Source organism: Aeromonas sp. 600948 (assembly GCF_049174875.1).
GTDB classification, from domain to species: Bacteria; Pseudomonadota; Gammaproteobacteria; order Enterobacterales; family Aeromonadaceae; genus Aeromonas; species Aeromonas veronii_A.
In genome coordinates this window covers 57,672-114,646 of sequence record NZ_JAAKTY010000006.1, presented here as the reverse complement: position 1 = coordinate 114,646, position 56,975 = coordinate 57,672, and the positions used below count along the sequence as shown (strand labels likewise).

Annotated in this window: 61 protein-coding genes (2 of these 61 cut by a window edge); 22 read left to right on the top strand and 39 right to left on the bottom strand. The window is 52.7% G+C overall.

Translation table 11 applies throughout. The annotated features are described in order from the left end of the window. Positions 1-208: the 5' portion of a hypothetical protein gene (locus G5182_RS07365; RefSeq protein WP_421254285.1), read on the bottom strand. Its footprint begins 152 nt before the window's first position; the window shows 208 of its 360 coding nt (coding positions 1-208); it begins with the start codon at positions 206-208; the stop codon falls past the left edge of the window. A gap of 230 nt (positions 209-438) precedes the next feature. Between G5182_RS07365 and umuD the strand changes: the two genes are divergently transcribed. The 3 genes from umuD (at position 439) to G5182_RS07350 (ending at position 3,307) form a co-directional block, all read left to right on the top strand. Beyond that, a complete protein-coding gene (gene umuD, locus G5182_RS07360) occupies positions 439-861 on the top strand; it encodes a translesion error-prone DNA polymerase V autoproteolytic subunit (RefSeq protein ID WP_421254284.1) in 423 nt (140 codons plus the stop codon). Then, positions 858-2,135: a translesion error-prone DNA polymerase V subunit UmuC gene (umuC, locus tag G5182_RS07355; RefSeq protein WP_421254283.1), complete on the top strand. Its 1,278-nt coding sequence runs from the start codon at positions 858-860 to the stop codon at positions 2,133-2,135. The genes umuD and umuC overlap by 4 nt, the downstream gene beginning before the upstream one ends. 323 nt (positions 2,136-2,458) lie before the next feature. Beyond that, positions 2,459-3,307 carry a hypothetical protein gene (locus tag G5182_RS07350; protein WP_421254282.1) on the top strand — a complete coding sequence of 283 codons (849 nt, stop codon included), beginning with the start codon at positions 2,459-2,461 and terminating at the stop codon, positions 3,305-3,307. Between the two features lie 150 nt (positions 3,308-3,457). Here the strand turns inward: G5182_RS07350 and G5182_RS07345 are convergent, their stop codons facing one another. The 12 genes from G5182_RS07345 to G5182_RS07290 all read right to left on the bottom strand — a co-directional run bounded on the left by G5182_RS07345 (position 3,458) and on the right by G5182_RS07290 (position 9,243). Next, positions 3,458-5,713 carry a replication endonuclease gene (locus tag G5182_RS07345; RefSeq protein WP_421254281.1) on the bottom strand — a complete coding sequence of 752 codons (2,256 nt, stop codon included), beginning with the start codon at positions 5,711-5,713 and terminating at the stop codon, positions 3,458-3,460. Next, positions 5,710-5,967: a hypothetical protein gene (locus G5182_RS07340; RefSeq protein WP_421254280.1), complete on the bottom strand. Its 258-nt coding sequence runs from the start codon at positions 5,965-5,967 to the stop codon at positions 5,710-5,712. The genes G5182_RS07345 and G5182_RS07340 overlap by 4 nt, the downstream gene beginning before the upstream one ends. Continuing rightward, complete coding sequence (locus G5182_RS07335) at positions 5,964-6,275, bottom strand: hypothetical protein (RefSeq protein WP_421254279.1); 312 nt, start codon at positions 6,273-6,275, stop codon at positions 5,964-5,966. Before G5182_RS07335 ends, G5182_RS07340 begins: the two co-directional genes overlap by 4 nt. Next, entirely contained in the window at positions 6,253-6,453 is a 201-nt protein-coding gene (locus G5182_RS07330) for a hypothetical protein (protein WP_421254278.1), read from the bottom strand. The genes G5182_RS07335 and G5182_RS07330 overlap by 23 nt, the downstream gene beginning before the upstream one ends. Next, positions 6,450-6,656, bottom strand: coding sequence for a hypothetical protein (locus G5182_RS07325; protein WP_421254277.1), 207 nt, complete (start codon positions 6,654-6,656; stop codon positions 6,450-6,452). Before G5182_RS07325 ends, G5182_RS07330 begins: the two co-directional genes overlap by 4 nt. Positions 6,657-6,849: 193 nt before the next feature. Next, positions 6,850-7,110: a helix-turn-helix domain-containing protein gene (locus tag G5182_RS07320; RefSeq protein WP_071911267.1), complete on the bottom strand. Its 261-nt coding sequence runs from the start codon at positions 7,108-7,110 to the stop codon at positions 6,850-6,852. A 2-nt stretch (positions 7,111-7,112) separates the two neighbouring features. Next, entirely contained in the window at positions 7,113-7,301 is a 189-nt protein-coding gene (locus tag G5182_RS07315) for a hypothetical protein (protein WP_058056131.1), read from the bottom strand. Between the two features lie 65 nt (positions 7,302-7,366). Then, positions 7,367-7,819, bottom strand: coding sequence for a hypothetical protein (locus G5182_RS07310; RefSeq protein WP_421254276.1), 453 nt, complete (start codon positions 7,817-7,819; stop codon positions 7,367-7,369). Between the two features lie 49 nt (positions 7,820-7,868). Beyond that, positions 7,869-8,093 carry an ogr/Delta-like zinc finger family protein gene (locus G5182_RS07305; RefSeq protein ID WP_005351998.1) on the bottom strand — a complete coding sequence of 75 codons (225 nt, stop codon included), beginning with the start codon at positions 8,091-8,093 and terminating at the stop codon, positions 7,869-7,871. An 8-nt stretch (positions 8,094-8,101) separates the two neighbouring features. Further along, on the bottom strand, positions 8,102-8,611 hold the full coding sequence (locus tag G5182_RS07300) for a phage regulatory CII family protein (protein WP_421254275.1): 510 nt from the start codon (positions 8,609-8,611) through the stop codon (positions 8,102-8,104). 37 nt (positions 8,612-8,648) lie between these two features. Then, positions 8,649-8,918, bottom strand: a complete 270-nt coding sequence (locus tag G5182_RS07295; RefSeq protein WP_213387180.1) for a DNA-binding protein — start codon at positions 8,916-8,918, stop codon at positions 8,649-8,651. Positions 8,919-8,958: 40 nt separating this feature from the next. After that, entirely contained in the window at positions 8,959-9,243 is a 285-nt protein-coding gene (locus tag G5182_RS07290) for a Cro/CI family transcriptional regulator (protein WP_421254274.1), read from the bottom strand. A 129-nt stretch (positions 9,244-9,372) separates the two neighbouring features. Here G5182_RS07290 and G5182_RS07285 point away from each other — a divergent pair, with 129 nt between their 5' ends. The 6 genes from G5182_RS07285 to G5182_RS07260 all read left to right on the top strand — a co-directional run bounded on the left by G5182_RS07285 (position 9,373) and on the right by G5182_RS07260 (position 16,021). Beyond that, the gene (locus G5182_RS07285; RefSeq protein WP_323916898.1) at positions 9,373-10,062 is read left to right on the top strand and encodes a LexA family protein; all 690 of its coding nucleotides are present in this window, start codon (positions 9,373-9,375) and stop codon (positions 10,060-10,062) included. Between the two features lie 347 nt (positions 10,063-10,409). After that, positions 10,410-11,126 carry a DNA-methyltransferase gene (locus tag G5182_RS07280; RefSeq protein WP_421254273.1) on the top strand — a complete coding sequence of 239 codons (717 nt, stop codon included), beginning with the start codon at positions 10,410-10,412 and terminating at the stop codon, positions 11,124-11,126. Next, positions 11,104-11,475, top strand: a complete 372-nt coding sequence (locus tag G5182_RS07275; RefSeq protein WP_421254272.1) for a hypothetical protein — start codon at positions 11,104-11,106, stop codon at positions 11,473-11,475. Before G5182_RS07280 ends, G5182_RS07275 begins: the two co-directional genes overlap by 23 nt. A 3-nt stretch (positions 11,476-11,478) precedes the next feature. Then, positions 11,479-12,765, top strand: coding sequence for a DUF6575 domain-containing protein (locus G5182_RS07270; protein WP_421254271.1), 1,287 nt, complete (start codon positions 11,479-11,481; stop codon positions 12,763-12,765). A gap of 851 nt (positions 12,766-13,616) precedes the next feature. Beyond that, entirely contained in the window at positions 13,617-14,603 is a 987-nt protein-coding gene (locus G5182_RS07265; RefSeq protein WP_421254270.1) for a phage integrase, read from the top strand. Between the two features lie 198 nt (positions 14,604-14,801). Next, positions 14,802-16,021 (top strand): IS3 family transposase gene (locus G5182_RS07260; RefSeq protein WP_227340769.1). Its coding sequence is split into 2 segments (ribosomal slippage): positions 14,802-15,150 and positions 15,150-16,021, totalling 1,221 coding nucleotides; the frame shifts between segments, so codons are not numbered across the junction. Positions 16,022-16,200: 179 nt separating this feature from the next. Here the strand turns inward: G5182_RS07260 and emrD are convergent. The 3 genes from emrD to G5182_RS07245 form a co-directional block, all read right to left on the bottom strand. Then, complete coding sequence (gene emrD / locus G5182_RS07255) at positions 16,201-17,397, bottom strand: multidrug efflux MFS transporter EmrD (protein ID WP_005333920.1); 1,197 nt, start codon at positions 17,395-17,397, stop codon at positions 16,201-16,203. A 262-nt stretch (positions 17,398-17,659) separates the two neighbouring features. Then, entirely contained in the window at positions 17,660-18,322 is a 663-nt protein-coding gene (locus tag G5182_RS07250; protein WP_227340770.1) for a glutathione S-transferase family protein, read from the bottom strand. A gap of 168 nt (positions 18,323-18,490) precedes the next feature. Continuing rightward, a complete protein-coding gene (locus tag G5182_RS07245; protein ID WP_227340771.1) occupies positions 18,491-18,946 on the bottom strand; it encodes a hypothetical protein in 456 nt (151 codons plus the stop codon). Positions 18,947-19,145: 199 nt separating this feature from the next. On the opposite strand from G5182_RS07245, the gene suhB reads away from it, so the two are divergent. The 7 genes from suhB (at position 19,146) to pseC (ending at position 26,143) form a co-directional block, all read left to right on the top strand. Further along, positions 19,146-19,949: an inositol-1-monophosphatase gene (gene suhB, locus G5182_RS07240; RefSeq protein WP_021230872.1), complete on the top strand. Its 804-nt coding sequence runs from the start codon at positions 19,146-19,148 to the stop codon at positions 19,947-19,949. Between the two features lie 321 nt (positions 19,950-20,270). Next, positions 20,271-21,203 (top strand): ZIP family metal transporter, encoded by a 933-nt coding sequence (locus tag G5182_RS07235; RefSeq protein ID WP_103251745.1) that lies wholly within the window; start codon positions 20,271-20,273, stop codon positions 21,201-21,203. A 168-nt stretch (positions 21,204-21,371) separates the two neighbouring features. Next, the gene (gene mtnN, locus G5182_RS07230) at positions 21,372-22,064 is read left to right on the top strand and encodes a 5'-methylthioadenosine/S-adenosylhomocysteine nucleosidase (RefSeq protein ID WP_021230869.1); all 693 of its coding nucleotides are present in this window, start codon (positions 21,372-21,374) and stop codon (positions 22,062-22,064) included. Further along, on the top strand, positions 22,061-23,023 hold the full coding sequence (locus G5182_RS07225; RefSeq protein WP_227340772.1) for a cobalamin biosynthesis protein CobD/CbiB: 963 nt from the start codon (positions 22,061-22,063) through the stop codon (positions 23,021-23,023). The genes mtnN and G5182_RS07225 overlap by 4 nt, the downstream gene beginning before the upstream one ends. Continuing rightward, complete coding sequence (locus G5182_RS07220; protein ID WP_227340773.1) at positions 23,016-23,861, top strand: cobalamin-binding protein; 846 nt, start codon at positions 23,016-23,018, stop codon at positions 23,859-23,861. The genes G5182_RS07225 and G5182_RS07220 overlap by 8 nt, the downstream gene beginning before the upstream one ends. Before the next feature lie 159 nt (positions 23,862-24,020). Further along, positions 24,021-25,025, top strand: coding sequence for a UDP-N-acetylglucosamine 4,6-dehydratase (inverting) (gene pseB / locus G5182_RS07215; protein ID WP_227340774.1), 1,005 nt, complete (start codon positions 24,021-24,023; stop codon positions 25,023-25,025). Next, positions 25,022-26,143: a UDP-4-amino-4,6-dideoxy-N-acetyl-beta-L-altrosamine transaminase gene (gene pseC / locus G5182_RS07210; protein WP_227340775.1), complete on the top strand. Its 1,122-nt coding sequence runs from the start codon at positions 25,022-25,024 to the stop codon at positions 26,141-26,143. Before pseB ends, pseC begins: the two co-directional genes overlap by 4 nt. On the opposite strand, the gene G5182_RS07205 is transcribed toward pseC, so the two are convergent. The 19 genes from G5182_RS07205 to G5182_RS07115 all read right to left on the bottom strand — a co-directional run bounded on the left by G5182_RS07205 (position 26,140) and on the right by G5182_RS07115 (position 48,951). After that, the gene (locus G5182_RS07205; RefSeq protein ID WP_216953971.1) at positions 26,140-27,306 is read right to left on the bottom strand and encodes a nucleotide sugar dehydrogenase; all 1,167 of its coding nucleotides are present in this window, start codon (positions 27,304-27,306) and stop codon (positions 26,140-26,142) included. The two genes, pseC and G5182_RS07205, sit on opposite strands and share 4 nt — an antisense overlap. Next, positions 27,306-28,331, bottom strand: coding sequence for an NAD-dependent epimerase (locus G5182_RS07200; protein WP_216953972.1), 1,026 nt, complete (start codon positions 28,329-28,331; stop codon positions 27,306-27,308). Before G5182_RS07200 ends, G5182_RS07205 begins: the two co-directional genes overlap by 1 nt. A 161-nt stretch (positions 28,332-28,492) precedes the next feature. After that, positions 28,493-29,632, bottom strand: coding sequence for a dTDP-4-amino-4,6-dideoxygalactose transaminase (gene rffA, locus G5182_RS07195; protein ID WP_227340776.1), 1,140 nt, complete (start codon positions 29,630-29,632; stop codon positions 28,493-28,495). Further along, positions 29,629-30,582 carry a radical SAM/SPASM domain-containing protein gene (locus G5182_RS07190; RefSeq protein WP_216953974.1) on the bottom strand — a complete coding sequence of 318 codons (954 nt, stop codon included), beginning with the start codon at positions 30,580-30,582 and terminating at the stop codon, positions 29,629-29,631. The genes rffA and G5182_RS07190 overlap by 4 nt, the downstream gene beginning before the upstream one ends. 11 nt (positions 30,583-30,593) lie before the next feature. Next, the gene (locus tag G5182_RS07185) at positions 30,594-31,295 is read right to left on the bottom strand and encodes a WbqC family protein (RefSeq protein ID WP_129503725.1); all 702 of its coding nucleotides are present in this window, start codon (positions 31,293-31,295) and stop codon (positions 30,594-30,596) included. A gap of 1 nt (position 31,296) precedes the next feature. After that, complete coding sequence (locus G5182_RS07180; protein ID WP_227340777.1) at positions 31,297-32,886, bottom strand: hypothetical protein; 1,590 nt, start codon at positions 32,884-32,886, stop codon at positions 31,297-31,299. A 257-nt stretch (positions 32,887-33,143) separates the two neighbouring features. After that, entirely contained in the window at positions 33,144-34,142 is a 999-nt protein-coding gene (locus G5182_RS07175) for a hypothetical protein (protein WP_227340778.1), read from the bottom strand. 220 nt (positions 34,143-34,362) lie between these two features. Next, the gene (gene asnB, locus G5182_RS07170; RefSeq protein ID WP_129505123.1) at positions 34,363-36,171 is read right to left on the bottom strand and encodes an asparagine synthase (glutamine-hydrolyzing); all 1,809 of its coding nucleotides are present in this window, start codon (positions 36,169-36,171) and stop codon (positions 34,363-34,365) included. A gap of 60 nt (positions 36,172-36,231) precedes the next feature. Continuing rightward, positions 36,232-37,395 carry a methyltransferase domain-containing protein gene (locus tag G5182_RS07165; RefSeq protein WP_227340779.1) on the bottom strand — a complete coding sequence of 388 codons (1,164 nt, stop codon included), beginning with the start codon at positions 37,393-37,395 and terminating at the stop codon, positions 36,232-36,234. Positions 37,396-37,409: 14 nt separating this feature from the next. Then, positions 37,410-39,032, bottom strand: coding sequence for a glycosyltransferase (locus G5182_RS07160; RefSeq protein ID WP_227340780.1), 1,623 nt, complete (start codon positions 39,030-39,032; stop codon positions 37,410-37,412). Between the two features lie 19 nt (positions 39,033-39,051). Next, complete coding sequence (locus G5182_RS07155) at positions 39,052-41,412, bottom strand: HAD family hydrolase (protein ID WP_421254269.1); 2,361 nt, start codon at positions 41,410-41,412, stop codon at positions 39,052-39,054. A 113-nt stretch (positions 41,413-41,525) separates the two neighbouring features. Beyond that, positions 41,526-42,707, bottom strand: coding sequence for a UDP-galactopyranose mutase (glf, locus tag G5182_RS07150; protein WP_227340782.1), 1,182 nt, complete (start codon positions 42,705-42,707; stop codon positions 41,526-41,528). Next, on the bottom strand, positions 42,704-43,675 hold the full coding sequence (locus G5182_RS07145; protein ID WP_227340783.1) for a glycosyltransferase family 2 protein: 972 nt from the start codon (positions 43,673-43,675) through the stop codon (positions 42,704-42,706). Before G5182_RS07145 ends, glf begins: the two co-directional genes overlap by 4 nt. Before the next feature lie 169 nt (positions 43,676-43,844). After that, entirely contained in the window at positions 43,845-45,050 is a 1,206-nt protein-coding gene (locus G5182_RS07140; protein ID WP_227340784.1) for an acyl-CoA reductase, read from the bottom strand. After that, complete coding sequence (locus G5182_RS07135) at positions 45,029-46,084, bottom strand: acyl-protein synthetase (RefSeq protein ID WP_227340785.1); 1,056 nt, start codon at positions 46,082-46,084, stop codon at positions 45,029-45,031. The genes G5182_RS07140 and G5182_RS07135 overlap by 22 nt, the downstream gene beginning before the upstream one ends. Continuing rightward, positions 46,081-47,439 (bottom strand): AMP-binding protein, encoded by a 1,359-nt coding sequence (locus tag G5182_RS07130; RefSeq protein WP_421254268.1) that lies wholly within the window; start codon positions 47,437-47,439, stop codon positions 46,081-46,083. The genes G5182_RS07135 and G5182_RS07130 overlap by 4 nt, the downstream gene beginning before the upstream one ends. Continuing rightward, the gene (locus G5182_RS07125; protein ID WP_227340787.1) at positions 47,436-48,185 is read right to left on the bottom strand and encodes an SDR family NAD(P)-dependent oxidoreductase; all 750 of its coding nucleotides are present in this window, start codon (positions 48,183-48,185) and stop codon (positions 47,436-47,438) included. The genes G5182_RS07130 and G5182_RS07125 overlap by 4 nt, the downstream gene beginning before the upstream one ends. After that, positions 48,185-48,418 carry an acyl carrier protein gene (locus tag G5182_RS07120; RefSeq protein ID WP_144715547.1) on the bottom strand — a complete coding sequence of 78 codons (234 nt, stop codon included), beginning with the start codon at positions 48,416-48,418 and terminating at the stop codon, positions 48,185-48,187. The genes G5182_RS07125 and G5182_RS07120 overlap by 1 nt, the downstream gene beginning before the upstream one ends. Then, positions 48,415-48,951, bottom strand: coding sequence for a GNAT family N-acetyltransferase (locus tag G5182_RS07115; RefSeq protein ID WP_227340788.1), 537 nt, complete (start codon positions 48,949-48,951; stop codon positions 48,415-48,417). Before G5182_RS07115 ends, G5182_RS07120 begins: the two co-directional genes overlap by 4 nt. A gap of 173 nt (positions 48,952-49,124) precedes the next feature. On the opposite strand from G5182_RS07115, the gene pseF reads away from it, so the two are divergent. Genes pseF through G5182_RS07085 form a run of 6 tightly spaced genes read left to right on the top strand, consistent with a single transcriptional unit; the run spans position 49,125 to position 54,410 of the window. Continuing rightward, positions 49,125-49,820 (top strand): pseudaminic acid cytidylyltransferase, encoded by a 696-nt coding sequence (gene pseF / locus G5182_RS07110; RefSeq protein ID WP_227340789.1) that lies wholly within the window; start codon positions 49,125-49,127, stop codon positions 49,818-49,820. Next, a complete protein-coding gene (pseG, locus tag G5182_RS07105) occupies positions 49,810-51,066 on the top strand; it encodes a UDP-2,4-diacetamido-2,4,6-trideoxy-beta-L-altropyranose hydrolase (protein WP_227340790.1) in 1,257 nt (418 codons plus the stop codon). The genes pseF and pseG overlap by 11 nt, the downstream gene beginning before the upstream one ends. A gap of 6 nt (positions 51,067-51,072) precedes the next feature. Then, complete coding sequence (gene pseI / locus G5182_RS07100) at positions 51,073-52,119, top strand: pseudaminic acid synthase (RefSeq protein WP_227340791.1); 1,047 nt, start codon at positions 51,073-51,075, stop codon at positions 52,117-52,119. Continuing rightward, complete coding sequence (locus G5182_RS07095; protein ID WP_421254267.1) at positions 52,112-53,407, top strand: motility associated factor glycosyltransferase family protein; 1,296 nt, start codon at positions 52,112-52,114, stop codon at positions 53,405-53,407. The genes pseI and G5182_RS07095 overlap by 8 nt, the downstream gene beginning before the upstream one ends. Then, a complete protein-coding gene (locus G5182_RS07090; protein WP_010635733.1) occupies positions 53,404-53,664 on the top strand; it encodes a hypothetical protein in 261 nt (86 codons plus the stop codon). Before G5182_RS07095 ends, G5182_RS07090 begins: the two co-directional genes overlap by 4 nt. Beyond that, on the top strand, positions 53,664-54,410 hold the full coding sequence (locus G5182_RS07085) for a crotonobetainyl-CoA--carnitine CoA-transferase (protein ID WP_005306746.1): 747 nt from the start codon (positions 53,664-53,666) through the stop codon (positions 54,408-54,410). The genes G5182_RS07090 and G5182_RS07085 overlap by 1 nt, the downstream gene beginning before the upstream one ends. On the opposite strand, the gene G5182_RS07080 is transcribed toward G5182_RS07085, so the two are convergent. The 4 genes in view from G5182_RS07080 to G5182_RS07065 are tightly spaced (each overlapping or abutting the next) and all read right to left on the bottom strand, a layout consistent with a single transcriptional unit that may run on beyond the window. After that, a complete protein-coding gene (locus G5182_RS07080) occupies positions 54,392-55,753 on the bottom strand; it encodes a DUF4910 domain-containing protein (RefSeq protein ID WP_227340793.1) in 1,362 nt (453 codons plus the stop codon). The two genes, G5182_RS07085 and G5182_RS07080, sit on opposite strands and share 19 nt — an antisense overlap. Continuing rightward, positions 55,750-56,154, bottom strand: coding sequence for a VOC family protein (locus G5182_RS07075; RefSeq protein ID WP_005346679.1), 405 nt, complete (start codon positions 56,152-56,154; stop codon positions 55,750-55,752). The genes G5182_RS07080 and G5182_RS07075 overlap by 4 nt, the downstream gene beginning before the upstream one ends. Next, complete coding sequence (locus G5182_RS07070; protein WP_408082949.1) at positions 56,151-56,906, bottom strand: AAC(3) family N-acetyltransferase; 756 nt, start codon at positions 56,904-56,906, stop codon at positions 56,151-56,153. Before G5182_RS07070 ends, G5182_RS07075 begins: the two co-directional genes overlap by 4 nt. Then, positions 56,903-56,975, bottom strand: the 3' end of a protein-coding gene (locus tag G5182_RS07065; RefSeq protein WP_227340795.1) for an acyl carrier protein. The gene runs 161 nt beyond the window's last position; 73 of the gene's 234 nt are visible here — the last part of the coding sequence; the start codon falls outside the window, past its right edge — the gene reads right to left on this strand; it ends in the stop codon at positions 56,903-56,905. The genes G5182_RS07070 and G5182_RS07065 overlap by 4 nt, the downstream gene beginning before the upstream one ends.

Genomic DNA, 56,975 nt, shown 5'->3' with positions numbered 1-56,975 from the left:
CACCAGCAGCAACTCCAGCAGGACCAGCTACAGCTCCTACAACGGCTCCTGCCTCGGCCCCCGCTGCCGCACCTGCAACTACAGTTGTACGGGTACTAATAAAGCCAAGGAAACCTGCCGCTGCCAAACCAATCATTGCCCCAATTCTGGTTGCATAGTTGCGTTTATCAACTTTTGTTGATTCGCACTTTGGACATTTTTGCGCCATTACATGATCTCCATTTAACTGTGCAATCGGTCTATATCATTCCCTTTCGGGGTGTAGATCTATTTTATGTCCTATTGGAATTGCTCACCGAAAATTGGAATTGTGATAGCTACATTGTGATAAATGTGGGGTTGTGTCGCCTGCGTGGTTGGAGCCAAACGCCGAACGGTGATCCGATTTTGGTGGCTTGCTATACTGTGTGTTTATACAGTATCACAGAGATTGCCAGCATGTTTGTTCAACCCACTCCCGATGCCCCCCTGTTGGAGCTGCCCCTGTTCCTCTCCCCGGTGGCCTGCGGCTTTCCGTCGCCGGCGCAGGACTACACCGAGCAGACCATTGACCTCAACCAGTTGTGCGTGGCCCATCCAGCGGCCACCTACTTCGTGCGGGCGGCCGGTGACAGCATGGTGGATCACGGGATCCGTGATGGCGACCTTCTGGTCGTCGATCGCAGCCGCAAGGCCAGGCATGGCAGCGTGGTGATTGCCGCGGTGGATGGCGAGTTCACGGTGAAGAAGCTGCAGCTTGCGCCAACCGTGGCGCTGCTCCCTGGCAACCCGGCATATCGGCCCATCCATTTCAATGAGGGGCAGGAGCTGGAAATCTTCGGAGTGGTGTCTTTTGTCGTGCATCAGGTGGATACCCCATGAACAAGCGCTGCGCCGTCGCCCTGGTCGACGTGAACAACTTCTACGCCAGTTGCGAGCGGCTGTTCCGCCCCGACTTGAAGGGGCGGCCCATCGTGGTGCTCTCCAACAACGATGGCTGCGTGGTGGCCCGTTCGGCGGAGGCCAAGGCGCTGGGCATCAAGATGGGAATACCCTATTTCCAGGTCCGCCAATTCTTCGAGGCCATGGGCGGGGTCTGGTTCTCCAGCAACTATGCACTCTATGGCGACATGTCGAACCGGGTGATGACCATTCTGGAGGGTATGGCCCCGGTGGTAGAGGTCTACAGCATCGACGAGGCCTTTATCGAACTGAGCGAGTCCTGGGCGGGTGACCTAGTGGCCTATGGCCGCCAAGTCCGCGAGCGGGTGCAGCAATGGACCGGGCTGACTGTGGGGGTCGGCATTGGCCCCACCAAGACGCTAGCCAAGCTCGCCAACTATGCCGCCAAGAAGTGGCCCGCCACCGGTGGCGTGGTGGATCTGCGGGATGAAGCGCGGCGCGCCCGGCTCATGGCGATCACCCCGGTGGACGAGATATGGGGCATTGGCCGGCGGCTGTCGGCCAAGCTGGAGGTGCAAGGCGTCAAGACCGTGGCCGACCTGGTCGCCGCCGACCCCAAGGCACTGCGGCGCCGATATGGCGTGGTGGTCGAGCGCACTGTGCAGGAGCTGCGCGGGATCCCCTGTGCCGAGCTGGAGCAAGAGGCCCAGGCCAAGCAGCAGATCATTTGCTCGCGCTCGTTTGGGGAGCGCATCACCCAGATAGGCCCCATGCACCAGGCGCTGGCCGGCTACATGGAGCGTGCCGCCGAGAAGCTGCGGGGGGAGGGGATGTGCTGCCAGCACGTGACCCTGTTCATTCGCACCAGCCCGTTCAGCGACCGGGAGCCCTATTACGGCAACCAGGTGAGCACCAAGCTGGCCATGCCCACCCATGACACCCGGGCGCTGCTGGCCCTGATCCCCGAGCTGCTCCCCCGCATCTGGCGCGATGAGCAGCGATACCAGAAAGGGGGCGTCATGCTGGCCGACTTCACCCCCACCAACATGCAGCAGGGCGACCTGTTCGCCGCACAGCAGCAATCCCCGCGCAGCGAGGCGCTGATGCAGGTCATCGACAAGATCAATCATGGGCGGTTGGGGAAGGTTTACTTCGCGGCCCGTGGCCGCGACACCCGGGAGTGGATGATGAAGCGGGAGCAGTTAAGCCCCCGCTATACCACCGCGCTTGACGAACTGCCGGTGGTGAAGTGACTTACTCGATAATATTCTACACCGGTGCTCAGGTCTTTGGTGTGGCAACCTTGTCGTTCGTTCACACCTTAAGACTCTCAGCCAAGAGCATGAATCAGTTGGTACTGAAAGTGCTGGAATACAATTGAGTTGGTAGTTCTGGACGGTAATCCTACCAAACACAACTTCAATTTCTAACCCGTGTAAAAATACATCAAATACGGTATGATAGATAATATTTACTTACTAGAGCAATCCTACGATTGCCAAAGGTAGATTATGAATATCTGATGATGGTTAATGATTGGAAAAATCCATTAGAGTAAATTGAAGAGACTTCTCATATGCAATTCGATTCTTCATTCAGTATGAATGCCATAATCCTGATTACTTCTGATCGCCCAGATGATGGTGGTGTAACCAAGCGTTTAGACGAAGACCTGCGGACTATTACTACTGCCTATGAACTTATTTACTATCATGAGGCAGTTTCTAGTAGAGAGCAATTTATCCAGTTCATGGGCAATATAAATTTTTTTGTTGTTAGCAATAATTTAAAACCTGTGATTCATTTTCATATGCATGGTGGAAGTGAATTGGGCTTAGAGATTGGCAATACCAGAGAGTATATATCTTGGTCAGAACTTACTGAAACTCTTAGACAGATAAATATATCTATGTTGAACGAGTTATGTGTCATATCCACAGCGTGTTATGCATTTAACATGATCAATGAGATTACTATCACACAGCCATCACCATACTTTTCCCTTATAGCTTCACATAATGAAGTAAAATATGGTTATATTGATGATTTCGCATCAAAATTTTACAACGCCCTACTGAAATATGGGGATTTGATTATTGCACATGATGAAATTAATGATGCTTTTGACTTTTATCATAGTGAGAAAATGTTAACGATTTCCCTCGCCAAGTATATACTCCATAATTGTAAAGGTAAGCAAAAGCAAATGAGAAAGGAAGAGTTGATATCTAAAGCCATATCTGGCGGGGTAATTGATACTCCCGACTCACTGAAAGAAATGAGGAGAGTCATAAAGGAATACATTACTCCAAATCAGGAGTTGTTGAATAGATATGTTGATAGCTTTTTGATTGGTAAGAAAATACCTATAACAATTGATGATATAGTTAGTTTGGTGGAGGGAAGCTATAGATTAAGGGGATAACCAAAGGCTAATAATAGTCTCTATCTCGCAGAGTGACGTTGACCCGCGATTTTCAACTTATCAATGAGCTCTGTGTTGGAGAGCTCACTTTTGAGGTATCAACCTAATTGTGGGGAAAAATCTCTAGGAATAGATATCACAGTGCCTCTTTTAGCTGTAGTCGTTTTGTTCATGCATCCACTCCGGTGTGTCCAGCCCCTCCAGCACGCGCCACATCTCTGACTGATAGGGCTCCGGCAATATCTCTATCCAGCGGTGCGCCCCGGCGTGGCCTTGTGCCTCATAGACCTTGCCGCACAGCTCAACCAGCATCCGCCAGTCTGGATCCCCTTCTGGTACCGCGTATTCATCCAGCAGGCTCTGTTCAGCGGGCGGCTGGCCATCGAGCCCCCAATCCGGTTCATTGGGGAGCGATCGGCACGATTGCAGTTGGCCGTTCTCCAGCCGGAGGGTGAAACCGTCTGCCGTGACGCTGGCACCAGCCCGTAATCGATCAATGGATAAGGGTGATAACCCCCATTGTTCCCTCATGATCTGGTCTGCGAAGGCATCAGGATCCGGTAGCGTACAGTTATTGTCAGAGCTCCAAGGTGCCGGGCTGTCGCCCGTCTTAACCCCAACCCCCCTCGCCGCAGCCTCGGCGGCTTTCCTGGCTTCATGGGTGCCGGCGGGCACAATTTCCCACCCTTGCAGGCGGGTCTTGATGCCCAGGCGAGCGGAGGTAATGCCCATCAGGCGCTTGATGTCTTCGCCATAGCTGTTGGCCTGCTCGTCGATAAGGTGGGCCAGCTTGATGGGGTGTTCGGCACGGGTGGCCAGTGCGCCGCCCATGGCGTGCAGGTAGCAGCGAAAGATGCCGTTATCTGCGGCAAAGCGGGCCGCCTCAAAGCGTGGGTCTTGCAGTACGGGCTTGGGTGGGCCAACCAATTCGGCATTCTTCTTGGCGTTGCTGATGCGGCGCAACTCGCGCCATACCCCGACCGGGGCGCCTCCGATCTGCTGAAAAGTACGAATGCCCCACCAACTGGCCCAGGCTACAGCATGTTGGGCAGCTTCATTTGCGGTAGTGCCAGCCTCTTCGTCATCGTCCAGGTAAGCGCCGTCGATGTTCTTGGCAATGTATTTGGCGATATAGCCTGCGGCATCACCTTTAGTTGGATCGATTTCCTCCCAGTCAAAGCGGGGAGTAAAGTCGGTAAAGGGTGGGGCGCCCTTGATATTCCGTACCAGCTCGTCGTGGTCATCGGTCAGGGCATAGCGTCGTAGGGTCCCGATCACCCGGTTGCGATCTTCCGGGCGCATAAATAGCAGCAGGTGCCAGTGCGGGGTGCCGTCGTGGTGGGCCTCGCACACGCGAAATCCATAGACGGGCGCGTTCCACCGTTTGAGGGCGGCCCTGGCACGGCTCCATAGTTTGGCCAGATAGGCGCAGGTCTCCCGCGGTGTGGCCCCTTGATATCGCTTGTTCTCTACCGCTTGGCCGTTATGCTTTTGTGCCCAGGCATGAAAGCGGCTCGGGGCTGTCCAGGTGAAGAAAACTCCCACATGCCCCAATTCCTCGGCATAGTCACTGAACCCCCGTGCCCGCACCATCATTTCGTTGCGGCGGTTCACCGGGTTGGCGTTGCTGGCCTCCCAGCAATCCTTCATCGACACGACCAGGTCATAACGCTCGTTCACCACTTCCGACTCGGCCAGCCAGCGCATCATGGCCCGCTTGCGCTCGCGCACCACCTTCATGGTGGCGTTTGATACAAAAGCCGACACACCCTTGCGCACTTTGCCGAGCAGGATATTGATGTGCTCTTGCAGCCTGTCCCAGCAGCGGTTGACGCGCTTCTCCCACCACTTGGCAGAAAGCAGGCGCACCAGCACGCTCAGGATCCAGTTATCCCGTGCCTCTTGGGTTTTGAACTTTGGCAGCTCGCCGATAAACCCCCACTGGTCTGCAGGCTGGCGCATCAGCTCCCAGGTCTGCAGCAGATCCGGCTCAGCGCCCTCTTTGATGCCCTGCTCGATGTGCTTGTAAATGGCTGCGGTCTGGTTGGCGAACTGGTGGGCAATCTGTTTGCGGCCGGTCTCATCGCGCATCTGTTTTGGATCGACCGGGATGGTCTGGAGCTGCATCCGCACCCACTTGGTTCGCTCCCTCAACCAGATGTTGGCGGAGCGGCAATGGGTGAAGCTGCAATCCTTGCGGCGGCGGATGTACTGCTTGAACAGGTTCTTGGTCAACTCGGTGGAGAGCCCATCGAGCAGTTGCATGGCCCAGATCAGGTCGTATTGGCCGCGGTCACCAGCAAAAGCGGCGTCAAAGTTGACGCCGGGCAGAGAGTTGCAAAGGGTATCGATGCGCTGCCGCAGTGTTCTTTTCGACAGCGGCAGGCGTTTGGTCTTGCTGGTCATGCAGAGAGATAACCGGATAGCTGTTTGATGCGGAACTGGCAGCCACGAACGCTGATTTTGGCATGCTCTTTCAATCGGCGGGCGGCCGCACACTGGCGCAGCAACTGCTTGATGCTGGCGCGGGGGCGGGCAGGTAGTCGGCGCGCATGGGCCAGCTCCCGTTGATAAAGACGCAGCCTTGCCGCGTCTTCCCGGTAGGTGGCTTGCCAGCGATCTTGCAGGAGCGTGAGCTCCCATTGCAGTCCATGGCTCATTTGATGATCTCCCCCTGTCCATGCAGTGGTGCGCACTCGGCCCACCACTCGGCAATTTCCCGGGCTAGTGCCAACTCCAGATTTGCAGCGGCCAACCAGTAGACGGTGCGCATTGCGCCAAGCGCCAGCAGCTCGGCCACCTGATCCCGGTTGCCTCTGGCATTGCTGCCCGCAGCGATAAACTCGGCGCGGGCGGCAAACCAGTGGGTGGTTAGCTGGCTGACCGGTGTGGTGGGCTGCATATGTGCCGGGCCGGCTTCACTGTGATCTTGTTGGGCGTCCAGCTCAAACAGTTCGAAGTTGCTCATCGCATGCCTCATCTATTGCCTGAAAGTCCGGCCCATCGATGGCGATATGGCCCGCCTCGATACGGATCGAGATACCGAGTTCACCTCCACAGCAAAGCGGGGCTGTAGGCAGCAGTTTCGATTCGTTCTGGGCCAGCCACTCTTTCAGGCTGGTCAGGGTGAACAGCGTGGTACTCATGCCTCATCCCCCATCACCAAATCGTCGTCGAGCAGATCCGCAGGCTTGCTGGTCACCACCAGTTGCACCTGGATGTATTCATTCCCCGAGTAGAGTGCGCCCAGGGCGATGCGGTTATCCTCGGCGCGTACGGCAAACATCTCGGCTAGCAGACCCTCGATCACCTTGGGCGCCTGGCTGGCAATCTTGATGGCGTCACTCATGGGCGGGCCCTCCGGTTGAGGTGGTGAAACAACTGGTGCCAGCGCAATGACTGCTGCGCCTGGACTAACAGGGATTTGCCCTCTGACCCCCGATATGTAAAAGAGGCAGGGCGAGCTTTGGCGGTCAGCCGTTGCTGAAGGCGCGGCAACTCTGCCAGCGCCTCTTGCTCGGATATGGGGTGGAAGATTTTGCTCATGCCTGCACCTCCGGTGTGGCGATGCCAGTCAGCAGCCAGTCGATGTGCCGTTTCAGCTCCGGGTGGTTGGCAATCAGCAGGAACAAACCGCCGCCAATCTCGCGGTATCCCAGCTCGTAGTTCTTGAGCGTGGTGGGTGGAATGCCCAGCAGGTCGGCAAACTTCGGGCGGCTCAGCTTCAACTGTTCCCGCAACTGGCGCAGTCGCTTGGCGGCATGGTGGTTGAGCAGATTGATTTGGGTCGGTTGTGCGGTCATGGTCAGGCTCCTTGTTGAGGTGTGCAGGGGTTGATGCGGCTGAACAGAGAAGCCCAAGCCAGTGCGGTGGAACGCTCGAGCAGCGCCACCCCGTCCGGGTGTTGGCTCAGACGGGCGCCATAGCGGCCCGTCAGCTTGCGTTGCTGGATGCGAAGGTTGCGCAGTGCGCAGGGGATCGCTAAAGTTGCCATGTCGACTTCCTCATACGTTGTTGATAAAGGCCCGCTTGGAGTTGCAGCTCCGTTAAGCGGGCTTTTTAGTGCCCGATAGGTCGCGGGCCTTCTTGGCCAATCTGGCCTGCGACATGCACCGCATGATCCAGTTGCTGGCGTTTGGCCTGTTCTCTCTTCTTCCGCTCGGCCAGTTCTGCCGGCGTCACCTTCACCGATGGGTGCCACACTTTTGGATCGCACCCGCTGTGAAACAGCGACTGATAATCCAGCGCAATCACCGCAAGGCGGATCGCCTCACGCTGCTGATAGGGCAGGGCAGAGAGGGCCGCCATCATCAGCGAATCCCACGGCTGGCGGGCGATGGTGCAAATGGCGACTCGCTTGGTCTTGGACGCATTAAGCCAATCACCGTCGAGGTTTGAACCAGCCCGATTGAGGTGCTCCCGCAACAGCGCAATGCCTGCGGTATTCATCAGCACCTGCTCCTCGGCGGTCAGACCGGCGATGTTGCGGGGTTCGTGTTGGGGGTGTTGCATGCTGGTTTCTCCTTCACCTGTGCGCAGAATTTGGCGGCCAGTGAGGGGGTCACTGGGCCACCTCTTTCACCCTGCGCGGGACAATGGGCAGCACAATGGCCGGATTGGGCATGGCACTGGGGCTGATGGTTGCGATGATTTCGAACCCCGCCTTGAAGGTGTGGCCGCAATCCACATTGCTGCATTGATAAGTGGCGATGCCGCAAAGCGGGCTCATCCGGATGGATGTGCGAGTGCTGGCGCGGGCACCACAGTGGGGGCAAATCAGTCTCATGGCTTCTCCTAAGCCCCAGCTGCCATGCGCGCCATATCCAGCGCACAAGACAGAGAGGGAATGGCTTGGTATTTGTGCTCGATCTCGGTGATCAGCAGGGCGAGGTTGCCCATGGCCGCTGTCGCCGCACCGACCAGTGCATTGCGCTGCCCCTTGGTGACGCGGCCGCTCTCCACCACTGTCAGCGCCTGCGCGCCGAGCCCTGCCACCTTGGCCGTGGTGTCAATCACCTGATGAGCCAGGCTTGGGCCCTTCTCCCGTTCGGGGATGGCAATGGCCGTCAGGCCACAGCAGAACAGGGCGCCATCAAAGAGGGTTTCATCCCCCTCACTTGCCTGGGTAATGGCAATCAACTCAGCAACCGTCAGCTCGTGAGGTTGGTCGGGGTTTAACTTGTTGCGCAGGATCTGCGGATTCATGCCCGTTAGTTGGGCGATCTCGGCCATGTTGTGACTGGCCGCAAAGCGTTGGCATGCGCTGATCCAGTGCGGATGTTTGCTGGCGTGTTCGGTAAACATGCGAGGTTCTCCTTGACCCGTTATGGTGTTTGCAGGTTCACGCGAGCGTCATGGTGACGTAGCGCTCAGCCTGATAACGGGCTTTCAGGAACAGGGCGTAAAGATTGACCTCGCGAGGTGCGCCCGGGCCGTCTTGCAAAATGGGCAACTGGCCGCGGTCGGCACGCTTTTTAACGGCTCCAATCGTCAAGCCTTGGCGCTTGGCGTACTCCTCTAGGCTTTCGCTGACCCGATCACCAAACGGGTAATCAAGCGGTAGTTGGCTCACATCACTGGGGATGCGGATAGGTTTGATTCGAGTAGTCATGATGAATCCTTCTTAGGGGGTTCAAACACAGGGGGGATTGTCAGGAAGCGTTGCCAGATAGAGCGTTTGCCGCGGCCATGGCTCGCTTCACACACGGAAAATCAGCCGGGATAGCCGTTGTTGCGACGCGTTGTGTGTCCCGCTCTTGGCCAGGCAGAGCGGTGGTGTCAGCCTTAAGCTGACCGCCGGTCATCAATTCGAGCTGATAGGCGCGACCTTGGGGGATTGTCTCGCCCCACTGCGAAACTGACTGCGGTTTGATACCTAGGGCGGCAGCTAATTGGACTACGCTGCCATAATGCTGAACTGCGTCATGTTTTTTCATTTTCTTACTCTCTCGGCAGGGCTCATATACTCAATGGAAGTAAATGTAAGATCGCTTGCAGGCGAAGGCAACAAAAACTTACCAAAAAAGAAAGTAAAAACTACGCAGTCGTTGTGTAAGATAACTTACATGAACATACATTCGCGCATAAAATCACAACGATTAGTTCACGGCTTGACCCAAGAATCCTTGGCTAAAAAGCTGGGAATTAACCGCGTCTCTATCAGCCAGTGGGAGCGAGGAGACACCTCGCCGAAAGGTAACAACCTAGTTAGGCTTGCTGAGATTCTTGGAGTTAAGCCGGAATGGCTGCTTTTCGGTGACGATGCTGCAAGCAGTACTGGGACAAGCTTGCCCGGTTATCACAACGTCGAACCAGCAGTGATCTATCAGGGCAAACGGATCCCGATTCTTAGCTATGTCCAAGCGGGCAACTGGCGTGAGATGTGCGAGCAGGCTACTGCCTTCGATGGGAATGTCGAATATGTATCGGCAGGTGGTGAGATCGGTCCCTACGGATTTGGCCTTTGGTTACGTGGTGACTCTATGGTGCCGCTATTCAAGGAAGGGGATCTCATCATCGTTGATCCTGATGAGTCACCCCAGCCAGGGGATTACGTCGTGGCCAAGAACGGCACCGACGAGGCCACATTCAAAAAGTACCGGCCCCGCGGCATCGATGAGAACGGGCAAGAGGTATTTGAACTGGTCCCCCTCAATGACGATTACCCCACCATGCACTCCGATCGACAACACATACAGATCATCGGTGTGATGGTAGAGCACAGATCTTACAGAAAAAGACAAACAGGGCGATAACGTGTCTTGAGACGAGTAAATGGCTGGGTCAGTTGCCAACCGATCTTGCTGGAATAATGAGAGCTTGCTCTCATATCTTTTGGTAAAGTGTCGCTCTTAACTTACTCGTAGAATAAGATACTTTTGAATCTGTTAGTCTACACGTTGTAGATAGAGAATTGGTTAGTGTAGCGGAAGGGTGGCTGTGACATCGTGCGGTAGCTATACCCTGATCTTATCTAATCTAATCATAACAACGTTATCATGGCTTCCTTGAGTAAGGTTAACATGTTGTTTTTATTTGTAATTCGGCTTTTCTCTCACATGGAAACCAGTGCCGAGTTCACACCTTAACCTTGGAGCCTCTAGTGTCTGACCAGGCAATAAATAATGCATTCTATGACCTTCACCAAGGTGATGCGATAGAGTGGCTAAAGTCATTAAATGACTCATCAGTTGATTTGTTAATTACTGATCCCCCTTATGAATCATTAGAGAAGCATCGTAAAGTTGGGACAACAACACGTCTCAAGCAGAGTAAATCATCTAGTAATATGTGGTTCGAGATTTTTCCAAACTCTAGATTTGAAACTCTTTTTTATGAAGCTTATCGAGTTCTTCGTAAAAACAGCCATTTTTATTTATTTTGCGATCAAGAAACTGCATTTATTGTAAAGCCTATTGCAGAAGCGGCAGGTTTCAAATTTTGGAAGCCCATCGTTTGGGATAAGATGAGAATTGGCATGGGTTATCATTACCGTGCTAAGTATGAGTTTATTCTTTTTTTCGAAAAAGGAAAACGTAAGCTAAATAATCTCTCTATACCTGACATATTAAGTGTTCCAAGAATTCATCGGGGTTATCCTACAGAAAAACCCGTTGAGTTAATGAAAATTTTGATATCTCAAAGTTCCAATGAGAATGAATTAGTTTGTGATCCATTTATGGGGGCTTGCGCAGTTGGTGTTGCAGCCCAGATGTTAAACAGAAAGTTCATCGGCAATGATTTAAGCTCTGAGGCACTTAAATTATCCGTTGAACGGTTAAAAAAAGGATTTCCAGATGGAGTTGAATCCATATCCTGATTTTTTCCCAGAGGGTGTACCTTCAGACGCAGCAGAGAATACATCTGGTGAAGCGTATCGATTAGTAAAAACTAATCCACCAACACCTAGTGATTTTCAAGCTTTTCACTTAGATAAAGTGAATCCAAAACCAGTTCCTAGTCCATCAGATTGTGGCACATCAATGTACCGTAGAAGAGACGTCGTTGTGTCATTAAAGGCTGTGTCTAAACCGCTTAAAAGCAGATTAATTGCTATTGGTACGTTGGAACCTCACTTTGGTAAAATGTCAAAGGAACGTTCTGATAGCCATTTCGAGGCCTGGCTGAGAATTAATTCAGGCATTGAAAACAACTTCGAAGTGAACTGAAATATGTATCATCTAAGTGAGACTCATCAATTTGGGCGGTTAGAAATTGTTTCTGAGTATATGAGGTTTGATATACCGAGAACATTTTTGGCTCAATCCCCTCAGCTGGCAAGGGAGAGGAGGTATGTTTTCGTTAACTGGGTTGAAGAAAAAGATGAATGTGATGGTTGGTATTATATAACAATTAATGAAGATGAGAAAAATAGGCTTGAAAATGGGAGTATTCAACTAAGGGACATATATCTTTACAAAAGTATTTATTATATAGAAACCCCATTTGATACAACGCAGCCTACTGTTGAACGATTGTTGACGACAGCAGAAATTGATCAAGAAGCTTTGCCGGACCCCGGATATGGTATATCACTAGATTCTGATGGTTTTTCTTTAGTTTATAAAGACCCTGAGCATTATAAAACAACGAATGCGTTCCACGAGGTTAGGATTTATCGCAACAGAAGTACCAGACCTATAGAATGGAATGCAGTTCAAGCTATACTTGGGGCTTGGGGAAGAATATGTGAGGGAATATTAAGGAATATATCTGAACGCGCTATGTTCCTGCCATTTTATTCTGAGCCTGGCTCATATAAAATGATGTTCAAAACTTCGAATAACGAAGGATTGCTCGAAACAGTTTTAACTGCAGTTGATCTACTTTCAACACCTAATGCCGACTGGATTACTGGTTTAAAAGATCTTGATGTTGACCCAAAATATGTAGAAGAGCTCATCAATGCACTTACTGAGCATGAGTTGCAATTTGATTTGCGTGCTCACACCGGAACAGTTATATCAAACATTAATTTCCAACGTATCCCAGAGTCAACACAAGCATTAAATCAATACAACCAAATTGCAATTTCCAGCGCACAAATCCCTCAAGCCAATGATATAAATAGAATTATTCGTTACATTGATGCTAAGGCAACAATGACACCTTTTACAAGTGAAACAGAGCAAATTACATCTAGACAAGTTTCATATTATGAAACAGCGGCAAAAATATTAGGTTTTGTTAATGGCGTTAATATGCTGACACCTGTTGGCTATAAATTGCATGGGATTGATAACCAACAAGATAAAATGAGATTGCTCAGGGATAGATTTGAACAGTCATTGTGTGGTTGGGCTTGGATGCAATACAATGGAGCGGCGTCCATAAATGAGGTGGATCCTGATTCTGCAACTGAGTTCTTAACTCAGTACTCAATTGGATTGAGCCAAGATACTGCTAGGCGAAGAGCTGCGACTCTTAGAAACTGGGCGATGCTTTTCCGAGAAGTTTAATGAAAAAGGCTGCGTGTGCAGCCTTTTTCATTTTGAATCGAATAAAGTTTTAAAATAAATAGCGATTAAATAGTCTTTAAAATATCTGTTATCTCAGTTCAATCAATTCAGGAGTTCGAGCACCTTGCACTGGTTCCGCACAAGGGAGCCCTCTATCCGGAAGGCGGAGGTGTATAGAGGGGACCGACCGTCAGAGTCCTTCCGAACTCAGTTAACTAAATGCAACGCCCTATCAGGTAAAGCTACACACCAATTTAGTAGATCGGATATGCCCAGGTAGTTGATGGAAAGGCTCTAGAGCAGGAATGTCTTGAGCAGTTGTAGATCCATCACTTTGTGCTTTGGTGATGTCCCCATCACCCGCATCACACGGGATGATGGGCACTCTCGGTATGTCAGCTGGGTATTGGGTTATTGGGTAAAGTAGGTCCCGCCGCCCATGCCTACACTACTTATTTACGCTTCCACCTTCATCGTTACGTCCATCATACACAGGAGGAGAGGTGTCGCTCCATCGTTGGTGGCGCGAGCCGCTAGTAAGAGCTGAGTAGCTACCAGCAGAATTGTCATAGTTTTATCCCCTGTTGTTTCGCCTTGCCCTGCTGCCGGGTTGAACCCGATTACCACAATGAGCAGGCCAACTCTGTGTGTAGCCCACTCAAGTTTCCCAATTTCCTGCTCTCCTATGTATGGAGCAACCTCAGCTAAACACTGCCAATCGCGATCATTTGCTGTATAAAAACACAGTGTATTGTTGGAGGGGTTATGAGTGAGAGAAAGCATTGGTTGGGAGCGCTGCCGATGTGGGGGCTGTGGGTGTGGGTAAGCACCTTCCTATACAAGGAGGGGCAATGAGCATCAAGTCCACGCCCGAGGGGTACCTGGTCGATATCCGCCCGCAGGGGAGGGAGGGCAAGCGGATCCGCAAGCGCTTCAAGACCAAGTCCGAGGCCCAGCAGTTTGAACGCTGGGTGATCGCTACCGAGCATAACAAAGAGTGGGTTGATCGTCCGGCAGACAATCGGCCACTCTCCGAGCTTATCGAGCTCTGGTGGCGCTATCATGGCCAGACCCTGAAAGCAGGGGAGGCGGTGCGCAAGAAACTCCACAATATCGATGCCGCGTTGCGCCACCCGTTGGCAAGGCAGGTGACCCGGGCGCTGTTCTCCGAGTATCGGGCGCAGCGACTGCACGCCGGCCGCCAGCCCAAGACAGTGAACCGTGAGCAGGAGATGCTGGGCGGGGTGTTCTCGGTGCTCATTGATCTCGGCCATTATCACCATGAGCACCCGCTCAAAGAGATGAAGAAGGTCAAGCTGGTCGAGCGGTCGATGGGCTACCTGACCCAGGACGAAATCGGCGACGTGCTGGCCGCGCTATCCGGGGATAACTTGAAGGTGGTCAAACTCTGCCTGGCCACGGGGGCGCGTTGGAGTGAAGCGGCCAATCTGCGCCGCGAGGAGGTGCGGGCCCATCGGGTAACTTACATCAATACCAAGAATGGCAAGAACCGCACCGTGCCGATCTCGGCCGATCTGACGAAAGAGATAACGAATGGGGTAAATCGGGGCCCGCTGTTCCGTGACCTCGACTATATGTTTGTGCGTGAGGTGATCAAGTCAGTGGCGCCGGATCTGCCTGCAGGGCAGGCGGTGCATGTGTTTCGGCACACTTTTGCATCACATTTCATGATGTCGGGGGGAAACATCCTCGCGCTGCAAAAAATTTTGGGTCATCACAACATTCAGCAGACCATGAGCTATGCCCACTTCGCACCGGACTACCTGAGCGATGCTGTGCGCTTCAACCCGCTGGAAAATCCGCTGCCCACCATATGACAAAGTGTCCACAAATTGCCCCAAACAGGGTCATCTGGGGTGACTAAGCGTCACCCCTTGTAGTCCCCAACTCATTGATTTGATTCTAGGTTGTTGTTTTTATTGGGTATATTAAGGCGGCTCAGGCCTCCTTTTTTGTATCTGTTGTCCCGTCCTGAATATGGTTTACACCTTTCCCCCCAATAAATGGAGAACCCGATGGGGCAAGGTGTGAAACGGACACAGCGCGATTACTCGCTGACTTTTAAACTGGCACTGGTCGAGCAGATTGAAAAAGGCGAGCTCACCTACAAACAGGCTCAGGTGCGTTATGGCATTCAGGGCCGCTCCACCGTTCTGGTATGGTTGCGTAAACATGGTCGGCAAGATTGGAGCCAGGGGGCTTCTGTGCGTGCCGGCAGGAGCATCACCATGCCTGACCACGACAACCAGACGCCCGAACAGCGCATCAAGGAACTCGAGCAACAGCTGGCGCTGATGAGTCAGAAGGCCCAGTTCTTTGAGGCCGTCGTCGATGTGCTGAAGAATGACTACGGCGTCTCCATCGTAAAAAAGCGACCCGGCAAGTCCTCTCGCAGCGGCAAGTCGAGAGGCTGACCATTGTCAGGGCTTGCCTGTTTCTGGGGATAAGCCGGCAGGCTTACTACAAGCGCAATCGGGTCGCCGACGAGCGCCATGCTCAAGGGCTGCAGGTGGTGCGCTTCGTGCGTCAGGTTCGACTGCGACAACCTCGGGTGGGCACTCGCAAGCTGCATTATCTGCTCCAGGGTCAGGATGATGGCGGGCTCAAAGTCGGGCGTGACAGGCTGTTTCGGATATTGGCCGAGCACCGCCTGCTGGTGCTGCCCAGGCGGGCGTATCACAAGACCACCCACAGTTTTCACCGTTTCTACCGTCATCCCAACTTGCTCAAGGCGGGGCCAGAGCAGGTCACGCCGGTGGCCCCGGAGCAGGTCTGGGTCGCTGATATCACCTATCTGCCAGCCAGGAGCGGGCCGCTGTACCTGAGCCTGGTGACGGATGCGTACTCACGCAAGATAGTAGGCCACCACGTACACGAAGGAATGCACGCGGAGTCGGTTGCGATGGCGTTCAAGAAAGCACTGAAGCAACGGCGTGGCGGCGGTGAACTCATCCATCACTCGGACCGCGGCGTGCAGTATTGCTCTGGGCTGTATCAGTCACTACATGAACGGTACGGGGTGAAATGCTCGATGACGGATGGGTATGACTGTTATCAGAATGCGTTGGCGGAGCGGGTGAACGGGATTTTGAAAGGAGAGTTATTGCTGCAAAGCCCGCAGGATTTGACGCACGCGCGGGAAATGGTGCGTGAAGCAGTAGATATTTACAACGAGGAGCGGCCGCATCATGCATTGAAATACAGAACCCCCGATGCGGTACATAGGGGGTTCTGAGTAGAGAAATGCGAGTTGAAGTTGAAAATGTGTAAACCTATTTCAGGACTAGACACTGAAGTTAACCTCACAACATCGATCACTACATCAAGCTAATGCTGTCTCCCAGCCCGTTCTTCGGATAAAACAAAGCCCACCGCTGAGGGTGGGCTTGCTCCAGATGCAAAGAGAGCGGCTGATCAAATTGCCATCTGCTCGTGGGGCGAACCATGGTGGCGTAACCAGACAAAGCTCAGCGCCACGATCAGCACCATCAGGGTCATGATGGCCCCCAGAGTCACCTGCCCGGTCATCGGGAAACCGGCCGCCAGCAGGGTCACCACGCCCGCCCCCAGATTCTGCATCCCGCCGAGAATGGCTCCCGCGGTGCCGGCTTGACCCGGGAAGGGCTCGATGGCGCAGGAGGTGGCAGTCGGGTAGAGAATACCGCTACCGATGAAGTAGACAGCCGCACCACCGACCAGCGAGGCGGCACTCACCACCCCGAACAGCCCCGGCACCAGAATGATGAGGGAGCCGAGCGCCAGAAAGGCGATCCCCAGACGCATCAGTTTGCCCTGAGTCAAACGGAAGCTCAGCTTGGCAGAGAGCCAGGCCCCGAACAGATAGCCGGGCAGCGGCAGCACGAACAGCACGCTCACGGTACGGGCGCTCAGTTTCAGCACATCGCCCAGCAGCACACCGGCCGCAGCCTCGAACACTGCCAAACCGGCAAAGGTCGCCATCAGGCAAAGCAGGTTGCCCTGAAACTTGGGGTTGCCCAGCACATGACGATAGGCAGCACCGACGCGCAGCGGCTGACGAGCAGCAGCAGGCAGCGTCTCACCAAACCAGGCCATGATCGCCAGAGTGGCTACGGCACCAAAACCGAACAGGAACCAGTAACCGGCGCGCCAGTTGAACAGCTCGGTCAGCCAGCCACCCAGCACCGGGGCCAGCAGCGGGGAGAAGATCACCCCCATGCTGACCAGACTGTTGGCGCGGTTGAGCTCGGCGCCATTGTAGCGATCGCGCATCACGGTACGGCTCATGGCGCCACCGGCACCGGTACCCAGCCCCTGAATAAAGCTGCCCACCAGCAGGGCGGCAAAATGAGGGATGACCTGAATGATCAGGGTGCCTACCAGAAATACCATCATGCCGACGATCAGCACCGGACGACGACCGATTCGATCCGACAGCGGCCCGTAGACAAACTGGGAGAGGCCATAGGGGATCAGGTAACAGGCCATCACCGCCTGTAACTGGCCCGAGGCCACATTGAAGTCCCCCGCCATCATGGGAATGGAGGGAACATAAAGGGTCTGGGTCATCTGGCCCACAGCGACCATCAGAATGGTCAGTAAAAACAACGGATAAAAACTGTGCCGATCCATATCAGTCCCAAAAAATCGAAAAAATGCTGCCGCCCCTCTGGCACAAAATGGCCCAGAGGAATCTGATCACAGAGGCTGTGATGCAATCAAAAACAGTGTTGGAAACAGTAGGCGGGGAGCCCGCCAAGCCACCGCACAGGACGCTTGGTGGTATGGGGGCATCATAGTGATTCAGCTCACAAAAAACGAACGAATCTTTATAATCGGCTTGCCTTAGTTTTTCTAATATTACGGGGCGTTTCGCCCCGTCCGCAGTTAAAAATCAACGTGTTACCATCTGCTGCGCCTGCTTGATCAGCTCATCGGGCTGCTCCTTGCGCGGCGGTATGGTGATCCCCTTCTGGCAGGCAGGTTTCTCTGCCATGCAATCCATCCAGGCTTGCAGATGGGGTAACCCCTCGATGGAGATGCCGCTCCAGTCATAAATACGCACCCAGGGCCAGGTGGCGATATCGGCGATGCTGTACTCGTCCGCCAGATATTCTTGGTGGGCCAGATGGCTATCGAGCACCTCGAACAGACGGCGCCCCTCCTTCTGGTAACGTTCGATGGCGGCGGGGATCTTCTCGGGGAAATAGCGGTAGAAGACATTGGCCTGCCCCATCATGGGTCCTACCCCGCCCATCTGGAACATCAGCCACTGGATGGCCTGAGAGCGGCGTTTGGGATCAGCGGGCAGCAACTTGCCTGCTTTCTCCGCCAGATAGATGAGGATGGCCCCCGACTCGAATACGGCAAAATCGTCATTATCCCGATCGACGATAGCCGGAATACGGCCATTTGGGTTGATGGCGAGAAACTCGGGCTTCTTCTGATCCAGTGCAGAGAGATCGAGAGGAATGACCCGATAGGGCAAACCCAGCTCTTCGAGGGCGATCGCCACTTTGAAACCATTGGGGGTCGCGGCGGTGTAAAAGTCGATCATGATTCACTCCTTGTTGGTCATAGCCAGATTGCACGGTTGGAACAGGGTGCAACACCATAGCCGCCTCATCTTGCAACAAGTGACCGGCTCCAGACCATTAAAAAGCGACGCACCGCTGGCCAAACAAGGCTACGGTGCGCCGCTAGTGCGCTCTGGCAATGGTAGATATTAGTTAATCACGGCGACCGGCTTGCGCTGGCGCAGCATGATCAGGCGGGAAAGCAACGGGAAGTAAGACTCCAGTTTGCGCAGCAGCACCCGGCTGCAGGCAGGCTCGGCCAGCTCAGACTCATCCAGCACGATGCCGTTTGAGACAAAATAGAAACGGGGGTCACGCACATCCGGCCCACAGACCGTCAGCTCCTTGTCTCCCTTGCGGATCAGCAACGGCAAGACCGGCAAACCGATCGTCTCATCCTCTCCCCGGGTAAATCCGGCATCCTGCCAGGGCGCATCGCCGTCGATCAGCAGGATCGCCGCCTCCGTCTTGGCCGGTTGCCACTGGGCCAGTGGGGTCACGGTGATGTGGGCAAAGTGATCACCATACTCGGGTGATGACCGCAAGATGGCCAACAGTCCCTCGCTGGCCGCTGACACGTTCTGACTCACTAATGACAAATTCATGGTTCACATCCCTATGCTCATGACAGCCTGTATCCGGCTGCTGGGATAAGACTAGCGCAGATCTGGTCTATATTGGAGCCGTCAAATCTGGCAGTGGTAATCAATTGGTCGTAGGGGGATAACAGTTGCCATCGCACAAAATACTGGTATCATACCGCGTCCTTTTATCCCCCGTTCTTTAACATCCAGTGGTGAACCTATGCATCCGATGCTGAATATCGCCGTGCGCGCTGCGCGCAACGCCGGTCAAGTTGTAGTAAAAGCCTTCTCCCAGCCTGAGAACATTGAGGCTATCCAAAAAGGCAGCAATGACTTCGTGACCAACGTTGACCGTGAAGCCGAAGCGGCCATCATTCACACCATCAAAAAATCTTACCCTGAGCACAGCATTGTTGCTGAAGAGTCTGGTGAGATTGCCGGTACCAATCCGGACTATCAATGGATCATTGACCCACTGGATGGCACGACCAACCTGGTCAAAGGCATTCCGCACTTTGCCGTCTCCATCGCCCTGCGTGTCAAGGGCAAGACTGAACAAGCCGTTGTTTACGATCCCATCCGTGACGAGCTGTTTACTGCTACCCGTGGTAGCGGCGCCCAGCTGAACGGCTACCGCATTCGTGTCGGCAAAGCCAAAGAGCTGGCTGGCACCGTGCTGGCGACCGGTTTCCCGTTCAAGCAGAAGCATCACATCGAGCCTTACCTGAAGATGTTCCAGAGCATGTTCATCGAATGTGCCGACATCCGTCGTTCCGGCTCTGCCGCACTGGATCTGGCCTACGTGGCTGCCGGTCGCGTCGACGGTTTCTGGGAAATCGGCCTCAAGCCCTGGGACACCGCTGCCGGTGAACTGCTGGCCAAAGAAGCTGGCGCCATCGTCACCGACTTCGTAGGTGGTCACAACTACGAAAACTCCGGCAACATCGTGGTTGCCAACCCGCGTGTCCTGAAAGAGATGCTCGGCAAGATCCGTGAAGAGCTGCCGGAGTCCCTGGCGAAATAAGCCAGCCTTCGAGCAGACAGATAACAAAACCGGCGCAAGCCGGTTTTCTTGTATCTGTTATCCGAACACCAAGGCAGACATCTACAGCTGATTTAAAAGAGTTCGCGATGCATCCCCACTGGCCTCTCAACATCCACTTCAGCCATTTGCAGACAACCCCTCTTGCCCCCCGCCTTTGGCTACCGATAAGAGTTCCCATGTGGTTGCCTGGATAAACTCTTTCCAGATTTTCAGATAGCGGCAATCGCCTTGCAGGCATGGACAAGGGGCGGCCAAGTAGATGTAATGCCACCATCCACTTTGCACACTCGAGGTCATGCCATGGACCATCTCTCAGCTCTTCCTCCGTTATCCTGGTCACAGCAACTGCGTAGCCAGATGCAAAGCCGCCCGCTCACTGCCCTCGGTCTCTTTATCGCGCTGGCTGCCGTCTTGTTACTGCTGTTGCAGAGTCTCATCATGCTCGCTACCGGCGAGGTGACCAGCGGCGTGCGCTACGGCCTTGTCGGTGGTGCTGCCGGGTTTGCCGCCACCGCCATCGGCGCCCTGCCCGCTCTGTTTCTACGCTCGGTACCGCAAAAAGTGGAGGACACCATGCTCGGCTTTGCCGCCGGCATGATGCTGGCGGCCAGCGCCTTCTCCCTGCTGCTGCCGGGGCTGGAGGCTGCCGAGGGGATCACCGGCAACGGCTTTAGTGCCGCCGCCGTAGTGGTAGTCGGCATGACCCTCGGGGTGCTGTTGATGCTGGGACTGGACCAGTTCACCCCGCACGAGCATGACAAAACCGGCCCCTGCGGCCCCGGCCATGAGAGCTGCTCCCGGGTCTGGCTGTTCGTCTTTGCCATCGCCCTGCACAACCTGCCGGAGGGGATGGCCATCGGGGTCAGCTTCTCGCAGGGGGATATGTCGGTGGGGCTGCCGCTCACAACCGCCATCGCACTGCAGGATATTCCCGAAGGACTGGCGGTGGCGCTGGCCATGTGCGCCGCCGGTTTTCGCCCCTCTGTCGCCGTGCTGGTCGCCATCGCCAGCGGCCTGCTCGAACCGATTGGCGCCCTGCTCGGGGTGGGGCTCTCCAGCGGCCTTGCCATCGCCTACCCCATCGGACTTGGGCTCGCCGCCGGCGCCATGCTGTTTGTGGTCTCGCACGAGGTAATTCCGGAGACTCATCGCAACGGTCACCAGACCTATGCCACCCTTGGCCTGATGGCAGGCTTTGCCCTGATGATGACCCTCGATACCGCGCTCGGCTAAAGGCCTTCTCCCCTCCTCATCAATGCTTTTTGTCACCTGCGGCGCTTCCATATGGATCGCCGCGTTTCATCTCTCCTTTCGCTTGTGCCTCTCGGCGCCGACGCCATCTTTTGTTATGATCTACAGCAACTTAAATTCAGCCACACGGCTATCAAGACGAGGTCAGCAATGAAAGTAGGTATTATCGGCGCCATGGAGCAAGAAGTAGCCCTGCTGCGCAGCCAGATGAGCAACCCCACCACCCTGCAACTGGGCGGCTGCGAGTTCTATCAAGGGGAGCTGGCAGGCAAAGAGGTGATCCTGACCCGCTCCGGTATCGGTAAGGTCGCCGCCAGCGTGGCCACCAGCCTGCTGCTGGAAAAATTTGCCCCCGACTGCGTCATCAATACCGGCTCTGCCGGCGGCTTTGCCCAGGACCTGCACATCGGTGATGTGGTGATTGCCAGCGAGATGCGTTTCCACGATGTGGACGTGACCGCCTTTGGTTACGAGATGGGCCAGATGGCGCAGCAACCCGCCGCCTTCCCCTGCGACGAGAAACTCATCGCGGTCGCTCAGGATTGCATCGCCGAGCAGGGCAAGCACCAGACCAAGGTCGGCCTTATCTGCACCGGCGATCAGTTCATGTGCAAACCGGACGCCATCGCCAAGGCTCGCGCCGACTTCCCGCAGATGCTGGCGGTCGAGATGGAAGGTGCCGCCATCGGTCAGGTGTGCCACATGTTCAAAGTGCCCTATCTGGTGGTACGCGCCATGTCTGATATCGCCGGCAAGGAACAGGTTGAATCCTTCGATGCCTTCATCGAAGTGGCTGGCAAGCACTCCGCCGAAGTGATCATCAAGATGCTCGGCAAGCTGTGATCGAGACCGGCTCGCTTGATTTGATGGCCGACGCCCTCCTTTCTACGATGGCGGCCATTCTGGTGGGGGCAGCCCTGCTGGAGGCGGTGATCCCGTGGCCATCCCATCTGCGTCTTTCGGCCGTCACGCCCCTGCTGACCCGGCTGGGGCACAAGGTACACAGACCCGATGGTTCACCCGGCCAGCAAATGCAGGCCGGCCTGCTGGCAATGCTGGTAGTCTGGCTCCCCTGCGCCACCGGGCTCTGGTCGTTGCGCAATCTGGCATTGAGCGAACCGATCTTCGACCTGCTGTTCATGCTGCTGATGCTCGAATCCCGTCCACTGCGCGAACTCGCCCATGCCACTCACTCTCTCACCACCCAGGAGACACTGCCGCTGGCGAGATTGCAGGTGGCTCCCTGGCTCAAGCGGGAGACCAGTAAACTCTCGACCATGGGGCTCGCCAAAGCAGTGACGGAGAGCTGCGCCCTGCGCCTGGTGGGCCAATGGGCTGGCCCGCTGCTGGGATTTGCCCTGGCTGGCGTACAGGGTGCCCTGCTCTGGCGGCTGGTGCAGCTGATGAACCTGAGCTGGAGTCGCAAAGATCCCGCCTTCGACCATTTTGGTCGCGCCGCCAGCACCCTCTATCAGGGGCTCAATGCCCCCGTCATTTTGTTGCTGGGGCTGCCACTGCTGGCAAGCCGTCTCAAGCAGGCAGCGCAGTTGCTGCGAAGTGGCGCGCTCTGGCCCTATCCCGCCATGGGGATGCTGCTCACCCTGCTGGTAGACAAGTGCCGGATCCGCCTTGGTGGCCCTCGCTACTATCAGGGGGCTCTCCAGCGCTGGCCAGTCATCGGCACAGGTGCTGAGCCAGATAGCGAGACTCCGCGCAAGGTGCTCAACATTCTGCAAGGGTGCGTCTGGGGCTGGTTGATACTGGCGCTGCTTGTCACTGTGGCGGGGTTATTTCATGGTTAGATGGTTGCGCTTGGCTGTCTGGCTGCCCTGCGTGCTGGTTGCCTGGTTGCCCGGTGTCCTACAGGCCGCCACGCCAACCCGGGTGGTGAGTGTTGTTCCTCACCTGACCGAATTGCTCTACGAGATTGGCGCCGGCGACAAGCTGGTTGCCATCGACGATGCCTCAGACTATCCCGCCGAGGTGAAAACCAAGCCCAAGGTGGCCAATTATCGCAGCATCAATGTCGAGGCGCTGCTGGCGCAAAAGCCGGATCTCATCCTCGGCTGGCGCTCGGCTCAATCACGGATGCTGGCCCCACTGGCACAGATCGGGATCCCGGTTTTCTACTCTGAGCCTACCGATTTTGCCTCGCTGGCCACCGAGATGCGGGCCCTGGGCAAATTGCTGGGTGTGGAAAAGAGTGCCAACGAGGCCGCCGATCGCTATCTGGCGCGCCTGCATGAGCTGCAACAGCATTATGGACAATCAACCGGCGTCAAGGTGTTCTACCAGCTCTGGTACCCACCGCTCACCAGCGTCAGTGGCAATGCCTGGCCGGCTCAGGCCATCGAACTCTGCGGCGGGGTCAACGTCATGGCAAATGCCAAGACCCCCTACCCTCAAGTGGACATGGAACAGGTGATCAAAGCGAACCCCGCGCTGATCCTGGCGGGGAGTCAAGATCCTGACGCCCTGAATCACTGGCAAAAGTGGCCCAATCTCGATGCGGTGCAGCACCAGCGACTCGATTTGATCAACTCGGATGAACTACACCGATTCACCCCAAGAGCCCTCAATGCGGTGGAGCAGATTTGCCGAGCTATCCAGCTAAGCTCGCAAAGCACCAGCACATCTTGATACATCACTAATGATGAGGATCGACCTGAAGTGTTCTGGGTGGCAACCAAATCTTTAGAACTGTTTTTGTGTGAATGGATCACACTCTTTGCCAAAAAAACTGGTACTTTATTTGCTAGCATATGATTCATCTACTGTTTTTATGACGAGATGCCCACAATGTTCAACGATAAAACGCTACTGATCACAGGTGGCACCGGCTCGTTTGGCCAACGATTGGTCAAGACAGTACTGGAACGTTATAAACCCAAACGCCTTATCATCTATTCTCGTGACGAACTGAAACAGTTCGAGATGCAGCAAGAGTTTAACGACCCCTGCATGCGCTATTTTATCGGTGATGTAAGAGACGCCAACCGGCTCACCATGGCAATGCGTGGAGTGGATTACGTGGTTCATGCAGCCGCACTCAAGCAAGTGCCCGCCGCTGAATACAACCCCATGGAGTGCATTAAAACCAATATCCATGGTGCAGAAAACGTCATCCAGGCTGCCTTGCTCAATCAGGTTAAAAAAGTTATTGCCCTCTCCACTGACAAAGCCGCCAACCCGATCAATCTCTACGGCGCCACCAAACTGGCATCAGACAAACTCTTCGTGGCAGCAAACAACATCGCGGGGCAGGATCCCACCCGTTTTGCCGTAGTCCGCTACGGTAACGTGGTCGGTTCTCGCGGCTCTGTCGTCCCCTTCTTCCAAAAGCTGATTGACCAGGGAGCAGATGCGTTACCCATCACCCATGAGGAGATGACGCGCTTCTGGATTACCTTGCAACAAGGGGTGGATTTCGTTCTGGACAATTTTGGGCGGATGAAGGGGGGGGAAATATTTGTTCCCAAGTTGCCATCCGTCCGAATTACGGAGCTCGCCAGTGCCATGGCACCGCACCTGCCACACAAGATCATCGGCATTCGCCCGGGAGAGAAGCTCCATGAAGTGATGTGTCCTGCCGATGACTCTTATCACACCTTCGAGTTTGATGACTTCTTCGTGATTGGCCCAACCATCAACTTCAATAATCGCAACAACGATTTCTCCAAAACAGCGGCGGGCGAAAAAGGAAAAATGGTAGAACAGGGCTTCGAATATAACTCTCGCAGCAACCCTCACTTTTTTACCATTGAACAGCTTTTGAAAATGAACCAAAAGGGGAGAACTGAATGATCCCTTATGGCCGCCAATCCATCAGCCAGGCAGATATCGATGCTGTTGTGGACGTTCTCAAGTCCGACTTCCTGACCCAGGGACCCGTAGTCCCCCGCTTCGAGCAAGCAGTAGCCGATTACTGTGGAGCCAAATTCGGGGTGGCAGTCAATTCAGGTACCGCAGCACTCCATGTAGCCTGTCTGGCACTTGGCGTTGGCCCCGGCGACTGGGTCTGGACATCCCCCATCAGCTTTGTTGCATCCGCCAACTGTGCTCTCTACTGCGGTGCACAAGTCGATTTTGTCGATATTGAACCAGATACCGGTAACATGTGCGCTTTGGAGCTGGAGAGGAAGCTGATTGCAGCCAAGGCGGAAGGAAAGCTACCCAAAGTAGTCATACCGGTGCACTTTGCCGGCCTCCCCTGCGACATGCAGGAGATCCACCGCCTGGGACAAAAGTACGGTTTCAAGATCATCGAAGATGCCTGCCACGCCCTTGGTGCCCGTTATCATGGTGAGCCTACCGGCAATGGCCGCTATAGCGACATCACAGTATTCAGCTTCCACCCGGTGAAGATCATCACCACTGGCGAGGGTGGCATGGCCATGACCAACGACCCTGCGCTTGCCAAGATGATGCGCATGCTCCGCAGCCATGGCATCACCCGTGAACCGGAAGACTTTATCAATGAGCCGGACGGCCCTTGGTACTATGAGCAGCAGATGCTCGGCTTCAACTACCGCATGACCGACATTCAGGCTGCGCTGGGGTTGAGCCAGATGGCCAATCTGGAGACATGGATTCACACGCGTAACGAGATTGCCCAGTACTACTTCGAAAGACTGGCACCACACCAGCTACCTCGTCATTTCAACACCGAGCGGCGTAGTGCCTTCCATCTCTATGTTCACCATGTAGCCCCTGAACAACGCTGTGCGCTCTTCCAAAAAGTACGTGCACAGGATATCGGCGCCAACGTGCACTATATACCTATTTACAAACAACCTTGGTATCAAAAGTGGACTCATACTACCCTGCCCTCTACTGAGCAATTTTACGCAGGCGCAATGACCTTGCCACTCTTTCCTGGTTTGACAAAAGCACAGCAATTGAAAATATGCAGTCTGCTTTAGTCGTAGCCAAAAATGTCTCGTGTATAGACCTTATCAATCACATCGGCTAAATCAGGACTCATTCGGTTGGCAAGTATAATGTCACACATACCTTTAAATACGGATACTTCAGTGATGACTTTTGACCTAAAGAAATAAGGTTCCATTAAGGATGGCTCATAAACAACAACCTCAATACCCTTCGCCTTGATTCTTTTCATGACTCCCTGTATTGCCGATGCTCTAAAATTATCCGAACCAGCCTTCATAACTAGTCGATAAATACCTACTCGTTTAGGATTAGTCGCGATAACTGTATCGGCAATAAAATCTTTTCTCGTTGTATTAGCATCAACAATAGCTCTAATCAGGTTGCTGGGCACTTGGTTGAAATTTGCCAGAAGCTGCTTGGTGTCTTTTGGCAGACAATAACCTCCATAACCAAAAGATGGATTGTTGTAATAGTGGCCAATACGAGGGTCCAGGCAAACACCATCAATAATATCCTTTGTTTCTAGATTATTTTTTTGGGCATATGTATCCAACTCATTAAAAAATGCGATTCGCATCGCCAGATATGTGTTAGCAAATAATTTTACAGCCTCTGCTTCCGTACTTTCAGTAAAAATGACTGGCACATTTTTTTCTATTGCCCCATCAATCATAAGTCTAGAAAATGTTCGTGCATATTCACTTGTTGCCCCGACTATAACACGTGATGGATAAAGGTTATCATATAATGCTCTCCCTTCACGTAAAAACTCGGGGGAAAAGAAAATATTCTCGTAATTATGAGTCATCCGCATTTTAGAGGTAAAACCAACAGGAACAGTAGACTTGATTACAATTACTGCCTCAGGATTAATTTCCATAATATCAAAAATAACTGACTCTACCGACGCAGTATCAAAGCAATTTGTATCAGGATCATAATTAGTGGGCGTCGCAATTATAATATAGTCAGCATGTTGGTAAGCGGTTGATTTATTCAAGGTTGCGGTAAGATCCAAAGTCCGTTGTTTAAAGAACAGATCGATATCAGAATCAATAATTGGAGATTGTCGCCTGTTAATCATGGACACTTTTTCTGGATTAACATCAAATGCAACAACATGATGGTTCTGAGCTAACAATATTGCATTAGACAAACCTACGTAACCTATACCGACAACGGCAATTTTCATTATTGAACCTTCACATCCAAAAATTGATAATAAGAGCGATACCATTCAACAAAATTCTGTATGCCCTGTTCTATCTTCATTGATGGGCGATATGAAATAGTAGCAAATAAATCCTCAGTATCCGCCCATGTCGCATAAACATCACCCGACTGCATGGGCATCATATTTTTTATAGCTTTAACCCCCAGCGCTTGCTCGAGAGATTGAATAAAATCAACTATTTTAATCGGCCTACCATTACCAATGTTAAATACACGATAAGGGGCACTGCTATCAGCTGGAGAACCAGTTGCGCAACGCCAGGCAGAATTTTCAACCGGTATCACGTCCGCTACCCGGATCACACCTTCAGCAATGTCATCTATATATGTGAAATCTCGGCTTAACAGACCATTGTTATATACATCTATTGGCTGTCCAGACAGCATACATTTAGTAAATTTAAATAATGCCATATCCGGCCGTCCCCACGGGCCATAAACTGTGAAAAAACGCAATCCTGTGGTTGGGATACCATACAAATGAGAATATGTGTGCGCCATCAGCTCATTCATTTTTTTTGTCGCTGCATATAACGAAATAGGATGGTCAGTGGGTTCACTCACTCTAAATGGCATTTCCTCATTCATTCCATATACGGAGCTAGAAGATGCATAAACAAGATGCTCAATATGATGATGACGACAACCTTCCAGAATTGTCAAAAATCCGTCTACGTTGCTATCAATATAAGAAAAGGGAGATTCCATTGAATGGCGAACACCGGCTTGAGCGGCAAGATGAATTACTCTGTCAAACTTCTCTTTGGAAAAGAGAGTCAGGATAGATTTTCTATCAGAGACATCCATTTTTACAAACTTGAAGTTAGAAAATGGAGTTAACTGTTCAAGTCTACTTAATTTAAGAGATACCTCATAGTAATCATTTAGGTTATCAATACCTATAACCTGATACCCTTTCAAGCACAGTAGTTCGCACACCTTCGCACCGATAAATCCCGCTGCACCAGTTACAAAATATTTCATACGACATACCTGTTAAAAATTGCTTTTGGTTATACGCTAAGGTGAAATCATTATCTTACTGAGTGCCAATATCCATATGTATATTACAAATATTATAGCTTATGAATATTTATAAGATCATTAATAAAATGCATCTAATTCATTTAAATTTATGATTAGCTTTAATTATTGACTACAAAAAAGTGTCTGACCGCATCAATAATGAATACTTGCTCCGACTCAGTCAGGCTTGCATGTAAAGGTAAACGTAACAGCATTCTAGAAACCGCTGTGGTATTTATATCATCGCCATGAAATCTACCATATCGAATACCAGCCGGACTAGAATGCAGAGGTACAAAGTGTGAGGTAACTTCCACATTAAGATTGCGCATGAATTTAAATAATCCCTGTTGTTCGTCAGGGGATCTTGTTCTTATATGATATATATGAGCATTATGCTCAACATGTGCCGGAACGGCAGGAAGTGTGAGCACTCCAGCATTAGCCAACTCAGATAAACATGTATGATAAAAAAGCCATTTTTTTAATCTAGCATTCGTAATTTCTCTCGCGTTTTGTAATTGCTGCAACAAGACTACAGCTTGAACCTCTGACATTACATAACTAGATGATAAAATTTGCCATGTATATCTATCAACCTCTCCACGCAAAAACCTTGAACGATCAGTTCCTTTCTCCTGAATGATTTCACATATACCATGGTACTTATCTTCGTTTACTAAAAAAGCCCCGCCCTCACCACCGGCATGAATATTTTTAGTATGATGAAAGCTGACGCAGCCAAATTGACCAATTGAACCAAGTGGCCGTCCTTTATATGTTGACATGATACTTTGTGCAGCATCTTCAACCAATACAAGATTATAGCGATTGCATATATCGACTATAGAAGACATTTCTGATGCAACACCGGCATAGTGAACAACCACTACGGCTTTCGTTCTAACTGTAATAGCCTCTTCAATAAGCTGCTCATTTATATTCAAAGTGTCTGGCCTGATATCGACAAATACTAATTTTGCGCCCCTTAAGGCAAAAGCACTTGCAGAGGTAACAAATGTAAAGCTTGGCAGTATTACCTCATCCCCTGGCTGCAAATCCATCGCTAAAGCTGCCATCTCCAAAGATGCACTACAGGATGGCGTTAAAAAAACTCGCCTTGCATTATATATATCTTGTAATAGTTCCTCACATTTTTTTTTATTAACACCGATACCTAAACATTCTCCATCACTTTCAGTGATATGGCCAATATTATTGGGGCGATTATATGGTATCCAACTGCGATATGATTTCATTTCATAATAACCTTAATGTCACTGACAAGATTTGCATAACTTCTTCCTGAATCAGGCCATGTTGTCAGTCTCCAATCAGGACATTGCCCACAAAAAGTATGGCATTTGAAATCGTTATTAAGATGAGCCTCTCGCAGTTCGTTTAAAAATGCTCCCTGCCAAGCAGTTTTTAGCGTTGTCTTCCTGTAATCAATGAAACTGGATGCATACGCCCAATCTGTCGGGCAAAAAGAAAGCTCACCTTTTGGATCCAGGGTCAAACGCTCCCATGGATATAAGCATGGGCGCCTTGACTCATGGGAATGAGCTTCCCCTTGAGCCAACATACCTGCCGCCGAATGTAAATTCCTGATCAGCACTTCATCAGCTCCCTGATTTTTCCAAAAAAGAGAAAAATCATCTACCTCATCTTCATTTCCTGCCTGACGAATAAAACTCACAACAATACGAGTTCTGTATTGCCCTGTCTTGATATGTTCGATCATTCTAATTATATTACGTCGCACTTGCTCAAGACGCCCGCCACGAATCTTCGCATAAGTCTCATCGTTAAAGGCATCAATGCTGACATCAATCATATGAAGGCCACTTTCTAATAACTGTTTTAGTTTTTTCTCATTAAGAACTGTACCATTAGTGGTTAACGTGACAAACGTGCCACTATGCTCGACAGCATACTGGATCATTTCATGTGCATGAGGATGCATAAGTGGCTCACCATTGCTGGTATATCGTATATACTGGCAATGTCCGTCGCTATTGTCTCTTATATCATCGATCAGCTTCTTGTTTAGTTCAGGGTCTAACAATCTTGCGGAATAATGTTCAGACTCTTTAAATTGAGGGTGTGGACAATGTATGCATCTTAAATTACAAATTTCAGCAATATCTACAATGACCTGTGATGGAAACTCCGATGACAGTCGATCATAGAAACCATATTTAGCCATGAGTTCTCCTACTAATAATTTAGTTCGCTATGAACAAAATCACCGCCAGCACATAATAAAGCATCGATAATACTGACGCGGCAATCAAAACCAGGTCCGTTCTGGGGATAGCGAGCATATTCAGGATATTCCATCCAGGCAACACCGATACCCCTTTCTTCAAAGCGCCCGATATCTAAATAATTTTTTGCCGCCGGCCCAGAAAAATAAATACTTGCATCAGCTCTTTCAGCAATGACGATCAGTCTTTCCGTTGCATCGCTAAATCCCCCTCCATTCAAGTAATGACTATCCGTAAAGATGGGGGTGGTGATCCCTAATAAATGCATGATTTTTTTAATAAACATGATATTTATATCAGAGATATACTCAAATTCACGTGCATCTTCATACCATGATTTAATTTCATCTATATATCTATCAAAAAAAAGCGCCTTTTTGTATCGCTCTTTAATTATAGCAAAATGCTTCTGACACCATAGATTATCGACAACTTTTGTGGATGATATTTTCTGATTTCTATCAACATGACATACGGGTATTGTTAACCATACAGCACCCTGTGTGGTCATAATCCTATTGCGGTTACGCCAATCTCTTGTTGTATACTGGACAGAATCAAGAAATATAAATTCGTCCACCCTGTTTATAATATCAAAGTAGCCTATCCAAGGAATATAATTAGATTGAATGATTGCTATCTTTTTATGCAAGTTAGTATGCTCTTAATATTTTTGAACGTGTTAAACCACATGAAATCATCTGTGCTTTAATCTCGGGCCAGTAATCAGAAGCAATAATAACCACATCAAGTTCATTGGTGGCCTCCAGTGTAAATTTTTCTATTGGGGCATTACAAAATATAGCACCGAATTTACTATCGTCATTATCAAAAAAACACTTCACCTTTATTTCCCTGTCAGAAAAAACAAGGTCAGAATGAAGTTTTCCATAGAATTTTTTTGCGCCAGAGCCAGTGCCAAAAATGGCTATTTTAATATTTCTTTTTCTTCCAAATCGATAGTAAAACTCATCTGGCAAATTTCGTTTAAATCGATACGTAAATTTCTCTGAAAATGAACTTTCAAGTAAAAAACCTCTGATTTTCGGCAAAATAACGTCAATATTATGAAACTGTTCAACATAGTTGCAGCAGCTTCTTGATTTATTTTCGAGAAAACCATATTGGAATACATCTTCAAGCATAACATGAATATCATTTCGCTGTGGGGAAGACTCCCCAATTAGCGAGAGATAAAGACTTGAGCCTTCATCAAACTCGTCTGAAGCTTCATCAAGCCACACCCCTTTCACTAGACGACGGTATCCTTTAACACAAGAGTCTATGGCAATCACAGGTAATCCGATCATTGCAAGATGATATGCTGAGGAGCCCATTGCAACACCGAAATGATATTTTTCAGATTCAATTAGGCTGTATATATCAGATTCATTTCTCTTTCCTAAGATACGAATTTCAAGGCGTTCATGCGCAAGCTTTTTATATGATTCAACTTCATCCTCATAGAGAGCATATCCATATCCTATCAAATCAAAAAGTATATGCAGCTGAGGTTTATTGTTAAGAACAACATTCAAGCTGTCAATAAAACTCAAGATGCTTTCATTCTTGAAAAAGTCAAATCTCCCGAGCCAGAGCACCTTCATAAACTCTTCTGGAGCAGAAATATTGTACCGTATCTTTTGTGTTACGGGCTCAACAGGAACAGTGGCAGATGAGTGATGATTAAGTGGAACAGAAAAATACTCAGAATTATATTTACGATATATGTCATTGGGATACCAGATTGCATGTGCTCGATCCAACTTTAATAATAATTGGCGCTGGTAGTGCCAAGTTTCATTAATTAACTTTGGTTTGAATGCACGAGATGCGTTAAATCCAATCCCTGGCTCCCAGATACTCCAAGCTTCTGGATGCAACATCCCAGTCAATATATGAACTCTTTTATTTCCATTGAAGACATGCATAGCCCTATGCAAAACTTCAAAATATGAAGCGAGAACATATATATCTTCCCCAAAAAAATCATCAATAATTTTCTGTCCAAGTGCCCCCAGATACGATTGATTTGAAATAGAAACAAAGAAATCATCCATTTCTGGAATGATATACTTTTTTATCTTTACACTCTTGTTATCCAATAGCCCAAAAAGTGCAGAGTCCTCGTATCCAACTACGGCAACGGAATCACCTAATCCAACAAGATAGTCAATAAATCTACAGTTAAATGTCTCCGCACCACCGACACTCTTATTGAAATCAAAAACAACAATGTTCACGCCGCCCCCACAACCCTGTGTTAACAATACGTCGAATAAAATTCCCAGCCTTAAATAATAACTGATGCGATTAATACCTTTTTTTCAAAAAATGAACAATCTATAACATATAGGAATCTCTAAAAATCAATACACTAGCTCGAACTGGTTCGTCAAGGAAGAATCAAAGGATAAATTTAAAGAGTAATTCATAAAAAATTGGAGACTAAAAACAAAAGGAAAGTAATAAAATAACTTATAATATCTATAGCTATTTATCAGTTTAAAAAAACAACTCTCCCATCAAATTTCATCAATAAAGCACGTCTAATTTCCTCTCGATAGAAATCCGATGCTATATAGACTGGTGAATTAATAGCATCTAAATCCCCCAACGTGTTAACCTTGAAGTCATTCATAGCATGCGAGTGTTCATCAACAATAATATTAATTTTTTTCCTGTGCTTGGAAAATTTTAAAATGGCCTGTCCGATATGACCAGCACCATATAGAAGTACTTCAGAATAACTATTGCTTACCTCATCGAAGATGAGCGTATGATTTAGAACATTATCCGTGAAAGGATATTGAACAACTTGGCTCAACAAATAGATGTCATCAGAGCACAACGCTATCACTTTATCAATAGAAATCAAAGGGTTATATATTATCTGCTGCGGAGAAACAAATTTATCTTCCAGACATTTTCTAGCCACTAGGAAAGCATATTGTTCAGTTGTCTGATGCTCAACGACGTCTGACAATGAGCCAAATGTATACTCACCATCAGTACCTCTCCAACCAAATACTAACTCAACGACTTCATAGTTGTTTGAAAAACAAAGTGAAATGAAAAAATCAACATTATATGTAAAAAGTCCATGTGGGGAATGCTTCATAGGCAAACAATGAATCATTAATCCATTTTTCTTTGTAATGTTATGTATTGACGCAAAAACATTATATTGATTAAAAACATGTTCACTAGTTCCAAGATTAGTTACCACATCATACTGATGAGATAACTCGAGCATCTGACTATTAAAATCGCAAAATATTGTCCCATCATAAACATCCACAGAATCATATTTTAAACCTAGGTTTTCATACATAGATTTTGTAAAATCACCATCCTGATAATTCTTTAATTCTTCATCAATTATCTCTGCCGAGTTTAATGAATAAAACTGCTGGCACCCTAACTCAATTATCGAATTAAAGTTTTCAGGAAAGTGATTCTTCATTTTATTAAACATAGCTGGCGTCATACCCATCACAGAACTCCCGTAACATATAATATGAAGTTATAAGAAAGACTTATCAATTCACGAATGAATTATATTTCACAAACAATGTAAACAAGGCTATAATTTCAACCGCAGTTATAAACTTCAAAAATTCTTCGCCTTTATTATATAGCCATAAAATATATTCATAATAGTGGGCTCGGTCATTATAATTAATATTATTTAATAACTTTTAGCCCAAAGCGTTATCTCACAAATTGAACTCATGGGACTGCAACCAGATCTCAAGCACCAATAAACCCCAAACATGATAGAAGGTCATACCGTCAAACTGGTTATCCAGCAACATCCGCAACCGGTCGGGAGCGATAAACTGATGCAGACAGAGCTGGCCTGAAGAGGCCTGCTGACGCAGTTGCGTAATCGCACTCTGTTTGGCCTGTTGATTGAACGGATCTATGCTGAAACCCTTTTTCGGCCTGTCGATCCATTCCGCCGGCAAGTAGCGTTTGGCCAACTGGCGCAACAGGAACTTACCCTGTCCTTGTGCAATCAACTCTGACTGTGCCAAACCTGCGGCAAACTGAGCTACTTCGGTCGACAGGTAGGGCGTGCGGCACTCAAGGCTGTGCAGCATGCTCATTCGATCTACCTTGGCCAATACCAACGGCAGATAATTGGCAATATCGGCCTCACGAAGGCGATTAAGATACGGGCGGCTATCCATATCGATACGCCTGCGCAGCGCCATCAAGTGATCACCAGTACCGGACGGAATGCGACCGAACAACTGTTCCAACTGGCGATCGGCATACAGCAAGATGCGACCAGAGTAGTACTCCCGCCCAAGATGCCAGCTACGCGCCTGCATCTGTTGCTCTCTGCCCTCGGCGGCGACCAGTGTCTGCAGGTAACGGCCATAACCGCCAAACAGCTCATCCCCCCCGTCACCCGTAATCGCGACGGTGACCTGCTGACGAGCAAGCTGCGAGACCATATAAGTTGGCACACAGGAAGTATCAGCATTGGGCTCATCCATGCGCCGCGCCAGATCACCTACCTGTTCAACAAAAGCCTCTGGACGAAGCAGCTGTTCGGTGTGCTCGGTTCCGAGGAAATCGGCAAAAGCCCGAGCCTCCTCATGTTCGCTCTCCGGCGCCTGTTCAAAACCGATGGAGAAGGTGCGGATCGGCCGTTGCAAACGACGGGTGATCAGGGCCACCGCCGTCGAGGAGTCGACACCACCGGAGAGAAAAGCCCCCACCGGCACATCGGCGACCAAGCGGCGCGATAAAGAACGCAGCAACAGATCCTCAAGCTGGTCAACCTGCTCCTCCAGCGGGCGTGACGGCATATGGTCACCGGCACAGATAAAGTGGAAGTAACGCTCTGCCTGTGAGACAGCCCCTGTCACGGCACGCATCAAGTGCCCCGGCAGCAACTTTCTGGCGTGTTGATACAGGGTGCGTTCCCCGACGGGGTGCTGGAAAGCCAGATAATGGGCGACTGTATCAACCGTAATGCGGGCAGGGAATCCTGGCACCAGGGTCAAAGCCGCCAGCTCGGAGGCAAAGACCAACAAACCGTCAAACTCGGCATAATAGAGTGGCTTCTCGCCAAACGGATCACGCGCCAGCAGCAACTCCCTGCGCTCACGATCATAGTAGGCAAGTGCAAACATCCCCTCGAGCCGGGTCAGAAAGTCAGCACCTTCCCGTACCAGGCCATTGACCAATACCTCGGTATCAGAATGGCCAGTAAATGATATGCCGGCGTCTTTAAGACGCCCCCCCAACTGAAGATGGTTGTAGATCTCCCCATTAAATACGATACAGGCTCGTTGCTGTGCATCATGCATTGGTTGATGCCCGGCAGGCGATACATCCAGAATACTCAATCGACAATGTGCCAGAACACAGCGTCCGTCATCCGACTCCCAAAGCCCCCGGTCGTCAGGCCCTCGATAGGTCATCGCCTCCGCCATTCTATTAGCCTGCTGTTTCAACCACGCAGGATCATGTTGACCATGAATACTCATTATTCCGGCTATACCGCACATTTTATAACTCCCTAAAGGTAAGCCAACACATGATGTCACGCATGAGACATCATAGAATAATCAACTATCATGCGATGGCTTTTCAAGAACGAATAGCACACCAGCGACTTCCAAATCCTCCCATCCCAGTGATGCATACTCATCTGCGAAATCGACAGAGACTTCCTGAATATGCTCTCTATCATTCTTCATATATTTATCTTCAGCAACAATCCTGAAGCCACATTGTAAAAATATCTGTCGATAATCACTATAACGCAGCTGATTACCATGTAAAAAGTGGCCAGCATCACCATAATGGTCACGCCACTCTGACTTGCCTATTGTCAGGAAATCAAGTGGTCGTGAAAAATCCCGGTGGTCTCGGAGGTCAATCCAGTGAAAAGCAAAACCACCTGATGCTAATAGCTCAAATGTCTTGGCTACGAATGAATGAATATCTACAACATGCTCCATTACGGCACACGAATAGCATACATCATATTTTTCATCATCATTGAAATCTTCAAGCTTTATCTCAGGGAAGTAATTTAGTCTAGTGCCATGATGATCATGAAGATGGAATGATTCAACATCATCATTAAATACAATACCATCATTTACCTTACATGGGACATTGAAAAGCCCCATTAAATCTTTAATCATTGAAACATGTTCATTGAAAGGATATTTCCCGCTTAGTCCCGGGAATGGTTCGATCGCGGTCCACTCCCCGCCCCATCGTAATAGACTATATATCTCCACCCCAAGGGAATGACCAGAACCTATATGTAAAAATCGATTTACCGGCTTTGAAATATATTGTTTACGGCATTTCTCGAAATGATTACCAAGTGATATATGATAAAATACACTACCGCTAGTGTTTTTACTTCCTATTATCTCATCCACGAGCTCACGTCCGATTAGCCCTTTCACTTCCTGCTTCTCTCGATCTTTTATTTCACTTTCCTCATCATAAGGAAAGGGTAAATATAAATCATCCAGCCCCAATTTGACGAGTTGAGCACAGATATCTGAGACATGCCTCTGAAGACAAGAGAGAATAATAAAATTTGGCTTATATAGATGAATTTCATCAGGAGAGATAATAGGAAGCTCACCTTTAAACTGACCATGTAAATTTTCGTTATTATCAGCAATAGCCAATATTGAAAATCGTTTAGGAAGTCTTTTTATAAATGAATCACAAACTTCACCAGCACCGAACAAGATAACATCCATATTCCGTCTCCGATTTATTTTTTATTAGTCAGTGCCAGTGTTTTTTCAGCAAGTATACGTGGTGAATAATGCTCACTCATCTTTTCCACCAAACCAACTGATGTTTTCTCTCCACTCCCCATTAATAATGACACTATCTTTTCAACCATCAAACCCCATTCCCCATAGGGAATCAAGTCACAAGAAAACTCTGTCAGTACAGTTTCGCTATTTCCTGGAATATCTGTCGCTACAACAGGACAACCAAGTGCCTGTGCTTCCAAAATAACATTAGACATTCCCTCATGACTGGAGGTGGAAATGAGCAGGCTGGCACAACTTAACCATTCAAAAATATTATCTTTCACACCCACGACATGAATGTTATCGCGGCACGGCTGCTGCGCAATGCAAGCAAGGACCTCTGAGCGCAATGGTCCATCACCGATTAAAATTGCATGGGTTTGAGGAAGTTTGGCAATGACAGAAGCGACAACCTCTATAAAGCGACATGGGGACTTTTCCGGAGACAGTCGCATTATCCCCATCAATATTGGGGCCGATAAATGAATATCTAACTGCTGTAAAGGCTCTTGTCCCTCAACCCGCTTGGCCATGACCGCATTTTTCACTACGGGGATGCTCGATTCAGGCAAATTTAGCCAGCGAGCATACGACTGCGCCCCTGCCATGGAGTTAACACTCAAAACGATTCCTGGCAACTCGGTCATCAGACGATAGTAAGCTGCCAACCTCGACTCATCATAAACGGCCAGGTATTCAGGAAACTCTGAGGGTGCAACACTCCTTCCAGAGATAATGATCTGTTCTACTCCCGCGAAAATTGCGGCCATAGAAGCAATGACATTACCGTCTTCTAGATAGGCGATAACCAGTTTGGGCTGAACACGTTGCATATAGTCATAGGCAGTGAGAATGCCGTGAAGCAGTCCGGGCTCAAAGAAGGGTGCCAATTGATTAGCCAACTGATAGCTATTTTCCTCCTGCTCCAAGTTCGGCCAGCACTCACGGGCAGAAGGCACGAAGTAGAGCTCTACACCATGAGTACGCAAAAGCGCCTCCCAGTGATTAACCTCCAACCCCTTATTCTTCACCGAAATCAAATGCACTTCCCATCCCTGCTGGCGCAATCCGATGGCCAGCAATACCATCTGCCGCTCAGCACCGCCTTTGACCAAGGAGTGGATATATAGCACGACACGCTGCACTACTTGGGGCAGCCGATGTGCTCGACGCTCGCGGATCAACCGCTCAAGCTTTTGCTGCAACATCGCCGATGGCTGGCAGGTTGCCTCAACATAGGGAGTGATATAGGGATAGTCGCCATAATGACCTAGTTGCTCGATAATCTGCCCACCGAATTGCTGTAAATCTGAAAAGATGACAATGACCACCTCCTCTGCTGGGTAATTATTAAGCAGTTCTGGCCCTACAATCGGAATGCCACAGGCGAACTGACCGACTTGAGGACCGTTAAGACCATCGATGATGGCGACGAATGGATAAGGGGATTGGAGCACATGATAATAAAGATTTCCCGCCACCCCCCAGGCAATCGCCTTGCGTTTCCCGGACAGCAGTTCCTGATGCAATAACGCATCAAAAGGCAGGGCATGTTTCATCGACAGATCCAGCATGTGTCGGTTTCCTTGGAATTCAATTCAATGACAATATGGTCACATCTTGGCTGGATATAGTCGCAAAGATGTCTCGTTTTATTTCGTCCACAAAGGAGGCGGACGCGACAATCAGTACAGAACCAGATGGAATTGAGCACTCGGATAATGATATGACGTCATATCCCATCACTTGGTAGTGTCCAAAGTTGGCCTTTTTATCGATCACGCTACGAATATGGATGCTTTTTTTAACCAGTTCCGGTGCCAGACACTCAAAGAATTCTCCCGCTCCATACACTATGACTTCGGTGGCCTGTTGACTTTGCATCAATTCCAGAAGCCTATCGATCGCTTGGGAATGCTTATAACGTGCATCGCGTAAGCCGACAAAATCCATCATCAAATCAGGATCCAGCCGACTCAGGGAACCTTGCGGCCAAGCCAACCAACGCTCACCATAAGACATGTTTTTGCTGAACTTGCGATAGAAGGTTTCTATTCCTTCTGAGTGGATCCGCGCCAACCCGGAGGAATTAATGACTTTGTAACTACGCTCCGAGCCGAAGTTGTCTTCATGCACCAGATTACCCAAATAGTGCACCTCGCTCGATACCGGACATTCGACCAGGCGCTCCATCATGCGCAAAAAAGAGATCCGTTCATTCAAATCAGATTCGGCGATGCCCAGCGATTGGTCCCACAACTGATAAGCATTAACTCCAGCCTCAAAACTCCGGATATTTTGCTGATGCTGGGCACTGTAGCGGACCTCTGCCTGTCGCGGCACAACTTTCCCTTCCGCTGTGCGCCGATACCCCAGTGTGCTCCCTTCCAAACCAACGAGAACAATTTCAAAAATCTCTGGTGAACGGGCAATCTTCTTGATCCCCTTTATGGTATCGTTACGCACCGGAATAAAGGCACTGATCGGCGTGATAACGGAGTTTTTGCTGCCTCTATGGTTACAGTAGAGCAACAGACTGCTCATTGGCTGTTGCAACATGGCCTTGCTAATTTGAGAGGGAATCGTCCCACCGCCACCCAAGTCGACTAGCAGATAGGGAGCATCTCCCGTCAAGCCAACAAAATAATCTCGCATGTCCAGCCTGCTTTGCTGAATACTGCTCTTGATCTGCTCGATATTTTGCTCAAACACTTCAGCCATCAGTTGCAGACCATCTTGCCCATCGATGGCAATTTGATCCAAAAGCGCCAGTGGCGTGTCAAGAAAGGATGCCAACCTGACATCCTGAACACCAAATTCATTGAAAAAGTCACGAACGGTGTAATTGCGGCGCATCAAGGTCTGGGAAACAGCCTCTTCCACTTGGCTATCATCTATCGCGGGCAAATAGGTTGCCTTGCGTGAGGCATAACAGGTCTGACAGCGTATATCTGGGTACTGCTGTGATTGAAAATCGACCTGGCGGTTGATACAGGCAGCAAAGATCCCGCCCTCTCGCATCAGCGACAAAATGTTTTTTACCTGCAGTCGTTTGGCTGACTGCAGAACCCACTTGGCAAATGCCGTCAGGACGGGTCCAAGGATGAAGGCGCCATATGTGTAGAAAAATTGCTCCTCCTCGGAAAGCTGTTGTGGCATCGACAGGACGGCCAGCTTCCTGGCATGTTGCATGGCCGATGGCACATTTACCCGATAAACTTTCTCGTTTTCCAACACCTCAGACAGATTCTCTGGGATATCAAAATGCAATGAAGCCAAACCATGTTGCCGTGCCGACTGCACATCAGCCCTGGGATTGTCACCGATATGCAAAACTTGCTCTGGTTTCAGCTTTATCTGAGTAATTACATGGCTAAAGAGAGCGCCACTCTGCTTGGTCAACCCAACACTTGATGAAACAAACAGATAATTATAAGAAATTTCAGGGCATTTTTCTGAAATACAGTCGCGCAAAAAAACTTCTGGCAAATACATGTCGGAAATAAAAACAATCAGTTTATTTTTACGTTGTGCACGTACCAAAACTTCTTGAATAATCGGGTCTGGATAAAGAACTTCTCGTTCTACTTTCAGCTCTTCAACTTTAAGCACCGCCTTAATTTCATCACTAAAAGGCAGCTGTTCAAAAATATCGTCAAAACTAATTTCTTCACCTGAAATTAGTTTGCGAGCACGAGCTTCAGCCTCGAGGCGGCAAAATCTATAATCTTCTGCCTCTATTGGCAGATTAAGACCTCTATTTAGCAACCGTCTCGCTGCTTCCTCAAAAACCCACGAGGGTTCATCACATGCACGACGCAATAATGTATCAAAAACATCCAATGAAATATGTGTTATTTTATCAATGCAAAGATACTGATCAAGAGCAGTTAGAAACTGGCTATTTTCTAGTAAATCACGCAACTCGGGAGACATCACCGCATAATGACTCATATATACCTACACATGCATCAAAATAAAAGAAATCACATAAAAAACATTCACACTCAAAAACTCGAATACTTTTGCGGAATGAAAATATCTATCTCTGCAATAGATTATATTCATTACTTATTTAAAACGGCAAAACAGGCATCGGAAACCAATCGAGAGAAATTGTTCAGCGCGTTATCCACTGCATCATCCATATCGAAATAGCGATACTCGGCAAGGCGGCCCAAAGCAATCAGTTGCGGGAACTCGGCCAATTCATCGCGGCAAGTCTGATAATGCTGTTTGGCTGCATCGGTAAACAGCGGGTAGTAAGGCTCCAGCCCCTGCCCGGCCACATAGGTGCAGGGGTATTCATAAACGATGCTGGTGCCGGGATGTTGCTGCCCCGTCAGATGCTTGAATTCAGTGATGCGGGTATAGGCCTCTTCATTCGGATAATTGACCGTGGTCACCGGCTGAAATTGAGCTTGCGGCAGATGACAGTGCTCAAAGCGCAGTGAACGGTACGGCAAGCCGTCGTGCCCCGCCGGCATCAGCTGATCCAGCATCCCCGTATAGACCAAGGGCCCGGCAAAGGGCACGCCATCCAGCAGTATCCGTTTCTGTTGCCAATCCAGACAGACGCGGGACCCCATGGGAATGGATAGCCTCACCTCAATCAAGGGGTTCGCCAAGATGCGCTCGAACATGGCGGTATAACCCTGCGCGGGCACCGCCTGCCAGGGATCAATAAAGTAACGGTCATCACGATTGACGACAACCGGCACGCGCGCAGTGACCTCGGGCGAGACCTGCTCTGGCGATACACCCCACTGCTTGCTGGTGTAGTTGACGAAGGCTCGCTCATAGATGAACTGGGCCAGCTCAGCCAGCAGAGGCTCAGCTTCCTGCCGCAGTGCCATGATGGGCACTCTGGCCCCCTCACCAAATCTGGCCTGAAGGGCCTCAATCATGGCCGCTGCCTTCTCCGCCGGAAAGCAGCGTTCAATGCTGGTCAGGTTGAACGGGATGGGCACCAACTGACCATCTATCCGTGACAGCACGCGATGCTCATAAGACAACCACTCGGTGAACTGCGACAGGTAATCCCAGACTTCCTGCTTGTCGGTATGGAACAGGTGTGGCCCATAACGATGGATCAGCACGCCGTGCTCGTCATACGCGTCGAAGCAGTTGCCACCGATATGATCGCGCTGTTCCAGCACCAGCACCTTCCAGCCAAGCTGGCTGGCCATTCGTTCAGCCATGACGGCACCCGAAAGCCCAGCGCCGATGACGATCGCCTGATAGCTCACGCTCTATCTCCAAACAGTTGCTGCATGACACGCGCGGGATGGGCCCGCTCTGCCCATGCCAACTGATGTCGTTCGTCGAAGAACCAACCCGGGGCTAGCCTTGCCACAGCATCGACCGACTGCTCGATAAGCTGAGTGAAGCGCACGACATCATCCTGCCGCAAAAAGTAGAGCGCGGCAGAGTAGTAGTGATGGGCACGCCCCTGAGCAATGATCACGGGATCAGCACCGAATGCCGCCGCATTGTCACAGGCACGCAGCAAATCGCGCAGCGACTGTTCACGACGTTCAGCCGATTTGCGGGTTTGCCCGCCAAAGCTCTGGGTATGGAAGCGATAGCGGCCCAATAATTCGGGGATAAAATCCAGCGTCCCCGGATTGTGGGAGAGGTTCAAGATATGCCAGGGATAATCGAGGATGATCTTGCACCCCTCATCGATAGCGTTCTCCATCCCTTCATAACGGCGAAACATAATGGAACTGGCATTGACGAACACCCCGAAGCGGATTAATGCCTCCCGCGTCATCACTAGTTCGAGATAGCGAGCATTGTAATAATCGCGGGTGAAGAGCTTGATCCGAGCATCGGTCTCATCATCAAACATCTCCGCTTCGTGGTAGCAAAGGGTGCAACCGGAATGCGCGTCCAGATAATCGGCCTGACGCTGCAGCTTGCCCGGCAGGGCCAGATCATCCCCGTCGACATAGGCGATATATTCGCCGTTCGCCTCTCTCAACAAGCGTTTCTGGGTTTTAGCCAACCCCATATTTTGCGCGTTCTGTAGTGCCCGTAGCCGAGGCCACTGTAACGCCAACCGCTGCATAATGGCCCAGGAGTCATCGCTCGAGCCGTCATCAATGGCGATCACCTCGAATTCGAAATTCGTTTTTTGTTCCAGCAGGCTAAGTAGGCAAGGTTCAATGAAGCGCCCGAGGTTGTATACCGGCACCAGTACGCTGATTTTCATAAGGAAACCCAGGGTTTGAGTAAAAAAGAAGCAAAACAAAGAAAATGGACAAGGCTACCGCACGGTCTCTGTCAACCTTTCCTGCCCTTCATCACAATAATTACTGCAAGAGCTGTGCCTGACCAAGCTAATTGATTGATATGACTTGATTTATGTGACCTGGCATCCACTATTCAATGCGGGCAAGCCGACGGCTGCAGGCGGCTAGCATGTCGATGCCGTCCCAGAGCCATTCGAATGCCAGCGCCTGTCCCGGACTTGCCACCCTATCGATACGACAACCTGGCGATACCAGGAGCGCATGCTCAAGCTGCGTTTTATCCGGGCCAGCCCAGACACAGGTCTGCATATCCCAAGGCTGTAGCAGCAACTCATCAAGGTTATCGGCAACAAATTCGGCGACTGTACCTCCTCCGATGTGTGCAAGCCGCAAAGAGGCGGTGGGAGTCAATAAGGTGACGCCAGAAAAGGTGTCCAGCTGCATCTGGCCATCATGGGCGACATTTTGTTGACTATTGATAAGGCGTTCCATCATCAGGGAGGGATTATCTGCAAATGGGGCGAAGATCCCTTCGAGCAGACGACGGCGCAACGTGCTGGCGGGAGTGCCCAACCAGCAAATCGTAGTGGGTGAGGCGCAGGCTTGTTGATTGAAACGGGTAAAGTCTTGTTGCAAAGCCGCGACCACTTGCCGCCACGCAGCAGCATCCAGGTTGGCGAGCCATTGGCTATCCAACACCGCCATGGAGCGGCGATCCGGAAACACGATTTCCTGAGCGCGGGGTGAGAGCGGAATAGCCCGTACCCGGCTGATGGTTTCATCACCTCCCCAGATAATGCGAAGCCGACACCGGGCCGACAGCCAGGCGGTGATGCCCTCGTCGTGGTCATAGCGGATAAAACGGGTACGGGAGGCAATCTCTTGCCACTCGGGCAGAGAGAAGAGCTCGTTCAGGATGGCCAGCATGGCCTCTTGCACCGGGTCGATGCGCGATGAGAGACGTACCACGGACCCATTGCCCATCAGCAGCGCCATGATCCAGGAGTAGAACGCGACGGTCGGCACGTTGGAGGGTACCAGATGAAAAACCATCCCCAAGGGTGCACGCCCTGCCATGCGTTTGCGCTGTACCTCAATCTGGCGCGGCCGCAACCAAAAGCCAAAGGCGGCCAGATCCGGGTTCTCTCGCCCCTCCTTCAGCAGACGTGCAGAGAGCGCAGCCACAAAGTCGCAGATGACGGGCGCAAAGCTTGGCAACGGGCGAGTGACAAAACCTTGCCAACCGCTGACGGGAGCCACGAAGGCGACTTCTGGCCCCGCTTGCCAGATGGCATCTTCTACATCTGATCGGCTCACTGGAAAGTGTCGCTGCATCCCCTCACCTCGGCGCCTTGCTGACGTCCTGATACCTGAAAATAACGGCCACGACGGCCGCAGGGGCAATCATCCTCCCCCAGCAGCACGCCGAGATCCTCGGTCAGCAGGCTGTGGCCAGGATAACTTTGGGGAATGGCAGAGATCACCTGCAGCAAGCCGGGTTGGCCGACCCCGAGCGGTCGATGAGTCAGCGGATCCCGCACCAGCAGATCGGCAAAGAGGGGAGCATGAAGATGGCCATGCTCACACTCGACAAATACCGACCCCACCTGCTCCACCATGCCATAGAAGTTGTGCACCCGACTCAACCCCAACTGTTCATGGCAGCGCAGCTTGAAGGCAGGATTATCTACCGCGAGGTGTTGCAGCTTCTTCCAGCCACCGCTGTGAAAAAGCGTGCCCTGCGTGAGCGGCAGTTGCAGACCGCGCTCACGCAGCGGCTCCAGCAAACATTGCCAGACCATGAAGGTGAAGCCGAACAACAGAACCGGCTGGCCCGCATATTTGTCACAAAAGGCCTCGATGACAGGCCAGTTGGGCCGCATCTGCTCATCGAGGGCATAAGTATGGTCACGGCCAAGGAAGGAGAGCCCCAGCGCACCGGCTCCGCGGGCTGAAAAACCGCTGCGGTTTTGGATAAGAGCTGGTTGCTCCACCAGCAGCATGGGCAGCCGTTGCTTGCCAATGAATTCTTGCAGGATCTTCACCAGCACCTTGCTCTGCAACGCGGCGGTCTCCCTGTCCAGCACGATCCGTGACGGCGTTCCGGTAGTGCCAGAGGAGGTGAGCACCTTGAACACTTCTTCTTGCGGCACACTCTGCCATTGGGCCAATTTGAACAGGCGAGCGGCCAGATAGGGAAGCTCTTGATAGGTCGAGGCCTGACCCCAGCCAAACACCGTCAGAATATTGGCAAAGGCTGGGCACCCCTGCCCATGGCACTGCGTCAATTTATTCAGACGAGCAAGGAGCAGCCCACTTTTTTCCTGTTGGGACAGCCCGAAAACCGGCGCATCAAACAGCCTGTTCATAGCTGCTCCAGCTCTGTTAATAGGGCCGGATAATCAATCTTCATATTGCTGCGTCGTGGCAAATGATGTTGGTAGATACGCACGCTTGATGGTGGCACCATCAGCCAGCGGGCCACCTCCAGCTGTAGTGCGTCACAGGGGCACGCGTCTGCCTCGATGGCTACCAGCAGGCGATCATCGCAGCCGGTCGCGGCGCAGGAATAGCCCCTCCCCTGCAACCAGGTTTCCACTTCAGCCAAGCTCACCCGTTTGCCAAACAGCTTCAGGAAACGGTTGAGTCGCCCGGTCAGATAGAAGCGGCCCGCCTCATCACAACGAGCCAGATCGCCGGTAAAGAGCGCATCCATATCACGCCCACGCGCCAGATCTTCAGGGCGCTCGGCATAGCCAAGCATCACGTTTGGCCCTTCGTAGACCAGCTCCCCCTCCCCGTCAGGAAAGCCGGGCTCATGACGCAGAGAGAGATGCCCGCCCGGTACAGCACGGCCGATGGCATCGGGGGCAATCATCACTTCATCGTGCGCCAACCAGGCGATGCGCGGCGCCGCTTCGGTCTGGCCATACATCACGAAAAAACGACGTCCCAGTGCAGTTGCCTGCTCGGCAAACTGTCTTGCCAGTGCCGGCTCAAGTCGTCCTCCGGCCTGGGTCAGTGTCATCAGGCTGGGATAACGCGCCCAGTCAAAACGCAAGCGGTTTAGCATCTGAAAGGTAAACGGGACCCCCGCCACGCTGGTGACCTGATAGCGATTGACCTCATCCCAGAATTGGCGCTCAAGGGGGCTGGCAGTGCATGAAACCAGAGAGGCGCCAGCCAAAAGATGGCTGTTGAGCACCGACATACCGAAGGAGTAAAAAAGTGGCAACGAGGTGATGGCACGCTCACGCCCGTTCAGCGCCAGGTATTCGGCGATGGCCGCGGCATTGGCATCAAGATTGGTTCGCGACAATCGCACCCATTTGCTGGAACCGGTGCTGCCCGATGTCGGCAGCAGCATGGCCAGCTCAGGGTGAAGTGAAGGCGCATCGCCAAGATGCGCAACTGCCCCATCCTCTAATACCCGCAGACTAACACCAAAGCGCTGGCACTGTTCACTGTGCAACCGGGCATCCTGTGCAGGATCGGCCAGCATGATGGCGTGGCCATCACGCAGGGCCAGCAAGTAGTGCAGCAGATGCAGGGTAGACGTCACAAATGGCAGGTAGACCAAATGGCGGCCAGCAGGATAGGTGGTGGCCAACTGCGCCACACGCCGAGCCAGCTCACCATAACTGAGCCACCCCTCTTGCGGGTCTCGCCAGGCGGGCTCGTCATTGTCGTCAACCAGATGGGTCAGCAAATCAGGCCGGTTCAAATCACCATCCCCCCATCGACCCCAATCACCTGCCCGGTCACATAGCTCGACAAGTCGGACGCGAGAAACAGGGCCACTTTGGCCACTTCATCTGGCGTGCCAATCCGTCCCATGGCGATGCTGGCCACCCGCTCGGCAAACTTCTCTTGCGGGATGGCATGCGCCATATCGGTATCAATAAAACCGGGAGCAATGGCATTGACACGGATCTGGCTGGCAGCCAGCTCCTTGGCCAGTGACTGGGTAATACCGATCACCGCCGCCTTGCTGCCGGCATAGCAACTGAGCCCGGCTGCCCCCACCAGCCCCATCAGGGAGGCGAGATTGATGATGCTACCGCCACCACTGCGCTGCATCATGCGGGCGGCATACTGGCTGCAGTAGATCACGCTAAAGGTATTGTTGCTGAATGTCTTTTGCAGATGGGTCTGGTTCGCCATTCCCAATAACGCCTCTTCCAGCATGCCGGCATTGTTGACCAACACGTCCAGCTGACGAGTCTGAGCAAAAAGCTGCTGAAAAGCCTGCTTGACCGCCGACGGATCAGCCACATCAAAACAGAGAGGCTGGCAAGGCACGCCAAACTCGGTACCAATCGCGGTCACCAGCTGGCTCATGGTCACCTCATCACGGCCTCCCAGCCACAGTTCAGCCCCCTGAGAGGCAAACTGGCGGGCGATGGCAAGACCGATGCCACGCCCGGCACCGGTGATCAACACCCGCTTGCCCTGCAACAGCCCCAGCATCAGAAAGCGACCCCGTACTTGGCCAGGATCTCGCGCGCCTTGCCGACCGAACTCATGTCGATAATGTCATCGGTGTCGAGCAGCACGCCGTAGTTATCCTCCAACTGGGCAATCAGCCCCATGTGGGCGACAGAATCCCACTGCGGGATACTGTTGTAGGCCAGCTCATCGCTGACGCTGCCGATATCGAGACCCAGCGCCTCGGCAAAAACCTGTTCCAATGCGATTGTCATCTGAAAAATCTCCGTAGCCGCTCACGGGCGGCATAGTAATTCGCCGGCAGCAGTTCCAATGCAAAAAATCCGTTCTCTTGTCTTATCTGGCTATAACCCAGTTGTTCATTCAAGCGCAGGGCAGAGCGATTGTTCTCCCGAACCAGGGTGCGGATACAACCGATGTGCAACTCATCAAAACCCTGATCAAGCTGAGATAAGGCAGCAGCGACAGCCAGCATGGGATGCCGCACGGTTGAGTTGCCCAGATAGAGTCCCGCATCGGCGATCGCCTGACCCAGCAGCTCGCCCTGAGACTCACCTTTAAGATTGACGTAGCCCGCTCGCACGTCTTTGCACCAGAGCACCCAGTGCTGCTGATCCCGCCGCTCACGGGTGGCGGTGAACCATTGGCGCTGTTGCCGTGGCGAAATACGCGTCTGGGATACCATCTGCATTCGCACCTCATCCTGATTGCGCCAACGCCGCAAAGCGGGAAGATCCCACGGCGCTATCGGGCGTAGCTCAACGCCATAACTCATCTTCAACGCCATACAGTTTCCATGACTTCCATGACCTGTCTCTCTTATCGACCACACGGCCGCCATTCCGTAGCAAAAATCGATAATACAAGCAGAAAAACCAGTATAATATCAAAAATAATCAAAGAGTTGTCATCGATTATCCTGGCTTTGGCCAGTCATTAATCCAGCAGAGAGAACCCATCATGGCCATCGCCATTATCCCGGCCCGGGGTGGCAGCAAACGCATTCCACGCAAGAATATCCGCCCCTTTTGTGGCCAGCCCATGCTCGCCTATGCCATCCAAGCAGCGCAACAATCAGGCTGTTTCAACAAGGTGGTGGTCTCCACCGATGATGAGGAGATTGCCGAAGTTGCTCGTCAACTGGGCGCGGAAGTACCATTTCTGCGGCCAGCCAACCTCGCCGATGATCACACAGGTACCACCCCTGTGGTGATCGACACCATCCAGCGGCTCGACCAGCTCGGCATCCAAGCAGAGCACTACTGCTGCATCTATGCCACGGTCCCGCTTATTCAAGCCGATGACTTGAAGGCCGCCCATCAGCGACTGATCGCAAGTAATGCTCCCTTTGTCTATACCGTGGCCGAGTTTGGCTTCCCTATTCAGCGCGCCGTGCGCATGGACGAGCAGGGCCGGGTCACCCCCTTCTGGCCGGAGCAGATGGCGAAACGCTCTCAGGATCTGGAGCCTGCCTATCAGGATGCCGGCCAGTTCTACTGGGGCAGCCGTGCGGCCTGGCTGGGAGGGATCAGCCCGGTAGGGGGAGAAGGGATTGGCCATATTCTGCCAAGACACAGGGTGGTCGACATCGACACGCCGGAAGATTGGCACCTGGCCGAACTGCTCTATCAAGTGCTGGCCCAAGATGACGTTTAAGGTTGCCTTCCGGCTCGACGCCGGCACCGAGATTGGGCTGGGTCATCTGATGCGCTGTCTGGCCATCGCCGATCGGCTGAAAACGGCTGGCGCCGAGTGCCACTTCCTCTGCCATCAGCTACCTATGCACCTGTTGCCACTGCTGCACTCCCACCAGCATCACGCTCTCTGTGATCTGGACGATGCAGGCCCCTTGCCCACCTTGCGCCCGGAGTGGCTGGTGTGTGATCACTACCAGATTGATCGGCAAATCGAGCAGACACTGGCAAGTCACTGTGGTCAGTTGCTGGTGATCGACGATCTGGCCGATCGCCCTCATCATGGTCAGTTGCTGCTGGATCAGGGGCCACAGCGCAGCACAGCCGATTACCAGTCACTCGTCCCTGCCGACTGTCGGCTGCTGCTGGGCACCGACTATGCCCTGCTGCGCCCTGCCTATCGCCAGCTAGCACGCCAAAAGGCCAGCCGGTGGCGACATGGCCTCATCTGCTTTGGTGGTGCCGATCCGGCCGGAGCCTGCCTCATCACCCTCAATACGCTGGCTCGACTGCCATGGGCTAAAACCGTCAGCTGGACTCTGGTAGCCGGTGGGGCCAATCCTTTCTGGCCCGAGCTGCAACAAAGGGTTGCCGAACTGCCCGATCTGCCGCTCACCTTGCTGCGTCAGAGCGACCAGATGGCCGACCTGATGAGCCGACACGACTTCGCCATTGGCGCTGCGGGCGGCATGACCTGGGAGCGAGCCTGTCTCGGCATGCCGACCCTGGCGGTGCCCATCGTCGACAATCAGCAGTTCAACGACCAGGTGATCGCCCGCTTCCAGTTGGCCGAGCGGCTGACTCTGAGCGAGCTGGCCGAGCCTGAGCTGCTGCTGCAAGCCCTGCAACGACTTGAATTGCAAGCAGATGACTATCGCTGCCACGGCCAGCAACAGGTGGATGGGCTGGGGCTGGATCGGCTCACCGCCTGGCTGCTACCACAATCCGATTATCAACTGTTGCCAGATGGCCAACAGTGGCAACTACGCCATGATGACCAACTGCTGCTCACCCTGACTCTGGACGGTCAGCATCTGACATGGCAGGCCGCCCGGCCACTTCAACCAGCGGAGTGGCAAGAGCTGGCACATCGCTTGCAAACAATTTTCTCCCAATTTCCCCTCTATCTTGCCGAGCCACCGCAGATAGCGCCCCCTGCCCCCTGGCAGCCGGCGCCGCAAGGCTGGCAACTTGGCACAGGAATCTGAACACAGATGCAGATCGATCATCGCCCCATCAACCAGGAACAGGCCCCCTATGTGATTGCCGAACTGTCGGCCAACCACAATGGCAATCTGGACCGCGCCCTGGCCATCATGACCGCCGCCAAAGCAGCGGGTGCCAGCGCCGTCAAGCTGCAAACCTACCGCCCGGATACCATAACCCTCAAAAGTGATCGACCGGAATTTCAGATCCATGGCGGTTTGTGGGATGGCCACAGCCTCTACGATCTTTATGAGTGGGCACATACCCCGTGGGAGTGGCACCAGGCGCTGTTTGCCAAGGGGCGCGAGCTGGGCCTAACGGTCTTTAGCAGTCCGTTCGACTTCAGTGCGGTGGACTTGCTTGAATCACTTGACTGTCCTGCCTACAAGATCGCCTCCTTCGAGCTGGTGGATCTTCCCCTGATTCGCTACGCCGCCCAGACCGGCAAGCCGCTTATCATGTCCACCGGCATGGCGAACGAGGCCGAGATCTCCGCCGCGGTCGAGATGGCGCTCAAGCATGGCAACGGCCAGCTGGCCCTGCTGCACTGTGTCAGCGGCTATCCGGCGCCGGCAGCCGAGTACAACCTGCGTACCATCCCCATGTTGCGCCAGCGCTTCGGGGTCGAGGTGGGGCTCTCCGATCACACCCTCGGCTCTGCCACCGCCATCGCCGCCACCGCGCTCGGGGCGACCCTCATCGAGAAACACTTCACCCTGGCCCGCGCCGACGGCGGACCGGATTGCGCCTTCTCCATGGAACCGGCCGAGCTCACCGAGCTGGTGGCCTCGGTCAATACCGCCCATGCCGCCCTTGGGGTGGCTGACTACCAGCTCACCGCCAGTGAACAGGGTAACCGTGCATTTCGTCGCTCCCTCTATCTGGTCAAGGAGATGGCCGCCGGCGAGCAGCTCACCGCAGCGCATATCAAGTCGGTGCGCCCCGCCCTCGGCCTGCCCCCGGCCGATTACGATCGGCTCATCGGCAAGCGGGTCAACCGCAGCCTGAGTGCCAATCAACCGCTGAGCTGGGAGTGGATAGACAACGATGAGTGATGATCTCTTCAACCAGCACGGTAGGCTCATCAGCCAGCGCTGGCCCGCCCTCTGGCCCCGCTTGCTGGCACAGGACGTTGAAAGCCTGCCGGCCGAGCTGACCGAAGGTCTCGGCTCCACCCTAAGCCTCCACGGCATACAGCTCACCAGCCGGCACGACCGGGTGAAGGAAGCCGAGCTGCAGGCCGCCAGCCTGCCCGAGCAGCCGGTGCTGCACCTCTACGGCACCGGGCTCGGCGATCTGCCGCGCACCCTGCTGGGGCGCAGTAGCCTCAAGCGGCTGGAAGTGAAGATCATGAATGGCGCCCTGTTTGCCCTTGTACTGCGGCTGCTAGACCAGCAGGACTGGCTGACGGACCCCAGGGTCGAGCTGATGATGGCCGGCGACGAAGGGGAGGTGCGGCTGCCCTTCTTCGCCCTGCCGCCCGAGCTGCTGCTGGTGGAAGATGCTGCCGCCCGCATCCGCGACCGGCTGGTGAGTGAAATCGATTTGCCGTTCGCCCGGGCCAGGTTCGACGCCGAGCACCCCGACATCACCCGGCGGCTGGCGGAAAACCGCGATCTGCTGGCCGGCGACGGCGATGTGGCCTCCCTGTTCGGTCTGGCTCAGGGCAAGCAGGCGCTGATCGTGGCGAGTGGCCCAACCCTGCAGCACAACCTGGCCACCCTGCAGGCCCAGTTGCAGCGCCGTCGGCAGGACTATCTTCTGATTAGCGTCGATACCGCGCTGGCGTTTTTGCTCAGCCACGGTATCCGGCCCGACATCGTCGTCACCATCGATGACGCCATCCACGGCAACCGGCTGCCCGCCGCCCAGTCGGCCCAGACCACCCTGGTCTATTACCCCACGGTTCCCACGGCAGCCCTGCTGGCCTGGCAGGGGCCACGCATGACCGCCTACTCCCGCAGCCCCATGTATCAGCAGCTGCGACAGACGATCCCCAAGGGCGTGCTGCACTCGGGCGGCAGCGTCATTCATCCCGCCGTGGATCTCGCCGTGCAGATGGGTTGCCGCCAGGTCATCCTGCTGGGCACTGACTTCGCCTTTCCCGGCGAGCTCACCCACTCGGGCTGGGCCGACGGTGCGCTCGGCCCCAGCGCCGCGCTGGCCCTCAGCTGGGCCCTCGACGGCCATAGCCGGCGGGTCAAGACCAATCCAAACTTTTCCGCCTACCGCACCGAGCTCGAGCGCTACATAGCGCGCCACACCGATGTGCAGTTCTGGAACTGCAGCCGGGAAGGGGCGGAAATCGCCGGCTGCCGCTATCACCCGGAGTACGTGCAATGAAAAACGGCCAGATCACCCGCCTCACCGCCCTGGCGCACCAGTTTCGGCTGGGGCAGTCGGTTGCAGCGAGTCAGGCATTGCCGGAACTGCTGCAAGAGGTGCTCACCGAGCAGGGCAACCTGCCACCCGGACTGGTAGCCGCACTGCTGCAGTGCCAGGAGCGCCAGGACTGGCTGGGGCTGGCCGATTACCTCGAATATGAAGTGGTGCACTGCCTGTCGACCCCGGCCGGCGACACCACCACAGGAGACCACTGATGATCAAGGCCATTTCCAACGCCTCCGAGCAGGAGCTGTCACGCCGCCAGACCTTCAGCGAGTTGCTGCACGCCAGCCCGCTGCCCGCGGCCGAGCTGCAGAACAACCTGGGCCTCTACCTCAAGCGCCAGTCGCTCTCCCGCATCCTGTTCATGCACGAGCTGTATCAGAAGATCGTGCCGGTCCACGGCGTCATCATGGATTTCGGTACCCGCTGGGGTCAGAACCTGGCGCTTTTCTCCTCGTTTCGCGGCATGTATGAGCCCTACAACTACAACCGCAAGTTGGTGGGATTCGATACCTTCAGCGGCTTCCCTTCCCACGCTCCGCAAGATGGCAGTGATGCCGCAATCCAGCCCGGTGCCTACGGGGTGACGCCGGGCTATGAGCAGCATCTGGCCCAACTGCTCGCCGCCCATGAGGCGGAAAGCCCGCTGGACCATATCGTCAAGCATGAGCTGGTGAAGGGGGATGTGACCGAGACGCTGCCGGCCTATCTGGCTCGTCAGCCGGAAACAATGATAGCGCTGGCCTATTTTGACTTTGATCTCTACGAGCCGACCCGCCGCTGCCTCGAGCTCATCAAGCCGCACCTGACCAAGGGGTCGGTGCTGGCATTCGATGAGCTCAACTGGCCCGCCTTTCCGGGGGAGACTCTGGCCCTCAAGGAGGTGCTGGGGCTGGATCGCTACGCCATCCGTCGCACCCCGCACAACCCGGGACCAGCCTATCTGGTGATCGAGTAGTCCGGTTGCGGGCTGAGACGACGCAGCAGCCCGGCCTCCAGCAGCATCCGCGCCAGCGGCTCCACCCGCCAGAACGGCGCCCCTATGGTCTCGGCGATCTCGAACAGGGTCAGCTTGCCGTCGCTGTAGGCCAGCAGATTCATCATCTCCCTCACTTGCCAGCCCGAATAGCGGGTCGACAAATCCGGGTAGAGCCCCCGCTTGCCGAGCTGGGGTTCGCCCAGCACAGTGACCTCGCAGCGCTCGTCCAGCTCCAGACACTCGATGGCACGGCGCAGCGCCATGAAGCCGCCGGCCAGACCGGCCGACGTCACCAGCGAGAGGTCATCGAGCGAGGTGTGGTACTCGGCATAACAGCCGTATCGACTGCGCATCACAGAAGTGACCGGCAGATCGATGCCGGGCGCGCACAGCTGCCGCTCGTTGGATCCCCGCTCCAGGAAGCTGTAAGCCTTGTAGCCCGGCGCCAGATGACCCAGCACATGGCGACCGATGCGATCCGCCAACGTGTTGCCCTGGCGTGAGGGCAGGAAGGAGTAGCTGCGGTCATCGCCAAGACAGGTCAGGTTGAAGCCGGCCAAGGTGCGCTGCTTGAGCTGGTCCAGATGACGGGAGAGATAGACGATGGCCCCCAGGGTTTCAGGCACCAGCATCAGCCGGTAGCTGTAGCGACGTGTGGGCAGTGACGCAAGCCAGGCCATCAGGAATACACCGACACAGGGGCCGGAGAGCTCGTTGTTGGCCATGGAGGGGTGGCAGGTGTAGCTCGACAGCAGGATCTCCTGCTCGCTCTCCCCCGGCAGCACCCAGTCACCATAGGTGAGCGAGCCCGGGGCCAGGGTGGCATCGATCACCACCTGATATTCTCCCTCCGGCAGCGCTTCACGCAGCCGATGGGGCAGACAGAAGCCCCAGCGGCGCTTGTAGTAGGAGGTCACATAGGGAATGGCATCCGGCTGCTCGGGCAGAGAGTGGAGATGGGGCTGCAGCTCGGCAAGCGAGAGGGTGCAGCGCACCGGCTCCGAGTAACCGACCAGATGCAGGTTGTGATCCTGGAAGTCCACCACTCTGCGTCCATCCGGCCCCACTATGTAGGCTTCCCGCACGTTCCACTCGTCAGGCACTGTCCAGTCGAAGCACTCGGTGCCGCTGGCCACTTCATGGATCCGCAGCTCGGGCAGGCAGTGCTCGCGCCACAGGGCCAGCGACTGCCGAACCCCGTCCCCGGTCAGGCTGCGATTGAGCGGAAACAGCAGGGTGAGCAGCCGATGCAGCTGTTCACCGACTTGTGCCTGGTCGTCCCAGTCGGTGGGCAGATAGCCGCTCTTGGGTGAAAAACTCATGGGGTGGGTGCCTCGATCAATTCGACAATGTGGCCAAGGGGGCTCAGGAAAAACTGGACGTGGGCGCCGCCAAACGCGATGGCTGGCTGGCTGGGCCCGAGGGGAAGATGACGCTGGGCCCGCAGTTTTTCGGCAGCCATTGCCAGGTCTGCCACCTCATAGGCCAGATGATTGAGCAGGTTATGACGGGTTCGTAGCGCCTGACTGACGGGGCTATCATCACTGGCAGGTGCAATCAGTTCATAGCAAATCCCCGCATCATCATAGGCAAAACAGATATGCACCCGCTGCAACGGATCGAGCACCGGCTCGCTAAAGCGGGAAAGCCCGAGGGTCTCGCAACAATAACGTACGCCAAGATCCAGTTCGGCCACCACCAGTCCAATATGGTGCAGTTTCATCTCCCCTCCCTGATAAGCGCATGGGGATGGACAGCGATCAGCTCTTTTGCCACCGCGGCAAAGTCGGCGCAGCGAACGGCCCAGACTGGTAAACGGCCAAATAACCCCTGGTGCCATTTGTCCTGATTTTTAAGGGCTTCAACCAGACGGGAAAGATCTATCTCGCTGGCCAGATCGAGTCTTCGCACAAAGTAGTCACAATGCCAGGGGCGCACCATTCCCTGCTCGCGGACATCACCCTCAAAGCGTTTCATAAAGCGATAATCGACACCTAGTTGCTGCTCGACATAGTGGGTGAAGGTAATGCGATCGGGATGACAGGCAAAACCGGCAATCCAGCCATCGTGAGCCGCCAACCAGGCGAAGGGGCTCTCTTCACCAAAGCAGTCATGACCCCCTGCTGCAACCACCTGGTCACGCCCCGCGCCCCATACCGCAACGCTGAAGATGGGATCGCGGGTCCGCGCAACCCCTGGCAGAGTGCGAAACTGCTCCGTCATCAACCCGACTTCACTGGGGGATGTCGCCCTGTCGAAACAGCTCTGGCGAGTCAGGCTATACGTGAATGTTGGCACCAGCAGAGTGCCCTCGTTTCCAAGCCACTCCTGCATCCCCAACCAAAAAGCATGCATGCCGGCTTCATTGCCCCGTCCAGGAAACTGGGCCACAGCCATGGCGTCAGTGTGAACCATGATAGCGCTCCCTCGTGCGATCCCAAGGGAGCCAAGAACATGAGAGAGAGCTTCAATCACAGCACAAGACCACGCCGCAACAGCGCATCACGAATGTCCTGAAGTTGCTTCATCTTCGCCAGCTCTTCA

Bases quoted from the DNA above. Each gene is read 5' to 3' on its own strand.
- umuD (WP_421254284.1), top strand. From the start codon at position 439: ATGTTTGTTCAACCCACTCCCGATGCCCCCCTGTTGGAGCTGCCCCTG.
- umuC (WP_421254283.1), top strand. From the start codon at position 858: ATGAACAAGCGCTGCGCCGTCGCCCTGGTCGACGTGAACAACTTCTAC.
- G5182_RS07350 (WP_421254282.1), top strand. From the start codon at position 2,459: ATGCAATTCGATTCTTCATTCAGTATGAATGCCATAATCCTGATTACT.
- G5182_RS07345 (WP_421254281.1), bottom strand. From the start codon at position 5,713: ATGACCAGCAAGACCAAACGCCTGCCGCTGTCGAAAAGAACACTGCGG.
- G5182_RS07340 (WP_421254280.1), bottom strand. From the start codon at position 5,967: ATGAGCCATGGACTGCAATGGGAGCTCACGCTCCTGCAAGATCGCTGG.
- G5182_RS07335 (WP_421254279.1), bottom strand. From the start codon at position 6,275: ATGAGCAACTTCGAACTGTTTGAGCTGGACGCCCAACAAGATCACAGT.
- G5182_RS07330 (WP_421254278.1), bottom strand. From the start codon at position 6,453: ATGAGTACCACGCTGTTCACCCTGACCAGCCTGAAAGAGTGGCTGGCC.
- G5182_RS07325 (WP_421254277.1), bottom strand. From the start codon at position 6,656: ATGAGTGACGCCATCAAGATTGCCAGCCAGGCGCCCAAGGTGATCGAG.
- G5182_RS07320 (WP_071911267.1), bottom strand. From the start codon at position 7,110: ATGACCGCACAACCGACCCAAATCAATCTGCTCAACCACCATGCCGCC.
- G5182_RS07315 (WP_058056131.1), bottom strand. From the start codon at position 7,301: ATGGCAACTTTAGCGATCCCCTGCGCACTGCGCAACCTTCGCATCCAG.
- G5182_RS07310 (WP_421254276.1), bottom strand. From the start codon at position 7,819: ATGCAACACCCCCAACACGAACCCCGCAACATCGCCGGTCTGACCGCC.
- G5182_RS07305 (WP_005351998.1), bottom strand. From the start codon at position 8,093: ATGAGACTGATTTGCCCCCACTGTGGTGCCCGCGCCAGCACTCGCACA.
- G5182_RS07300 (WP_421254275.1), bottom strand. From the start codon at position 8,611: ATGTTTACCGAACACGCCAGCAAACATCCGCACTGGATCAGCGCATGC.
- G5182_RS07295 (WP_213387180.1), bottom strand. From the start codon at position 8,918: ATGACTACTCGAATCAAACCTATCCGCATCCCCAGTGATGTGAGCCAA.
- G5182_RS07290 (WP_421254274.1), bottom strand. From the start codon at position 9,243: ATGAAAAAACATGACGCAGTTCAGCATTATGGCAGCGTAGTCCAATTA.
- G5182_RS07285 (WP_323916898.1), top strand. From the start codon at position 9,373: ATGAACATACATTCGCGCATAAAATCACAACGATTAGTTCACGGCTTG.
- G5182_RS07275 (WP_421254272.1), top strand. From the start codon at position 11,104: ATGGAGTTGAATCCATATCCTGATTTTTTCCCAGAGGGTGTACCTTCA.
- G5182_RS07270 (WP_421254271.1), top strand. From the start codon at position 11,479: ATGTATCATCTAAGTGAGACTCATCAATTTGGGCGGTTAGAAATTGTT.
- G5182_RS07265 (WP_421254270.1), top strand. From the start codon at position 13,617: ATGAGCATCAAGTCCACGCCCGAGGGGTACCTGGTCGATATCCGCCCG.
- emrD (WP_005333920.1), bottom strand. From the start codon at position 17,397: ATGGATCGGCACAGTTTTTATCCGTTGTTTTTACTGACCATTCTGATG.
- G5182_RS07250 (WP_227340770.1), bottom strand. From the start codon at position 18,322: ATGATCGACTTTTACACCGCCGCGACCCCCAATGGTTTCAAAGTGGCG.
- G5182_RS07245 (WP_227340771.1), bottom strand. From the start codon at position 18,946: ATGAATTTGTCATTAGTGAGTCAGAACGTGTCAGCGGCCAGCGAGGGA.
- suhB (WP_021230872.1), top strand. From the start codon at position 19,146: ATGCATCCGATGCTGAATATCGCCGTGCGCGCTGCGCGCAACGCCGGT.
- G5182_RS07235 (WP_103251745.1), top strand. From the start codon at position 20,271: ATGGACCATCTCTCAGCTCTTCCTCCGTTATCCTGGTCACAGCAACTG.
- mtnN (WP_021230869.1), top strand. From the start codon at position 21,372: ATGAAAGTAGGTATTATCGGCGCCATGGAGCAAGAAGTAGCCCTGCTG.
- G5182_RS07220 (WP_227340773.1), top strand. From the start codon at position 23,016: ATGGTTAGATGGTTGCGCTTGGCTGTCTGGCTGCCCTGCGTGCTGGTT.
- pseB (WP_227340774.1), top strand. From the start codon at position 24,021: ATGTTCAACGATAAAACGCTACTGATCACAGGTGGCACCGGCTCGTTT.
- pseC (WP_227340775.1), top strand. From the start codon at position 25,022: ATGATCCCTTATGGCCGCCAATCCATCAGCCAGGCAGATATCGATGCT.
- G5182_RS07205 (WP_216953971.1), bottom strand. From the start codon at position 27,306: ATGAAAATTGCCGTTGTCGGTATAGGTTACGTAGGTTTGTCTAATGCA.
- G5182_RS07200 (WP_216953972.1), bottom strand. From the start codon at position 28,331: ATGAAATATTTTGTAACTGGTGCAGCGGGATTTATCGGTGCGAAGGTG.
- rffA (WP_227340776.1), bottom strand. From the start codon at position 29,632: ATGAAATCATATCGCAGTTGGATACCATATAATCGCCCCAATAATATT.
- G5182_RS07190 (WP_216953974.1), bottom strand. From the start codon at position 30,582: ATGGCTAAATATGGTTTCTATGATCGACTGTCATCGGAGTTTCCATCA.
- asnB (WP_129505123.1), bottom strand. From the start codon at position 36,171: ATGTGCGGTATAGCCGGAATAATGAGTATTCATGGTCAACATGATCCT.
- G5182_RS07165 (WP_227340779.1), bottom strand. From the start codon at position 37,395: ATGGATGTTATCTTGTTCGGTGCTGGTGAAGTTTGTGATTCATTTATA.
- G5182_RS07160 (WP_227340780.1), bottom strand. From the start codon at position 39,032: ATGCTGGATCTGTCGATGAAACATGCCCTGCCTTTTGATGCGTTATTG.
- G5182_RS07155 (WP_421254269.1), bottom strand. From the start codon at position 41,412: ATGAGTCATTATGCGGTGATGTCTCCCGAGTTGCGTGATTTACTAGAA.
- G5182_RS07145 (WP_227340783.1), bottom strand. From the start codon at position 43,675: ATGAAAATCAGCGTACTGGTGCCGGTATACAACCTCGGGCGCTTCATT.
- G5182_RS07140 (WP_227340784.1), bottom strand. From the start codon at position 45,050: ATGCAGCGACACTTTCCAGTGAGCCGATCAGATGTAGAAGATGCCATC.
- G5182_RS07135 (WP_227340785.1), bottom strand. From the start codon at position 46,084: ATGAACAGGCTGTTTGATGCGCCGGTTTTCGGGCTGTCCCAACAGGAA.
- G5182_RS07125 (WP_227340787.1), bottom strand. From the start codon at position 48,185: ATGCTGGGGCTGTTGCAGGGCAAGCGGGTGTTGATCACCGGTGCCGGG.
- G5182_RS07120 (WP_144715547.1), bottom strand. From the start codon at position 48,418: ATGACAATCGCATTGGAACAGGTTTTTGCCGAGGCGCTGGGTCTCGAT.
- G5182_RS07115 (WP_227340788.1), bottom strand. From the start codon at position 48,951: ATGGCGTTGAAGATGAGTTATGGCGTTGAGCTACGCCCGATAGCGCCG.
- pseF (WP_227340789.1), top strand. From the start codon at position 49,125: ATGGCCATCGCCATTATCCCGGCCCGGGGTGGCAGCAAACGCATTCCA.
- pseG (WP_227340790.1), top strand. From the start codon at position 49,810: ATGACGTTTAAGGTTGCCTTCCGGCTCGACGCCGGCACCGAGATTGGG.
- pseI (WP_227340791.1), top strand. From the start codon at position 51,073: ATGCAGATCGATCATCGCCCCATCAACCAGGAACAGGCCCCCTATGTG.
- G5182_RS07095 (WP_421254267.1), top strand. From the start codon at position 52,112: ATGAGTGATGATCTCTTCAACCAGCACGGTAGGCTCATCAGCCAGCGC.
- G5182_RS07090 (WP_010635733.1), top strand. From the start codon at position 53,404: ATGAAAAACGGCCAGATCACCCGCCTCACCGCCCTGGCGCACCAGTTT.
- G5182_RS07085 (WP_005306746.1), top strand. From the start codon at position 53,664: ATGATCAAGGCCATTTCCAACGCCTCCGAGCAGGAGCTGTCACGCCGC.
- G5182_RS07080 (WP_227340793.1), bottom strand. From the start codon at position 55,753: ATGAGTTTTTCACCCAAGAGCGGCTATCTGCCCACCGACTGGGACGAC.
- G5182_RS07075 (WP_005346679.1), bottom strand. From the start codon at position 56,154: ATGAAACTGCACCATATTGGACTGGTGGTGGCCGAACTGGATCTTGGC.